Genomic DNA, 57,671 nt, shown 5'->3' with positions numbered 1-57,671 from the left:
CCTCGACCCTGAAAAGGTAGAGGCCAAGTGGCAGCACTTCCGTGTCGAGGAGGGTGACGTCCTGCTTAGCACGTCAGCTTCGCTTGGCGAGGTCGCCATTGTTAGTGCAGAGGGCGTCGGCGCCGTTCCATACACGGGGATCATTCGCTTCCGACCCAAGGGTGACAAAGTCGCCCAAGAGTTCATCCAATACGCCTTGAGATCGCCGGGCTTCAAGCAACAGATCATCGAGATGGGCGTTGGCAGCGTCATGAATCACTTCGGGCCAAGCCATCTCAAGCACATGAAGCTGACCCTGCCAACGATTGAGCAGCAGCGGGGGATCGCGGCGGTGTTGGGGGCGCTCGACGCCAAGATCGCAGCTAACACTAGGAAGGAGTCAACCGCTGCATCGCTTATCGAGGCCATGTACCAGCGAGCTGTTCGCGCACCGGGAACGGTCACCGAGCCTCTGATGGAGATCCTCACCGTCGCGTTTGGGGAGCCCTTTGGTGGCGCGCAGTTCGTCCCAGCAGGGAAGGGGCGTCCCCTTATTCGGATCCGAGACCTCAAGACGTTCAGCTCTCAAGTGTGGACGACGGAATCAAGGCCGAAGGAGGTGCTCGTTCAGCCAGGCGACGTGGTCGTGGGCATGGATGCCGAGTTCCGTCCCACGTGGTGGTTGGGCAAGCCTGGGCTGCTCAACCAGCGCGTTTGCCGCGTCACGGCGGACGAGGCAGGTCCGGCGTTTGTACGTGAAGCGCTTCGTGCGCCAATGGGACGAATCGAGGGCTACAAGACCGGGACTACGGTTATCCATTTGAACAAGTCGGACCTGCTCCGCGAGCACATTCTGTGGCCAATGGCAGACGTGAGAGCTGATTTCGATCGTCGGACCGAGCCCGTTCTTCGTGCCCTGGTTGCAGGGGCCCAGGAGCGCGACAGGTTGGCGGCGATGCGGGATGCGCTGCTGCCGGAGTTAATGTCGGGCAGGATTCGAGTCAAGGACGCGGAGCGCGTCGTCGAGGGGGCTGTCTGAAATGAGCAGTGCAGGGGGAGTGGGAAGGGGCGGGATGTCCGAGGCGCAATGGGAGGCCTTCGCGCTCGATGCCTTGGCCGAGCAGGAGTGGCGGCCCGTCGAGGGCAAGTTGATCGCGCCAGGCTCGGGTGAGCGTGAGTCGTGGGACGAGCTCGTCATCCCGTCGCGTCTCCTCGCGAAACTGAGAGAACTCAACCCGCGGGTGCCGCCCGAGTACCTCAAACAGGCCGCTGCCGACATCCTTCGCCCGACCTCGGGCGATGCGATGACCGAGAACCACCGGACCCATGGCTTCATGGTCGAGGGCTACCGCGGCATTTCGTGGATCGACAGCGACGGCACCGAACAGAACCCGACGATCCGGCTCATCAGCACAGACCCGAGCGACAACGACTGGCTCGCCGTCAGTCAAGTCACTGTCCGTTCACGGGACGTCGAACGTCGCTTCGACCTCGTCCTCTACTGCAATGGGCTTCCAGTCGCGATCCTCGAGCTCAAGAAGGCAGGGAAGCAGTCTGCCGACGTCGCCGCTGCCCACGCGCAGCTGCAGACTTACCTGAAGGAACTCCCCATGGCGTTCCGGTTCGCCGTCGTGGCTGTGGCGAGCGATGGGGTCATCGCGAAGTACGGCACCCCGTTCACACCGCTCAACCACTTCTCGCCGTGGAACGTCAACGACGACGGCAAGCCGGTCGCATTCGGCGAGGTCATCGACGACGTTCACCTCGGCACGGGGTTGGAGTTCCTCATCGAGGGCGTCTTCAACGTCGAGCGCTTCCTCCAGCTGATGCGGAACTTCGTCGCCTTCGACTCCGGCGCCGAGGGCCTCACCAAGAGGATCGCCAAGCCGCACCAGTACTTCGCTGTGACCAAAGCCGTCGGCACGACCGTCGATGCCGTCGAGTCTGACGGCAAGGCGGGCGTCGTCTGGCACACGCAGGGTTCCGGCAAGTCGATGGAGATGGAGCTCTACACCCACGCGGTGCAACGCCACCTCAAGCTCCTCAACCCGACGATCGTCGTGGTCACCGACCGCACCGAGCTCGACGGCCAGCTCTTCGACACGTTTGCCCAGAGCCAGCTCCTCGCGGAGCGGCCGAAGCAGATCGCCACCCGTGCCGACCTCCGAGGCGAGCTCACCGACCGCACGACAGGCGGTATCTACTTCACCACCTTGCAGAAGTTCGGGCTGTCCAAGGAGGAGAAGGACGCGGGGGAGAGTCACCCGCTCCTCTCCGATCGTCGCAACATCATCGTCATCGTCGACGAGGCGCACCGCAGTCACTACGACGACCTCGACGGCTACGCCCGCCACCTCAAGGACGCCCTCCCCAAGGCGACGCTCATCGCGTTCACCGGTACCCCGATCTCCTTCGACGACCGCAACACCCAGGCTGTCTTCGGTGACTACATCGACGTTTACGACCTCAGCCGTGCGGTCGCCGATGGAGCCACCGTCCCGGTGTACTTCGAGCCACGCCTCATCAAGATGCGCTTCGCGGACGGTGTCGACCAGGAGGACGTCGACCAGGCTGCCGACGAGCTGACCGCCGGACTTGACGATGTCGAGCGGGATCAGCTCGAGCGCAGCGTCGCTGTCGTGAACGCGGTGTACGGCACACCCCAACGACTCGCCGAGCTGGCCAGTGACCTCGTCACGCACTGGGAGGTTCGACGGGGCGCGATGGAGAAGTTCATCTCCAGCCCAGGCAAGGCCCTGATCGTCGGAGGCACTCGTGAGATCTGCGCCAACTTGTACGACGCCATCATCGCGCTCCGGCCGGACTGGCACTCCGACGAGCTCGACAAGGGTCGGATCAAGGTCGTCTACAGCGGTGATCCCACCGACACTCCGCCGGTGTCTGACCACGTCCGGCGCGACGGTCAGAACAAGGCGATAAAGGCCCGGCTCAAGGACCCTGACGACGAGCTCGAGATCGTCATCGTCAAGGACATGATGCTCACCGGCTTCGATGCCCCTCCGTTGCACACGCTCTACCTCGATCGACCCCTGAAGGGTGCCCTGCTCATGCAGACCCTTGCGCGCGTCAACCGCACGTTCCGGGGCAAGCAAGACGGTTTGCTCGTCGCCTACGCCCCACTCGCAGAAAACCTCCAGAAGGCGCTCGCCGAGTACACCTCGGAGGACCAGGCCGGGAAGCCGCTCGGCCGCAACGTCGGCGAGGCTGTCGTCCTGACCAAGGAACTCATCGCTCGCCTCGACGAGCTACTTGCCGGCTATGACTGGCGCAAGGACTACGCCGACCGGTCAGCGCGAGGCGACGGCGCGGCATACGCGTTCGTCGTGAAGCACGCCGTCAACTTCCTGCGCAACCCGGCCACTCCCGGGAACGAGCCAGCCAGGGAGGGTGACGACGAGACCGAAACGCTCGGAGCGGCATACCGGCGTCTGTCGAGCCAGTTGTCACGCGCCTGGGCGCTGTGCGGAACGTCCGCTGAGCTGCACGAGCTCCGCCCCGTGGCGAAGTTCTATGAAGAGGTCCGCGTCTGGATGGCCAAGCTCGATGCGGCGGACCGAGAGTCGCGTGGCGAACCGATCCCCGAGGACATCCAGCGGCTCCTCGGAGCGCTCATCGCAGACAGCACCGAGACCGGCGAGGTCCTCGACATATATGACGCGGCTGGGATGCCGCGGCCGAGCCTCATGGACCTCAGCCCGGAGTTCCTCCGGCAGACCCAAGAGGCCACGAACCCGCATCTCGCGATCGAGGCGCTGCGGGATCTCATCGCGAAGGAGTCGGTGAAGGCGACCGGCACCAACACCCTCCGACAGCAGGCGTTCTCGGACCGCATTGCCGACCTGATGCGCAAGTACACCAACCAGCAGCTGACTTCGGCCGAGGTCATCGCCGAGCTCATCGCGTTGGCCCACGAGGTCGTGGACGAGGCCGGGCGTGGGGCGAAGTTCGAGCCGCCGCTGGATCAGGACGAGCTCGCGTACTTCGACGCGGTGACGACGAACGACTCTGCCGTCGACGTGATGGGGAAAGGCGTGCTGGCTGACATCGCTCGGGAGCTCGTTGCGATCATGCGGCGCGACATCCGCACTGACTGGACGGTGCGTGAGGATGTGCGGGCGAAGTTGCGGACGTCGATCAAACGGCTGCTGATCAAGCATGGCTACCCGCCGGACGAGCAGCCAGCCGCGATCAAGCTCGTGATGGACCAGATGGAAGCCATGGCTCCGCGCTTCGCAGCACGCGACTTCGGCGAGCGAGCATGACGGCATACAGCTTCGGTAACCGGTGGGTCGGGATCATTGCTCTCGGTGAGCCGGACCCCCCGGAGCCGCTGCACAGGATGGCGATTCGCCTCTTGCAGGAATCACAGACTCGTCCGATCAGCGTCACGAGGGACCTATCGGTGCCTGCCGGAGAGCTTCTGCGTGTCCTGGGACGCGTTCGGCTGCGAGAGGAGGTCTCAGGGCGGAGCGCTCGTGCGGCAGAGTGTCTTGGGGTCGAGGATGCTCTGAGGGCGGCGCTCACCCCGACACTGCGTCCATGGCTGGGTGACGAAGTGGTCCGACTGGTATGGGGACGGCTGCCGCATATGCGTCCGCGAGCACGTGACGGCCAACGTCAAGGGACGCGACTTAAGTCGCCGCCGCACCTTCGAGGCGCCGCCGAATCATGGCCAGGACAGCCGGCTGGGGCCGCCGAACCATTTGGGTTGGGCGCCGTCCGCATCGTCCCCACAGGCTGGACAGCGGCCTACCCCGCGGCACCTTCTTCGCCTTGGCTCCCGCCAACTTGTGAGGCCTTGCTCAAAGAGTTGACCCGGCTGGATCTCGCCCCTGATGCGGCGGGGGTCGAATGGCTCCGCTGGGCGAGCATGCACTCAAGCTACCTCTACGAATCGATGCCGGACAGCCCCCTCAATGCCCGCGTGCTGGACGTCCTTGCGACGCTGGGACGCGGTTGGCTGCGCCTGGTTCTTCTTGACGAGATTCGTTCCACCGTAGGCGAGTTCACGTCGAGCGCGGAGGTCAGCGCAGCGCTGCAGCAAGAACAATTGGCGCGTGTCGCAGTCGAAGACTGGGTGGTTGGCCTCGGCGCGGCCTTCTTAGGGCGAGGGGAGCGTGCCATGCAGGCCGCGGGGCAGCGCAGTAACGCAGCGGAACTCGTGGGCTTGCAGATTGTGGGCGCGCTGTCGCTGCTGACCGCGTCCCGAACGCCCGCCGCATCGATACTACGGGCGGCTGGCTTCCGTCCCTCCGCGCCCGAACCGGACTGGCGTCAGCTCATTGTCTCAACACTGAAGCAAGAGCCGACAGTCCATCGAAGCGAATCAGGGCCGGACCACGACCGCCTATTCACTGTTTCGGTCGAAGCGAAAGGCCTCACCGCGTCGGCGACGGAGCGGTCAGTCCGGAGCGCGCGCTCCGCGGCCTACAGGACCTTCGTCCAGCGCAACTTGCCTCACGCCGTTCCGAGGCCTTCCCAGCCAGTACCAGTGCGCCGATCCCAGGCGTACGACGCACGGCTGCCACGTCACGACCGCGCCCGGGATTGGGTCCTGGAGGCATTCGAAATGAATGACTCCGGACTCGTCAGTCAGGCGCTCACCCACGCGTCTTGGGTGCACGAAAACCCCTCGCTCGTGACTCGTGCCCATCAACGCGATTTCGCGGTGCTCGCGACGGAAGGGGCTGAGGTCCTAACCACGCTGGTTCGACACCAGCACGCGCTGAACACATTGAACGCCACCTTCGATCCGCCGTCCGGGGCAGTCACGGCGCCACACGTGACGCGTGACGACTTGGCACGCCTCTTGGACGCCCTGCCGCTCGGTGCCGGGGTTCTGCGTTCAAAGGGGTTGGCGACGTTGACCGCCGACGTTAAGGAGAACGTCGTCCAGGCCGTTGCAGGCGCGGCGTGGCGGGCCAACGGAGACCTGATCTTCCATCGCCAGGAGCAGTCCGTCGCGCGTTGGGTCCGCGACTTCAGTCCGCCCGCCGATTCCGTGACCCAGCTGCAGAACTACTGCGCTCGGGCGAAGGCTCGCTTTCAGGTGACCTTCGAGGAACGCGGGCCGCAGCACGAGCGGTACTACAGGGCTCGGATCACCTTTCTGGTCCCGATGGAACCGAGTTGGCGCGGAGGCTGGATGCCGGGAAAGACCGCAGCGAAACAGGACGCCGCCCGTGGCCTAGTCGCCCTCTTGCTCGACGAACGCCCTGATCCGACCGCAGCGACGACCGAACCGGAGGCGGACCGTATCGTGGGCGCCCTCTTCGTTGCCGAGCTGGACGCGCTCGCGTCGGGACGGATTGGTAACCAGCGCGCTTTGGCAGGTGGCCACCTCGGGGTCGACTTGCTCGCCGTCGGGGACTATGAGCAGTTTACCGCGTGGACAGCCAGACGGTCCTCCATGGTCCGTGAGGACCAAGCAAGTCTCATGGGTCGCCTTGGTGGGTTCTATGAATCGGTGCTTATGACTCGCCGCCGAGAAGCCGTACGGACGTGGATATCGCGGAATATGCCGTCGCGCACGAATGGGTCGGTCGATGCGGTTCAGCGGATAAGCCAGTGGTCGGTGAGCGATCGCCTAGGCAGACTGGCCCTGCTCGCGGACGTGTTGGACGCGGTTGAAGGGGGCCTGGGTGCAGACGCCATTCTGGACTGCGTGGAACGGCAGGCGACTGCGATTGCCGCTTCTGCCTCCGGAGAGCTGGAGAGTAGCCGCACCAACGAGGCTTCCGGCCGCACGATCACCATTCGAGTCCGGGGCGCGGAGATCTCGGACGCTTTCGTGCCGGTGATCGAGGCCGTCGACGCGGTGGTTGGCCTCGTCCGGTGGTCACGACGACCCCAAGGGCTCATCGTGACCGTCCCCGAGATGCCAGAACCTCGGGATCCGGTGGTACGCACCGGCCTGATGGCGGTGGCGTCTGCGTTGGGCGACCCGTGGCTCGATGAATGTCGGGCTGCTCTCAACGGCTTCCTGGCACGGACGGAGGGGGTTCTCGGCGGTGAAGGGAGGCTCGACGACCAAGCGGCGGCGGAGTTCTCAGCCGCTGAGGCGAAACTCGTGGAAGCCCTTCGAATCGGGGCAGAGCGACCCGAATCAGACGCAGACCCGATTTCCGCTTCCCCGACAGCGAGGCTGAGCCACACGAAGTCTGGGGGATCGCATGACCCTTCCTGACCGAAGCATCATCGAGTCCACGCATGGCTATCACCCCATTGCTGGGGACGCGGCCGATCTCGCCAGAACGAAGCTTTTCTCAGAAATGCTCGTGTTGGGCACCGTTGTGCCTGACGTGCATGCCCTGGTGGCCAACATCCGCCACCTGATCGCCGCACCGGCTCCGCTGCCCGAGGGGCTGTATTGGTTCTCGGGGATCTCACCCTCGGCCGTCCTGGTGGTCACGGGAGGTGCCCCGCCGGGAGCACCCCTTCGAGAGCAGAGCGGTGCTGTCCCGGAGGGTTCCGCGCTGGACCAGGCCTTGAGCTGGTTCGACCACTTGTGGGACGGAGCGCCGGCGGTAGAGCGCCCCAGCTTCGAGGTTCTCGAGGAAGTCGTCACTCGAGGCTCGGGCATGGATGGCCTGATCAAGGCACGCCAGTACCTTCAGGGCCGATGGATCTACTCGGTCTTCACTGGCGGGCGAACGCAGAAGATGGCCGAGGACGCGTTAATGCGTCGGCCCATGTTGGACTCACCAGATGCCTGGGTGAGGACACCCCCAGTGCCAGCGGACCGGTTCGCGGCGACATTGACTCGCGCGAAGCTGGAGGGTCGCTTTACGGACACGGTGTTCTCGTTCAGAGCGACCCGCACGATCTTCCGGCCCTACCAGTTCAAGCCGGTGATGAAGCTCCTTGGGTCGGGATCCCTACGGATGCTGATCGCGGACGAGGTCGGCCTAGGCAAGACCATCGAGGCTGGCCTGCTGTGGACTGAACTGGAGGCACGGAGGCGCGCGGACCGAGTACTCGTTGTTTGTCCGTCTGGCTTGACTGCAAAGTGGCAGCGCGAGATGGAGGAGCGCTTCGGCTTCGAGTTGCACGAGCTGACGAGCTCGGCTCTGGCAGATATCAGGACCCGCGTGGAGGGCAACCGCCTGCCCAAGCGCGCCGGGTATGTGTGCAGTGTCGAGCGCCTGCGAAAGTGGGACGGCTTGGCGGATGTGACCACGCTCGGTTTGCAGTTCGACCTCGTGATCGTGGACGAAGCACACGTATTCCGGAATTCGAGTACGAAGAGCCACGCTCTGGGTGAGCACCTGTCTCAATGGGCCGATGCCCTGGTCTTCCTCTCGGCGACTCCGGTGAACCTCAGGAACCAAGACCTCTTCAATCTCCTTGAGCTGCTTGTCCCTGGGGAGTTCCAAGACCTCGAAGGATTGCATGAGCGAATCGAGCCCAACGCCGTCCTGCACAAGATCACGGCATCGCTCCTCGACCGGAGCGTCGGCAACGACAAGCGGCGGCAATGGCTTGAAGGACTGACCTCTAGCGCCTTCGGACGTGTTCTGACACTTCGACCGGACTTCGCCCTACTCAGGGAAACGTTGGCGCGACCAGATCTGACGCCCGCCGACGTCGTGCAGGTCAAGAGGGTGTGCAGTGAGTTGCACGGGCTGGCCTCCCAGATCACGCGCACGCGCAAGGTCGAGGTTCAAGAGGACAAGGCAGTGCGCGAGGCGCGCCCTGTGTCTGTGGAGTGGAGTCAAGAGGAGCACGACTTCTACCAAGCGTTCTACCGCTGGTGTGTCGAGCGAGCCAAGGCCAAGGCCATGCCTCTGAATTTCGCGATGCAGATGCCGCTACGCCTCGCGGGCAGTTGCCTCCCAGAAGCAGCGGACTATGTCCGCACCTGGACGGGTGCAGGCGTTCGGGATGAGGTGGACTCGGCTTTGGGCAGGCGCACCGTTCCGCGCGGTCCCGATGTAGCCCCGAGCGCTGAGCTGGTCGCCCTCGCTGCAGGCTTGGACGTCGATGCCAAGCTGGAGCAGTTCAACGCCGTGGTCGGTGGTCTGCTTGATCAGGGTAGGCAGGCTCTTGTCTTCACGTTCTCTCGCAGGACTCTTGCCTACTTGGAGGGCCACCTTCGGGGTAGGTGTCGAGTGGGGGTGCTCCACGGAGGAGTGCCAAAGGAGAGCCGCGATCGAATCATGGCCGACTTCAGGGCCGGTGGTTACGACATCGTGGTGGCGACCAAGGTTGCGAGCGAAGGCCTCGACTTCGAGTTCTGTTCCGTTCTGATCAATTACGACCTTCCTTGGAACCCGATGGAGATCGAGCAGCGAATTGGCCGCATCGACCGAATCGGGCAGCGCGAAGCCAAGATCATCATCATCAACTTCACGACCCCGGGAACGATCGAGTCGGAAATCTTGGAGCGGGTACTCGACCGCATTGGTGTCTTCGAGCACGCGATTGGCGCGTTGGAGCCGATCATCGAAAGCGCATGGGGCGAAGTCGAAGCTGCCCTCATGGACTTCGCGCTCTCGCCCGAACAGAGAGAGCAGCGCGCCCTAGAACTTCTCGCTGCGTTGGCTGAGCAAGAGCGCGCGCTGGGTGAGGTGGAGTCGGCGGCTCCATATCTGATCTCGAGCGACGGGGTGGACATCGAAGGGCTCGAGCCGGATCTAGTGGCTTCCGGTCGATACATCGGTCAAGCTGAACTGGCCCTACTGGTCGCCGACTGGGTCAAGACCTATGGGGGACGATCAGAGATTGCGGATGACCTCCTAACGGTCGTCGGCAACTCTGAGCTCGCTGGCCACGTCATGGCCCTGGTTCGTCTCGGCGTGAGGACATCTGCAGAAGTGGACGCGGTCCACTCCAGCCTGAGAAATGAGCAACCCCTTCACCTGTCGCTGAACCAAGAGGAGTCCAGGCTCGGGGGGATTCCTCTGCTAGCGGCGACCCACCCGCTTGTGAGAGCAGCGCTAGGCGTGCCAGGGCACCGGCAAAGTCGGTTCTCCTCCGTCGTCATGAGTCGAAGGGAGGCAGGAGTGCCCGTCGGCCGGTACTTGGTTCAGCTTTGCGTCGCGCACTGGGATGGCATTCGTCCGTTGCACGAGGTGTGGACCGCGACTGCTGACGCGGTAACAGGGGGGCTCGTGCCGGACCTCGGCGATCGACTCATGGGCGCGTTGGCGCTGGGGCGGCTCAGTTCAGGAGGTCTCCCGGGCGACCTTGACCTTCAAGCAGCCGTATCGGCAACCGCTGATGCCCTGCTGGGACGCCTCATCGCCCGCGAAGGAGAGATGCAGTCTGAGAACACTGCATTCATGGCGACACGACGGCTGAGCGCTGAGCAGGTCCATGCACGGCGGATCGACTCCATCAACGACCGCATCAACACGCTACGACTTCGGGGCAGGTACAGGATGATTCCACTCTTCGATGCACAGCTGCGCCGAGAGCGCGCTCGATTTGCTTCGTTCAACGACGACATGAACGTCAAGTCACATGCCGCCCTCACCACGGAAGACCTGGCCGTGTGTTTGGTGGAGGTGACCGAATGACTAGTGAGAACACCGACGACCTCGCGTACGAAGCCGCCACGAACCGCCGATACCTCACTGCCTTGGAGGCGCGTCTGAGCCGGGCCGTCCCGATCGCCTTGGCGGCGAACGAGAAGTGGGTTGGCCACACGCCACGCTCGGGTTTGAGCTACGACCAGCTTGGTCCCTTGGTAGCCCGCGTTGGGCTCGACGTGCAGGACGAGCATCTAGGGGCTTCCTTCTACGTCGGCGCAAGGTGGCTCTCTGATTTCGATCACGCCGTTGTGAGCTGGGACGCGCCCGTCGCCAAGGTCTTCTACGAGCCAGACGTGGATAGCCATGAGATCGCGCGCCACGTCGTCGTGCGCCGGACGCTGCTCGAGCGACGCAATGACATCGTCAAGGTCTACGACGAGTGGCTGGCCAACACCTCCCGAGATGCGGCCCCGTTCGCGCGTAGGCGCCTGGACGTACCTGCCGCGCCGGTCCCGAGCGGTCGGAGGGCCAAGCGCCGTGAGGCTGCCAAGGGCACCGACGCGAGCACGCCCGCGGACCCCGCTGGTTCCCACGAGTCATCGCCGAGGACATTTGAAACGTCGGTCATGATGCCCACCGGGCCAGCCCGCACTGAGGAGACCCTACGAAGAGGCATGAGGTCTGTCGAGGCAGTGGACTACGCCCTTCGCGCGCCTCGCGCTGCTGCGCTCACTTCCGTCCTCGCGACCCTTCAACCCGACCAGTATCGCCTTGTCACGCGCAGCGCAGCAGAACCGTTGGTCGTGCAGGGCCACCCGGGGACTGGGAAGACCATTGTCGCGATTCATCGCGCGGCGTATCTCGTGAGTCCCGAGAGGCCGACCGACGAGCGTGTCGACCGCTTGTTGCTGCTCGGACCAACCGACGAATGGGTTCGACACGTGGACGACATCGTCAAGACGCTGGACATCGAGCGACGGGTCTCGGTCAAGTCGATACCCGCGTGGTTTCGAGAGATCGCTCAGATCAACCACGCGCTTTCGGGAGAGCTTGATGGCTCTGTCACCGACGTTGGTCAGTTCATCAAGAATCTCTTCGACAGGGGCGCTCGGGCATGTCGGGAAGACCAGCCGTGGGCCACTGGCCCAGGAGCAAGGATGAAGAACCTGGAACGCCTGTATGACTATGTGCGCGGCGGCGGCACGATCGCATCGCCGCTTAAACTCGGGGAGATCTCGGGACCGTGGGTCAAGACGCTGCCCACGTTTGGTGCTGCAATCCGCAGACGTCGATACCTTCCGCTCTTCGCTCAGGCCTCGCTGTCGATCATGGGGCAGCCTGTGCGGCGATTTGGCCATATCGTCGTCGACGAGGCGCAGGATGTGGCCGGTCTGGAGTGGGAGATCATTCGAGCTCACAACGGCGCGAACGGTTGGACACTCGTGGGTGACATGAACCAGCGACGACACGACTTCGGAGCCACGTCCTGGAGCCAAGTGCTCGACCGGCTGTCCGCCGGATCCGACACCACACGCGTTACGACCCACGTGATCGAGCGTGGCTACCGGTCGACCCAGCCGATCCTCGACTTCGCCAAGGCACTGCTTCCACGAAGCGAGCGGAGCGCGCAATCGCTTCAACAGGCCGGACCTGCCCCCAAGGTGACGCGTGCATCGCGCTCCGCTGAACGAGACCCGCTGGCGATTCGCGAGGCCGAGCGGCTGCTCGCGGCGTACCCGGGCGGAACCGTTGCAGTCATTGCCGTGGAGCAACGTAGTCTCGAGCAGAGTCTGCTGTCGGCAGGCTGGCGTAGATCGGAACGCCAGGGTGACTGGCAGAAGGAAGGGCGACTTCTGGCTCTCAGAGACGCCGAGGCTGCGAGGGGTGTCGAGTTCGATGCTGTCGTCGTCGTGGAGCCTGGAGCATTTCCGCGAAACCTTGCTCGGGTTGGCCCGCTGTACACGAGCCTCACTAGGGCAAACCGTGAACTCGCCGTTGTGCACCACCAGGCCCTGCCTGACGAGTTGCGACGCCACAGCCGCCACCATTGATTCAGCCTTGCTGTGCTGCCTCGCTACTCAGCTCGCGGCGTGCATGACCTCCCAGAAGTGAGCGCGTAGGGCGTAGCGGGTTGACTCATCTATGTCGTAGACGCCAAGCCTCGCCGAGAGGTCTGTTAAGAGAGTGCGGTCAAGATCATTGGGGATGAACGGTTCCTCTCGCATCACTCCGTCGCGGTCGGTGTCACCCGCTTGACCCAGCCAGGCTGCGACGACCCCACGGCATACCTGGTCGATGATGGTCATCTGGTCCGCAGGCGGCGCGGGGCGACGCCCTGAACCATCGCTGCTGCTGGAGTAGACGATGGAGTTACGGGTCTGCGCCAGTGACGTGCGAGCCACGGGCCTCGTGCCAGCGAGGACTGAGGGTGAAGGAGCGGCCGCGACCCGCGAAGGCTCGCTTGCCTCGGGCGACCTGGGCGCCGGCCCAACAGGACTCACTGGCCGCTCACCGGTTTGGCTGTTGTCACAGGACGCAGACTCGGAGGCCTGCGTGCGCACGTGAACGGTGCTGTCGATGGTCGCAGGATCCAGAATCATGATGTCGTCGCACTCGCGCAGCAGGTGTCGCGATACAGCATGAGACCTGCCCAAGGCGTCGGGGACAGCGAGGATCACGACCTGGACGCCATGGCTCTGGGCCTCCTCCACCGCCTCAGTGAGGTCGTCGTCCCCAGACATCAGGTAGACGAGGTCGGACACCCGGTTGCGGCCGTGCGACGCAAGGTCTAGTCCTATGCGTAGGTCGACGCCCTTCTGCTCCCCGCGGGGAGAAAGCCGACCCAAGCGCAGTTTGACCCGGGGAAGCTCTCCGATCGCCTCTTGCGAGCTGTCAGGGGCGCCGCCCGACTTCGCTCCAGAGTCGTACCAGTGGACCCGCAAAACGGGCAGGCCACTCTGCCGCTCAGCTTGCTGGATGACAGCGGCGATGAGGTCCGGGTAGGAGATCACAACCCCGCTGCGCAGTGACGTTCCTGTTACCCGGGTCGCCGCCGCCGCAAGCAGGTAGCCGACGTCCACATACACCGAGCAACTGTTCCGCATGACGTCAGGCTGCCATACGGCGGGGACAGGCCGCGGTTGTTCGGGGCAGCGGCCCGCGGCCAACTCCAGCGGCGGGTCACCCGCCTTCCACGCTCTGCCGCCTTCCACGCTCTGGGCTGGGCTGCGAGACATCGTCATGGGACGCTCGGCCTGTTTGACGGGGTACATGCTGATGTGTCGGTCGCGGTATCTGGGAGAAGGAGTCAGGGCGTGGGGGATCGAGGCGGAGTGAGGTCGATACGAAGCCAATCCACGTCTTCGCCGACGTATCGGATCAGGTTCGGGGGGCACCATGATCAGCAACGCATCGGCAGCCAAGTCGCAGGCGAATTACCACCTGCGCGCCGAGGGGTCGAATCTGGTGGCAATCCGCGCCACCAGAAACGAGAAGCACGGGGTCTGGGGGGTTGCTTATCGCAAGCCGAACCACCCGGCCGAGTTGCTGATTGGCGGCGCCTTGGTCGTGACCGACAAGGTGAGGAATGGCCCAGCGATCTCCGTCGAGGTCGGATGCGAATTGCCCGAGGGATCAGTTAGAAAGACGGCCTCGCTGTCGCCCTTAGCTCTGGGTGGTGGCTGCCCCGTAGAAGGCACAGTTGTCGGATCGGGGTTGCTATTCGTGGTGCTGGTGGTATCCGGCTGCGGGAGTACCGCCCCTTTGCCCGCCCGCGTCCCAAGCGACGGTGGCATCCAGATACCCGCCCTGTACGTGTGGCCCTGGTTCACTGACAGGGCACTCCTCTTGATCCTCCCAAAGGACTCGCGGGCAATAGCCTCGATCCCGGGGTTCCCAAACTGCGTACCCCGCCAACTCCGTCGCTGTGTGATTCAACTCCTCGGTGAAGTAGCACCGACTGTCCTTCCGGAAGCGACACCAGTCGTAGGACCAATTGTGGCCGGGACCCGCCCAGGTCCGCGAAGGCTCGCTGTTACCTGCTACGAAGTCCCAGAGGCCCATCAGAAGTCCGCGCCTGTGCCCCCGCAGCGGGAGCACCGAGCGAAGCCAAAACTGCAGTTTGTGCATCCGTCTCGATTACATCCGACTGTCCCGCAGGTACTGCATTTCAGCAGGCGGCCAGAGCATGGAACCTCTGCGGCGTGTGCTGACGGGCGGTACACGGTCTGACACCATCGAGGCATTTGGGAGATCCTTCTCAAGGAAGTGGTTCGACACGGCAGGCGTGCACTTGCTGGCGCGCCGCAGTCGACAGTGAAGCATGCCGTGCGACCTCCCAGGTCTAGCCTCACGCATGATTGTCCGTTTGGCTCGTCATGCAAACTCCGGTATGAGTCGTCGACGATCGGCGCCGCCCTTGACGTGTCTTGTTGAGCTCCCGCTTGCGTCCCAGGATGAGCCGGCCGATCTGCTCGACGGTGTTGGGGCACGCGGCTGGCGGCGCTACGTCCCGCTCAGCTGCTGATGCCGGGGGACGGCAGCCAGGCACGCTGGCCTAGAGACGACGACCGGGCGGGACCCTCGCCCGTTTGGTCGGGATTATCTCGAAGAGCCGCGCTGATCCTGGCGACCCACAAGACTTGCCTCCTAGCCCGTCGCCTGAGGAGCACCATGTCCAACTTCGTCATTGTGAAGAACCGTCCGCCGTACTTAGTGTGGGCTTCGATTGGGGCCACGGTGTTGAGCGTGATCTTGTTCCTCCACGTCACATCGCAGCGCGACGCGGACGAGCTTGCCCACGCTGTCAAGTACTACGACTCGTCTGAGGTGTACAACTCCTCTATTGCGTCGGGGGAGAGGACGTTTGCTGTACTCCTGCTGATGGCCGGGGTGGGTGGCCTCGTAGCATGGGCCATCATGAAGGTCACAAGCCGGACGGCGACTGAGTTGACGTCACGCGTGACGACTTCCGTCGAGAGGTCGGCGTCACGCCCTGCGCAGGCAGCACCTGTGGCACCCCTGATGGGCGACCCCGCAGACCAGCTGGCCAAGCTCGCGGAGCTCAGGGACCGAGGTGTGATCTCCGACGAAGAGTTCCAGGTGAAGAAGACGGACATCCTCGGCCGCATGTGACTGCTCGCGCCCAATCGCTCGACAGTGAACTTCTCGTCGGTACGTCTCTCCACGGCGAAGGACTGGGGGCCGACGGCTGATAAGCAGCTGGACCCATCGTGTAGCGGCGACACGCGGGACGATTGTCCGGGATGGCCCGTGGGGACGGGCGCGGACGGATAGAACCTTCAGATCGCCATCGCGGTGTCGCAGGGGTCTGGCAACATGCCACTGACTGAATCGCAGTATCGGAAGGGGACGCTGTGGGGAAGGCGGCAGGACCACGTGGGCGTGGGCCAGAGGAGTCACGCTGGGCCGACTCCGGGCCATGGATTACCCACCTTCCGACGCTCTGGGCGCGGCTGCGACACGTCATCGACGGGGGTTCTGACCCATGGGACCCGCCGGCGCACCCTCACTTGGTCACCTCGGGCACGTGGCAGGGCGCAAACGGTCAGTTGACGGATCGGCTACGCCTAGACCTGGCTGCCTGGTGGGAGCCGGCCCTTCACCTGTTGCGGTACGGCGTTGGGTGTTCGGAACCCATTGCTGCTCTCACGCGCCACCTTGATCGTGGCTCGGGAATCGCGACCCACCCGGATGACGATGCCAAGGACCGGGTGGGCCACCCAGGCTGGCAACTCCTCGACGAGTGGTGGGGCGCGCAGCTTTCGGCTCTGGCGGCATGGGGGCTGCTCCGACAAGCCGACCTGACGCTGAGTCCCGACGCACCCGGTCGCTACGGCAGCCTGAGCCGTCAGTCGCATGTCGAGCTACAGAGGTTGGCCAGCGCGGAGTACCTCTGCTCTGAAGGCGGTGGCGACGAGCTGCACCTGCTCAGTCATCTGGGTGCGCCAGACATTGATGACGACCTTGATTCAGTCGAGGTCTCTTGGCCAGACGAGGCGGATGACGACCGGATCGAGGTGCGGGCGCAGTCGTACGCGGCGTGGTACCAGGCGCTGCGTGCCTTCCTTCATGGAACCCGCCATGCGCGCGTCGCGATAGCCGGGGTAGGAGAGTTGGGGACCTTTCGAGCCGAGAGAGGTTCGCCCTACATCGCGAGAATGGCCGCGTCCCGATCGCTTGTGACGCCGTCCACTCCCGGCGTCACGATCAATGGCATGGGTGACCTTGGCGGACTCGGGGCCGGCAGCGTTATGCAGACCGCGATGCTCAGCCCCGTGGTTGCTGGCCACCTTCGCACTTGGGTCAACAAAACGACGCAACTGTGGCAAGTCGACGATCCCCAGGGCCTGTCCGGCGTACTAGGCCGCGGGCTGACCTCGCGTTCGGAGGTAGAGCCCGATCGGTACCGGGAGGTGGCCCTGCTCGACCCTGCTTCAGGAACGCTGTTGGTTCCCAGTCGGTTCACCGTGGGCGGCGAGATGCAGTCGACCGCGTTCTCTTTACGACCGGCTGCCGACGAACCGGACCACGACCGCCAGTGGTTCGACTTCGTTGACTGGCTAGGCCAAGTAGCCCTGTCCTGCGCCGAACGCGGCGACTTCATGGTCGTCGAGTTTGGCGGCTGGGAGCACCAGCCCCACCCGTATGCGCTCTTCACGCACCGGACGGTTGATGGGCAGGCGCTGTCGCATCTCGAAGTTGCCCCCGCGCCCATTGCGGGTCACGAGCCGTGGCCGACGCCTCCTAAGAGTCCCGAAGGCGCTACCCTCACAGCGCCTGCCAGCCGGGGGAATGTCTTGGTCGTCGGCGCGATTCTCGGTCCTGCCATCAACGAATGGGCAAGTAGCCCTCTCGATCTCGCCGTCACTTTCGGCATCAGCCCTGATGGCCCTGCTGACCTGACGGAGGGGCCGGACAATCGGGCGTCCGAGAGCGGGTCGGAGAAGCCGGCGGCCCATAACGACGGGACCGAGAAAGGCGCGTCCGTTCCCGACACGACTGGCCAGGAGGACAGGCTCAACGCGGGCGACACTGATTCCGTTGCTAGTCCCGCCGGAGGGGGGAGCTTCACGTCCTTCGTTCAGGAACAGATGGGCTGGTATGTCTATCTCCTCCGCGATCCGCGCGACGGGCAGGTCTTCTACGTCGGCAAAGGCACTGGCAACCGTGTCTTCCAGCATGCGCAGGACGCAGCTGCGCTCACGGACTCCGAGAAGCCCAAGTTGAGCAGGATCCGGGCCATCCAGGCGGCGGGACTTCAGGTCGTCACCGAACTGGTGAGGCACCACATCCCCACGGAGAAGACGGCATACCTGATCGAAGCCTCGGTGATCGACGCTCTGCGGGCCGTCGGACACAACCTGACCAACGAGGTCATGGGGCACAACAGCGCAACATACGGCTGGGCCAGCACCGCGGTCGCCGCCTCGATCTACGACGCGCAGCCACTCCCGGACGTTGACGAATCTCTGGTGATGTTCAAGATCCCGAAGCTTTGGACGCCGGCCATGACGGATGCAGAGCTGTACGAGGCCACCAGGGGCTGGTGGGTCCTGGGTCCGAAGGCGAGGCGCGCCAAGTACGCCCTAGCGGTCCACAAGGGGGTCACGCGTGGGGTCTGGCGAATCGACTACTGGCGCGAACGAGTGCCAGGAGATCGGGACTACGACCCGGCCGAGCAGCCGCGCAGGGTTGGCTTCGCGGGCTCAAGCGCGATCGAGATGTCGCACCTTCTCAATCGATCCATCAAGCACCTGCCGCAGGGTTCGGGCGCAGTGACCCTCTACTTGAACTGCGCCGATGACATCGAGCCGTCCCAGTTGCTCACGGGCGAGGCGGCCGTTTCAGCCGCCACAGAGGAGGGCTCGTGGAACGCATGATCGGCCGGCGTCCGTCCCAAGCGCGCGTGCACACCCCTGTGCCAACGCCAGTCCGTCAGTAGCAGTCCGCGCCCCCGGGGTTCGGAGATGCGGCAGTCTAAACTCTCGATTCGTCCCCAAGCCCCTCGCATTGCGCCTAACGTCCACGGGACATGTCAGTGGGCTAGGGAAGGATGCGCGTTATGAAGGACCAGAGGGTGGCGTACGCCGAGACTGCGCATCGTGCGGCCGCGCATGTCTTGGAAGTCGAGCCGACGCCATTCGCGCCGGCACGGATGAGCAAGTACGCCCACTGGTTTGAGGATCCACAGCACGGCAGCCTCGTTGCCGTCATCACACCTGGCGAGAAGCCGACTGTGACTGACGAAGTGCTGGCCTACGGGCTGGCGTGGCAGCACAACCGGGACCTGCTGTTGGTCGTGCCTGACAACATGGTCGTCGAATCGATCTCGCGCATCGGTTGGCTCGAGACCGAGGTTCGCGTCTTTCAGTTCGACGGCGTCGGAGGAACCGTTCCTCAGCCGGTGCGTAGTCCTGGTCGCTTCGCCATCCTGGAACCTCTGGCTGAACTGCCCGAGCGCATCCCGAAGAAGGGAGTGTTGAAGGCTGGCCACGACTCGTGGCTCGACAGCATCCACACTCAGGAGATCGGGCTGGTCGGCCATGATCGCGGGGGATACCTCTCTTGGCACCACGAAGGTCTCCAGGTGCTGCAGGCCTCCGAGACCAAGGGCGGGCTGCGCATTCGGGCAGGGGTTCAGTACCAGACACCGCAGCCGGGCCGGGAGGTGTTCGACAAGACCTTTACTGATGCCCCGACCCTCGGTGAGATCGAGGTCATCAATGCGAAGGTCGCGCTTGCGATCGAGGACGGCGGGAGCTTGACCTCGCAGATGCGGGAGCACAAGCTCCAGGCCACCCTCAAAGGCCAGCCCGAGGTGCTCGGGCTGACCGACTTGTGGCGCGAGTTCCCCGCGTGGCGCGGTTTGATCACGTCCTCGGTGTCCCCGGCCGGAAGGCCGGGCTTCATTGATTTCCTCGGGGTCGACGCCGCGGGGGTTCTGCATGTGGTGGAGACCAAGATCGGACACGACCCCAAGGTGGTCCTGCAGGCGCTCGACTACGCGATCTGGGTGCGGGCGAACGATGCAGCGATCCGTTCCCAACTGAAGGCCGCGGGGCACATCATCCCGACGCCTCCGGGGCACCCGCCGGCTGGAGGAACGCCAGCACCGATCCACCTGGTTCTGGGTGCGGGGGAGTCGGGGACCGCGTTCAACGGCTACCTGGCTGGGCAGATCGAGGCGCTGGCCGGTGACTGTCGGGTCAGCGTCTACCTGACGGGGGAACCGACCGCGGACAAGCTGTCGTTGACCAAGGTTCCGGCGCGTGACCTATGGGAGCCGAACGTCATGGTCTCGAAGCCGGTCGTCGGACCGCGGTGGCCAGGGGAGCTCACGTCGAAGCTCGGGCAGGGAACCGCATGAGCCGACCGATCCTGTTCCACCCCGATGACGCCGCCGCAGTCCTCCCAGGCGCCCTTTCGGCACTGACCGACATCCGCAGCCGAGGTCTGGCTCACCGATACGTGCACCACGTGCGCAGCTCCCAGGCGTTCGCACTCAGCCTGTTCGCGCCGCTCGACGACGACGGTGTCCGAACCGTGTTTGCCCACCTGGGGCACGTTGTCGAAAAGGTCGAGGCTCCGTTCTTCGAGTACGAGGACACCCTCGACCGACTCGCTGAGGCATCCAAACGCAGCCCGCACCGCACCCAGGTCGACGTGCTCCTGCGGGGCACCACCGAGGACGGCCGCAGGGTCGCGGCCCTTATCGAGGTCAAGCTTGGCGAGCCGAACTTCGGAACCTGCAGCGCGTTCGCCAGCCCCGAGAACACGGACCGCGACGTCTGCGGACAGCCAGGGCTCTTCGGCAGCGACCCTGGCCGCTGCTTCCAGCTCAACAACCACGGATATGGACACCGCCGCTACGCCGAGTACCTCACGGGGGTCGAGCTCATCCCGCCCTCCCCACGCGCCGATGACGGCGGCTGCTGGGTGCGCGCCGGCCGCAGCCAGCCGATGCGCAACCTCGCCCTAGCGCACATGCTGGTCGCCGAGGGCGAAGCGGAGGAGGTCGTCTTCGCCCTGTGCGCCCCGGACCAGCACGACGCGATGTGGCGACGGTTCGCCGAGTTCCGAGCCGTTTTCAGCGACACGGAAGCCGCCACCAGTCGAGAACTGCGAGCCGAGACTGTCGCGCGACAACACCCCGACGGCGGAACCGCGTTCACGCGCCGATACCTCCCCGCCTTGAGCGACACCGCCCTTCTCCACCTATCGACCGACGGATCCACCCTCCTAGGGGTGTGGCTGCGCCGCGGCGGCCATCCGACCAGTTACTACGACGTCAACACGGACGACGACGCGCGATACGCCGAGATGGTCGTAGTTGGCAAGAACTGGGAATCGCTGCTGGAGCGGCTTCCGCAAGCATCGCCATACGTCGCCTGGTGGGAGAAGACTTCGTGCGGACCCGTCGAGTCCGCCGCAGATGTGTTCCACCGAGTCAATGGAGCACTATGGCCGTAGTCACTCCAGCCCAAGACGCAGGAGCGCCGCATCTTGAGCTGAGGAGGGCCGAGGCACCGTGCGAGGAGTCGGAGTCCTGGGCGTCGCGGGCCTAGTGGTGCGCGCCGGCCCCGCCGCTTGAGTCCCGTTCAGGCAGCAGCTCGTGACAATCAAAGGTTGTCGGCACAAGGTTCTACTGTCTCGGGATACGCATACTTCACACAGGAGCAGCAGTGGATCCACAAAGCAGGCGGCGATTGGTCACCGAAACCGACCAGGTCCTCGCACAGGTTGCTCATGCGACCGGCCAGACTGTAGAGCTGGTCGTGAGGCTGATTGGGGCATTTCGGGAGGCAATCGACGCGCTGCTGGCTCAAGGAGCCATTGTCGCAACCGGGGAGTTGTTCCTCTCATTTGGGGACAGTCCGACCCGCCGGGCGCTGCTTGAGCGCCTGGATGCCGACGTGTCGGTGCCTAGCGAGGTTCTATCGGGGGACGCCTACGCGACCGCAGCCTGGCTTGATCTGCCCCCGTCCGTGTACGACGAGCACCCCCTCGCGAATCGGCCGCACGTGATGCCACTTGCAATCGACATGTTGGGAGGCCAAGGGCCGGGACTTCCGGTCCTTTGGGCGGTGCTTGAGGCCTGGGATTCCACCTTCGCCGACGGGCGAAAGTACAGGGTCAGCACCGTCGGCCTTGAGGTGGCAGCGGAGGTTTGGCTCGTTGAGCACCTGCCACGGCTGCGGTTGCATGGGTTCCCAGTTGACTTGGCCGGGCGGCAGTACGTCCTTCCCAGCGGCAAACGAGCCGATCTATTGTGCAGGTACAACGACTCCACGCAGGACGCGAAAATTGGCGACTGGCTCGTCGTCGAACTAAAGGCCACACGGTTCTATCCCGCGGCCGCCGATCAGCTCGAAAGCTACCTTGCCGAGATGGCCGAAAGCGCGGGCTCGAAAGTCCGCGTGCATGGGCTGCTCATCACAGACGGGGCCAACCATGCGGAGGTCGAAGAGCTCAGAACACGCGGCCTAGCCCACCTGAGTCTCGCCCAGCTCGGATACCGGCTTCGCCTGGCACAGGAGAACCGCAAACTGTTCGACTCCACGACCGCTGACGCCACCGCCTTGACAACCGCTCAGCATTCAGAGCGGCTCACCACCTCGTCCCCTTCCGCGAGTACCGCTGACGGCGTCACCGCCTTTGCGGACGGTCCCGAGGTCTACTGGGCGCGTCTCTTCTGGGACCAGAAGGGCAACCGGCAGTCGGAACGCGCAGTCGCTAGGGACTTGTGGGAGCGACGGGAGTCCCGGCGAGTCAGATACGAAGCCAAATGGGGCCGTGAGCGTCAGTGGCCGGCAACCCACCCGACCACGATTCTTGAGTCGCCAGGCACCCCGTGGCCCGAGGTGGCGGTCTGCATTAGCTGCGACTGGCTGGTCCGACCCCCCGACCTCGAGCGCATGGACGTGGGTGCAGCCGCCAAGGAACATGCGCTCGCGCACTCGCACGACCTGCGACTCGAGGAGGGAATCAATCCCCCGAGGCGGGGGCTCGCTGAGGTGATTAGCGATGCGCGCAGAGGTAAGGGTCGAAGCAACTGGCGGAATGACGAAGAACCAGGGGACGAGGAAGCGCCAGCGCAACGCCTGCCCTCGTGATCCCAGCTTGGCACCCGGTACTAATGGCCCAGCAGGGCTGTCGCGGCGAAGTGACGCACCCGAGGGTCATCGATGTCCCGGACGCGGGTGGTCTGCCGGGATTACCACGGCTACCGCCACGCTATGCCGCCACCAAGCACAATCAGCGCGGCGACTGCGCCCTCGGCGACCTTTTCAACTGACTTGTTTAGAAGAGAGTCTCCCGCGCGCCTCACAAGGGATGTGCCAGTCGGGAGATCAACGCTATCGACCGTCCACGCATCATCGCTCGCCGGCAGCCGGGCCCAACCACCCACCAGAAGCGAGGCGGCAAACCGCTTCATGGCCCGAGTCGACTCGGGGCCAGGATCACGTAGCAGCCTCGTCTCACAGTCGCCAAGGTTTTGGGCGAGCATCCCGTGGTAGGCAGCGAACCGCTCGCGCGCCAACGAAGTTCCTGCAAGTCGCCGAGCAAGCAGCCCACGCGTCAGTATCTTCTCGAAGTCCGGCATCACCACTCGCAGGTAGGCGAGGTCCGCATCCGTCGCGGTCTCGACGACGCGGAGCCGATTGAGCACGGTCGACGCGTAGTAGTCCATGGCGTGAATCGGCCAGAGACGGATAGCAGTGTCACGCCATTGCAGAACGAGCACGAACATGGTGGTCACCAACAAAAGCAACAGGGTGAAGTACTGAGCGTCCGACAGCCCAGCTCCAATCTTCGCCAGCGCCACGCCGGTGGCTATGGAGACTGCCACGGGGAGGAAAGCCGACAAGAGGAACAGCACCGCCCTTCCCTTGATCTGGCGGCGGACGGCGCGTCCGTCAACCGGAACAATCGAAGCGTTCTCGAGCTCGGTGGGGTCGGGAAAGCGGAAGCCGAAGAGGCTTCGTTGCCCGCCGCCGGTTCCTGCCATTGGTCCATCATCCCGCCGAACCGGCGTCGCCGCCCTGAGATCGCGAGGAACATGTGCGGGCTGCCGTCCTCACGCGGCGGAATGATGCTCCCTTCGACGCCAACAAAGGCCCGCTCCGCGTTTAACAACCGCGCTGCCTGGTGAGTCATCCTTGAACCAGGCGATGAGCGCGTCCTGAACACGAGGAGATCCCATGATCCTGACTAACCGTTGCGTACCCCTCGAAACTATGGCCAGCATGCTCGAGCGGGAGCACCGTGACGTTGGGCACGCCACTTGGGAGCGAGGTTGCCGGCTATGTCACTCGGAACCCGAGCCCGACGAAGTCGACAGTCCTCGGAATTAGGCCGCCCGCTCAAGGGTGCTGTGAAAGGTGCGTCCTCGCCTGGACTGTCGGTCCCACGACGAGCGCCGTACATATTCGCTGCGGATCAGCGAGTCCGCCAACGAAGCCCAACTGCCTAAACAGCGCTCGACCCCCGCGCCGTCCAAGCGCGCCCCTGACGTCGGGGTGGCGGATCCATCTTTGAGGCCTGGCGCCCATACGGTGCTCAGGTGAAGAACCATCGTGAACGATTAGGGTCGGCCCCTTGCACGACTCGCACCTCGTCGACCGGCCGCCGCCACAAGGCTTCACGGCGATGAACCCAGATCGAGAGACCGCACTCCGAGCCGATGACTTGCGCGGCTCAGCCCTCGAATGGATGGCCCTGACTAAGGCGTCTGCGACGAATGGCAGTGCACTGCTCAAGGATGCCGAACTCCTCCTGCGCAATGACCGCCATCCGAGGGCCGTGTCCCTTGCAGTTCTCGCACTTGAAGAGTTCGGTAAAGCTGGGCGGGCCCTCGCCGTAATTGCTTCCGGAGGCTCCTCTGCGACCATCTCCGATTTCGATCGAGACTTCTCTCGGCATGGGCCGAAGGTTGCCGCCGGCCTAACGCTTCACGCGATGTTCGAACGAGAAGAGAGCGTGGTCTTGGATCTCTTGGACCGACTCCCAGACTTGGTCGACGACTCGACCAAGCTCAAGATGCGCGGCTTTTACGTCGACCGCGTCGGCCATGGTCTGAGTCAGCCCGATGACCTCGACCATGCCCAGGCGGCAGCGGCTGTCGCCCTTGCACAGGTCGTCAACGAGGAGATGGTCGCTCGTGTCGAGGTGGTAACCGAAGAGGAGGCCGAAGCCTTATGGTCACTCGGTCCTCAGATCATGGCCGTCATGCGTGAACAACTCCAAGGAAGCGATGCATCCGGCTCGCAGATCATGCGAGCGATGCGAGAGATCCTCGCGCAAATTGAGGCTGGTGTGTTTGGGACGACAATGGGGACCTTGCCGTCAACCAGCGAGTCGCCTCGCGAAGAATGAGGCGTTTTGCGCACCACAGGTGTCTGGTTTTTGCGCCCCAATTTGGTTACCGCCACGCGGCGGATTGACGCATGCTCAGCGCGATGTCGAGGTGGGGCGGCGCCCCGTACACGCTCCCGCGTGGTGAACTCGCACTTGTGGACACGATCGAAGTTGGACTGCTGGCCGCAAACGACCGACCGGCTCTGTGTCGCATGCTGGAGCGATCGGACGACTTCCCGCAACAATTGTTGGGCTATTACCGCCGAGACAGCGGTCGGCACGCGACCCTCATCGCCTGGGGCGCCGGGGAGATCCTCGGGGTGCTCACAGGCTGGTTCCGGTCAGACTTCTTCGAGAAGTGGCGCATTCGACTCATTTGATCTTCCGTCGGCGCCTCACGCGTTGTTGGACAGAGTCCACGTACACGATTCAGGGTCCCCAGTCCCCGAATTCTTCGTCGCCAGGGGTGTTGGTGATCTGGGTGAGCTCGGACCCGTCGGTGCGGACGGTTTAGATGTCTTCTTGCTTCGCGAGATTGAGCGAGAAGATGATGTGGGAGCCGTCCGGCGAGAACGCGCCGCGGCCTGCCCGTCCTCCGGTTGCGATCGGAACCTGCATGATCTTCTCGGACGGCGGATGGATCAGGATCAGCGAGCTTTCCCGTTCGGACAGGATGGTCTTGCCATCGGGTGACCAGTCGCAGGACAGTCCGACCTTTTCGGGGATGACTGTCCGCGGGTCGGTGCCGTCGATGTTGGCTGTCATCAAGGTGTTGTTTTCCTCCTGGCCGGCATTGCGCAGGAAGAGGATCCGCTTTCCATCGGGGGAGTACGAGCATGGAATGTCATGCTGCTTCGTGACTCGTACTGGGTGCTGTCCGTCACCCGAGCTGACGGTGTAGATGCCGGCGCGGTCTGGGTGAGCGTCGTCGAATCCCTCGCAGGCCAGCCGCTTCGCATCCGGTGACCAAGCACCGCAGGCCAGTGCGGCCGGAGCCCCCGGGTCCAACGCAAGACGCCGCCCCCCCGGCAGTCAACCTGTTTGCGCCGGCGCCCGGGAGCGGATCCGCGTAGCCACTTCCCAGGGACGCGTCCTCCATGGGAAGTGGCCCGGCCATCAACGTCTGCTTTCGGTCTGCGGCTCGGAGCGGTCTCGCTGAGTCTGCAATTCGGCGTTCGGACGCCCTCCACGGTGGGCTACGACCCTGGCTGGCTGGGTGCCTCAGGTTTGCGCGCGCAAGTGTGCGAGAACCGCCAGCACCCGGCGGTTGGTGCCCTGCTCCTCGACCAGACCCAGCTTCGACAGCAGCTGGGCGACGTGGACCTTGACGGTGCGCGGGCTGATGACGAGGCGGCGGGCGATGTCGGCGTTGCTGAGGCCCTCGGCCACGAGGACGAGCACCTCTCGTTCCCGTCCGGTGAGCGTGGCAAGCGGGTCGCGCCGCCTGCGACGCTGCATGAGCGCTTGGACGACGGCCGGGTCGATGACGCATTCCCCGGCAACCACGCGCAGGACAGCATCGACGAGGGCCTGGGGCTCGAGGCCGCGTTCCTTGAGCAGGTACCCGACGTGCGCGCCCTGCTCGATGAGCGGCACGATGAGCTCAGGGTCGAGGGCGTGGGAAAGCATGAGAACGGCGGTCCCTGGGTGGCGGGCCAGGATGACAAGCGCGGCGTCAATGCCCTTGGACGTGCCTGTCGGCGGCATGCGGACGTCAGCGACGACGGCGTCAGGCCGATGCTCTTCCACCGCGTCCAAGAGGGTGTTTGGTGGTCCGTGGGTCGCGCAGAGCCGAAGGGCCGTCCCCGGCTACACCCACGACGCTGTAGCCGACGCTCTCCAACAGGGCCCGGGCCGCCACCCGAAACCCTGCGTGGTCGTCGACGACATAGGCCGTTGAGGGCATGACGACATTGTGGAACCCGGGGCGACGGTTGTCTGTCCATGTGATCACGTAGCCGCTCTACGTGATCGCCCCGATGTGTGGTTCTCCTCGGAGTCCCAGAGTGGACAAGTCCGATCGCCGACTCCAAAGGGCAGCCATGAACCATCACACCCGATCACCACGCGCCGGCCTGACAACCATCGCCGTCGCCGCCACCTTGGCGTTCGCGGCACCAGCAGTCTTGTTGGTGTCCGCAGGATCGGCGCTGGCCGCTGACGTTCCAACACCGGTGCTCAACCCGGAACCGCCGGACTACTACACCTGCCTCACCAACGGCGCTGGCACCCACTGCTTCGGCCAACTGGTCGAGCCCTACGGTCCGGATCCCACAGGCCTGTTCTGCGGCGCGGGTCCCGAGGGCTTTGAGGTACTCGACCAAGCCGTTCGGATCCTTGACCAAGACCGCTGGTATGACCGCACGGGCAACATCGTGAGGCGCAAGAAGGTGATCAGCTTCCAGGACGCCAGGCTGAGCGGCCCCCACGGTGTGTCGGTGAGCTACGTCCAACGAGACATCGAACGCATCGCATTCCCGACCCCGGGCGACACCGACGTCGCCATCGACGACATCAACACCTCGTTGCGGATCGTCGTGCCGGGGCAGGGTGCAGTGCTCATGGAGAAGGGCCGGCAGGAGTACGGAACGGACGGCGAGTTGCTCAAGGACGCGGGGCGCCACGACGTAGAGGACTACTTCGCCGGCGACACCGGCGCGCTGGCGGGACTCTGCCGCGCGCTCGGTGCGCCCTAAGCACCGCACCAGACTGGTGTGGCGGCGCTCCAGTTACTAGGAAGGCACCGAGGCGACTACCTCAATATCCAACGTGCCCGGTCAGTACACCTAGGCGTCGTTGGCACGGCCGCAACGCCATAAGCCCCGAGTCGGGGTGTTAGGCACCACCTTCGGGACATCTGGCGGGTGGAGCCGGCATCCCGTCCGGCCAGCGGGTCCTCTCTGACTGGCACGGCCCTTGTCCGTTCTCGTCGACCAGGATGGCTCCGGTTAGGTCCACGTGCTCCAAGTCCACATCTTCAACATTGGTGCTGTGCAGGGTCGCCCCGCTCAGGTCGGCTCCTTCCAGCGCGGCACCGCCGAGGTTGGTGCGAATGAGGATGGCTCCGCTGAGGTTCGCCCCCTTCAGGTCCGCAGAGGAGAGATCGAGCCCGCTGAGGTCGGTCCCAGCGAGGTCGATGCCGGGCAGCAGGAGTTTGCTGCCTTCGATTCTGTTGGCGCTGAGCTCGCGGACGAAACGAAGGTTCTCGACTCGCTCTGCGTGCTGGGCTCGGCCGGCCTCCAAGGTTTCTTGCCGGTTTGCGCGGCGCTCATCAAGTTGGTTCTGGCCGAGTAGTAAGGCGGCGCCGATGACCAGGGCGAGTACGACGTCGCGGATCAACCAGGGAGGTTCGGAGTGCCAAGCCCGGCGTGGCGCGGCCCCCATGCGGCGCAGGAGCGGCCGAATCGCAGTACGCGGGGCAGTCATGAGATGTCCGTGGTCAAGGTCCGTGGATCTGTCCTGACCGAAGGAGTCGGGTGGCGCGCCATGGGCTGAGTCTGTGGCCCGCGGCCCGCTGGGGCACCCCGAATGTGCCGAAGACGTGTAGCCCCCTCCCGGCCGTGCCAGGTAACCGACGGGACACGCGAGACGCCAGGATGGCGACGGCATAAGCCGCTGGTGCCGCATGCGGTGATCTGCATCAGTGAGCGCCGACTGGATGGTGCACCCGCGCCGGCCGCCGTTCGCGCAGCTCATATGCGTCCAGCGGCGAACGCTGCGCTACGCACACGGCCAAAGCAGCACCCGCTCATCGGCTAGGCGAAGGCGTATACCTTGCGGCCCACACGCGGCGGAAAGACGCAGCCACATCGCGGTTCACCGAGTGCAGGTAGCCGGGTTCCGCGTCCGTCACACCCACCTGCTGGCGACCAGCAGTGGGATGCTGGCGAACTCGCCGAGGGTGCTCTCTGATCGAGGGGAGAGCGGAATCGAGGGATAGCGGAACCATGATGTGCGTGTCACGGGTGCGCCCGAAGCGGTCCGGGCTCACGTCATGACAGGTTCGCTCTCGATCGAATTCCGGCGCGTCACCGCGACCGTCACCCCCGCAGGTGGCGCCGTCACCCTCGAGAAATCCCCCGACGGGACGACGTGGACCCCGCTGCCTACGAGCGCCGGCACCACGGGGGCAGCGACCGCGAAACTGTCTGGGCTTGCCGGTGGCACTTGGCGTATCCGCGGCATCTCCGCACAGACCGAGACCGCGAGCGCCCCTTCAGCCATGGAGGTGACCCTGGTGGTGGAGGACTACAAGTCGGCCGGCGCCAAGTACTTGGCCATCGTCGCCAAGCCCAACAAGGCCATCGACAAGCTCAACAGCCTTCTCGACGCCAACGCATCCCTGACCTCCTTGAAGGAGCAGGTAGCCGTGCTCAGCGCTGACATGACGCAGGAGGCCAAGGACTTCCGCGCGTACACTGGCTGGCCGCGTGCGGTCGCGCCTGTCATCGAGGAGCTCGCCAAGGCCTCCGTCGTGGACGCGGACTACTTTCACCTAATGTCCCAGGTGAGGAGCATCGACGAGTGGAACCAACAGCAGGCCGAAGCGAACGCGAACTCGGACAGCGAAGGCGCCGCCGCTGCGCGCGCCCGAGACTTGCTCGGTCTGCCAAAACGAGACTTGCACCCATAGCCTGAGACGCTCGGGACTGCTCGTGGTGCAGGCGAGGCTTCAAGCTCCCGGTCGAGTTGAAGCCGGCTCGCGGCGGAAAGACGCTCGTCCTCGTCGCGGCATGAGCGGACATTGAATCCTCGACGATCGCACCGGATACCGGCCCGCGTGCGTGTCCCCACCCACCTCGACGTTCTGGTGCGCCGAGACGAGTGTGCGGACAAGCGCGAGTTGAGTAGATGCGCTCATGCCACCAACTCAGCCGCCCGCCGATACTGAATGCGTGATGCAGAGCCCTGCGCCGACGAGTCGCCCCGTCCCCCGACGCACGTGGCCCCCCGTACTCGCCTACGCCGCCCTCGTTCTGGGTGGGCTCTTGTTGCTGGCCGCGGGCGCCCTGTGCATGGCCGCCAGCACCGGCGACGGATGGGCTTGGGTCGGCTACTACTACGCCGGAGGCATCGCCATCTTCGAGGTACCCGCGATCGTCCTTGCCTTGGTCGCACTCAGGGGCTCCGAGACCACTCCGGGTCGGGAACGCGTCACCGCAGCGTTGGCAGCACTCCTCGTGCCCTGCCCACTGCTCCTGTGGGGGCTCTGGGGCCTGAGCTTCTGATCTGCAAACAGATGGGACGGACGCTCGGACATCGGCACGACCGCGCTCTCATCGGCACATCCGCGCGGATCGCGGCATGTGAGTGCGGTGCACTTCCAGAGCGTGCAGGATGTCTGTTCGTGCCCCAAGATTCCATGCCGACGCTCGAGTCCCGACTCCGGCAAATGGCCTCAGAGGACCAGCGTCTGACGGCAACCGAGCTCGCGTCCGTCGTACTTCCCCTCGCAGAAATGGGTTCGCTCAGACTGCCAGCGGGGGGACTTGGTCCTATCGCCGACGCGATTCGGGCGCGGACCAGCATCCCATCAGTAGACGCGGCACGCCACGCTCTGCTCTCCATGCCGGAAATGAGCCGGGACGAAGAGCCCGAGGATCTTGCCTCCTGGTACGCGTTCGGGGCAGTCGTCGCCTGGGTGTACGCGGCCGATGCGAACACGACCTCAGCCTCCGACGGGGTCGTCCACACCTTCAACCGCGTGTCCGAACTTCTGGACGGGATCGATGAAGATCTCGGGGATACCCAGCTGTTGAACCGGCTGCTGCTTGTGATGAACGGCCTGGGCGGGACGACCGAGTCGTGGGCCACCTTGTCCCAAGGCGTACGGGAAGCCGTCGATCGGCTTCGCTTTCTCTAACTCGAGGTTGCCCGCTCATCGGCTACTTGTTTCATTGACGGCAGGACGGTGCCTGCGCAGGCTCGGTCCAGGTGCCCGGGTTCGTCGCTCTCAAATCGGCTGCCCACGTTGATCGTGTGGCTCTCACATCGACTGCGCCGCCCGGGTGCCGCCGGGCAGGAGAGGCTCAAGAAGGGATTGCTCTGCTCGAAGTAGCGGTGCCCTCCACGCCCAACCATCACCGGTTCCAGGCAACGGAGGACGTCATGGAGGAGCAGGTCCCGCGGGTCGTCATCGGAATGGACCCCCACAAACGAAGCGTCACCATCGAGGTGATGCTCGCCGACGAAAGCGTGGTTGGCGGTGGTCGGTTCGACACTTCGATCGAGGGCTACCAAGCGATGCTGGCGTACGTCGCGAAGTGGTCGCGCCGAGTCTGGGCGATCGAGGGCTGCGAGGGCATCGGTAGGCACATCGCTCACCGGTTGCTCGCCGACCGCCAGGACATCGTGGACGTGCCGGCCAAGTTGTCTGCTCGCGCGAGGGTGTTCGCCACCGGGCAGGGCCGCAAGACCGACGCCACGGATGCGCACTCGGTCGCACTTGTCGGCACCCGGATGGCCGGACTGCGTCCGGTCGTCTCGGACGAGCAGCTTGAGGTGCTGCAGCTACTGGTGGACCGGCGCCGCGCGATCGGGGACGAGCACACCCGCAAGATCAGCCAGCTGCACCGAATCTTGTTGGAAATGCTGCCCGGCGGCGCCAAGAAGTACCTCTCAGCGGCTCAGGCCAAGGTGCTGCTGGCCGGGGTTCGCCCGCGTGACCCTGTGGGCAAGACACGCAAACGGGTCGCGGCCGAGCTGGTGGTCGACCTCGAGCGGATCTATTCGAGGAAGAAGGCTGCCGACAAGGAACTCAAAGCGCTCGTCGAAGCCACCGGGACCTCTTTGCTCGGACTACACGGCATCGGACCGTCTGGGGCCGCGCGGCTGCTTGTCGAGGTCGGTGACCTGTCCCGGTTCCCCGACCGCAACCACTTCGCGTCCTGGACCGGGACGGCGCCGATCGACGCCTCCTCCGGGGACCACGTCCGCCACCGGTTGTCCCGCGGTGGGAACCGGCAAATCAACCGGGTCCTGCACATCATGGCCACCGTGCAGCTGCGCACCGCCACCGAGGGCCGCGCCTACTTCGACCGGAAGAAGGCCACGGGCAAGACCTCGATGGAAGCGATGCGATGCCTCAAACGGCGCCTGTCCGACATCGTCTACCGCACCATGCTCAGCGACTACACCGCTAGCAAGGTGACGGGCCCGGGAGGGCAACGGGGCAACGACTCTGACTCCAGCGCGACCGGCTCACAACCCCATACCGGCACTTCGGACAAGCCACTTCCCGGACCCGCCAGCAACAAGCCTACGATCCCCCTGCCCAAGGCTTCTTGACACAGAAGGGAGCCATGAGAGTGCCTCTTCCGTCGCCCCGCTCGCGGCGGTATGACGCGGAGTCGGGATCGCGTCATCGTTGCCCCTCACGGCAGGAGGGAGACGAGCCGGTCCACTAGGTCACGCTGATGCGGACGATCCGCCCGGTGTCGCCCCGGCTGATCCACAGCGAGCCGAACGCGGTGAGGAGCCGGTTGAAGTCGGGGTGGCCTTCTAGGGTCAGGGAGGGAGTGACCTTCCCGGACTTGGTGTCCAGCCGGTAGATGGTGCCGGTGGTGTCGCTGGCCCAGGTGGAGCCACCGGTGCTGGCGACTTCGTACAGGTCCTTGTCGGGCCCGTACCGGATGGGGGAGACCTCGGACGTCCTGGTGTCGAGCGCCCGGGCCGCAGTGCCGCATGGCGGGTCACCGGTGCTGGTGAGCCAGAGGGTGCCGTCGACCAGGGAGTTGGTCGCGCAGGTGATGCTGCCTACGTGGATGGGTGGGCCGTCGAGGCTGGCGGTTGCGGGGTCGATTCGCGCGATGACGGTGTCGTCAGTGGTCGCCAGGGGGACCCAGATCCGACCCGAGGCGAACCGTGGTGAGTCGGCGGAGTGTCCGGGCAACGCCACGTTGCCTGTGACCTTGCCGGTGCGGGCGTTGATCCGCGTCAGGATGGCTTTGCGGTGCTGGATGACCCACAGGTCCGAACCGAGGGCAACCAGGCCGCCAGGGTGGTCGATCGGCGTTGCCGACGAACCTCGGATCGTGCGGATGACCCGGCCGGAGGCGGGGTCGACCTCCATGACGACGCTGTCGGCGAAGCTCGAGATCCACAAGGACCCGTTGGTGTAGGTGCCGAAGCCCGCTGGGTGAGGCAGCGTGACTGTCTTGAGCACCGTGGTCGTGCGGGGATCGATCTCGCTGAGTCGCCGGTTGGGTCCCCCGAGGGCCCAGAGGGCGGTCGGGGTGGGGACCAGGTAGGTGATCTGGTGCAGCTTCAGGGACGCCATGACCTTGAGGTGAGGCAGTGCCGGGGCCGGTGGGAGGACTGCTGTGTTGGTGCCGGCCCGGCTGGGTGCTGTGCCGGCACCGGCGTGCGAGGTGCAGTCGGCGGGAACGAGCAGCGCGGCCGCAGCGGTCAGCGCAAACCCGACCTGACGGGCCCTGCGCTCGGCCCGCCGGCCGCGTGCCATGTGGGCTGGCCCACCAATCGGAGCGGTGAGTGTCAAATGGTGCATGACTGGATCACGCGGGAGCAGTACGCGCCGTTCCATTCCGTTGGTGCTCACCGTCTCGCGGCCCGTGTGTTCGCCGAACGGTCATCTGGCTCCCTTTGCGCTATACCGCTGCGCGGGTGGTGGGCGCACACTGCAAACACGGGCTGCACGAGGGAACCGGACACCCTTGTGGCGCGTGCTTTCCTAAAGAAGGAGGGAGGTGAGCGTGGCCGACCAGGGGTCTTTTGACGGGTTCTACCTGGGCACCCGCGTGCAGCTGTTGCGTCACCTGACCCTGATGACCGGTGACGCCGAGCAGGCCGCGGACGTGCTTCAGGAGGCCTACGCGCGGGCGTGGGTGCGATGGGACCGGGTCTCGGTGTTGGAGAGCCCGGCGGCGTGGGTCCGCACGGTGGCGTGGCGGGTCGCGATCAGCCAGCACCGGCGTTCGATCGTCGCCTCGGACCGACTCCGTCGCTTCTTCGCGCCCGCGCTGGCCGTGGACGAGATGCCCGTCAGGGACGAGGCGCTCGACCTGTGGGCGGCACTTCGCCTGCTGACGCCGGAACACCGCCGAGCCCTGGTGCTCTACGAGATGTGTGGCCTGTCCATCGCCCAAGTGGCTGCCGAGACAGACGTCGCGGAGGGCACGGTGAAAAGCAGGCTGGCTCGGGCCCGCGCTGCCTTGGTCGCGGTCCTGGGTCCGGGCTACCTCACCGTTGGTGTGTCCGAGCGCGCCGCCGAGAGGAGGCTGGTGTGAACCTGGCCGAGCAGATGAACCAGCTCGCCGACGCTGCCGACCTCCGGCTGCTGCCGGACGCGGAGGACATCCGCCGCACCGGCGACGGCATCCGGCGCCGACGGCGGACCCGGCTGTCCGTAGGGGCCGCAGCGTTGGCTGTCCTGGCAGTCGTGGCGACTTTGGCGATCACGTCCATGCCGGCTTCCCGACCGGCACCGCAGCCCGCGGGCACGATCGACGGGTGGCGTCTGGTCCGCACGCTGACGGTCCCCGGCACGGGCGCGACGGTCACCGGGGCGGGCTCCGTCTGGGTGGTCGACATGCAGCGTGGTGAGCTGATGCAGGACGGTCGGACCCCGGCGGGAAGCCTGTACCAGGTCGATCCTGCGACCGGCGAGGTCCTCGACCGCGTGACAGGTGCGGTGGGCGGCTGGCCCACGATCGGCGGAGGCGCCATCTGGCTGTGCACGGCTGTCGGCGATCTCAACCTCCTGACCCGCGTCGACCTCCAAACCCACGACGTCACCCAGCTCCGAACCTCCAGCCCTGCGCAGCTGCCGCATGGAACCGCTCTTGCGCAGCGAAACCTGTGGGCGGCGAACTGGGCCTCGGGCGACCTGGTCCGCCTGGACCCGACGACCGGTCAGGCGCGGCAGACCATCCACCTCGGCGACGGTGGCAGCGGACAGGCGCCGAGCAACCCGATGAGCGACGGGCACAGCGTCTGGGTCGCGAGCCATGACGGCCTCGTCACCCGATTCGATGGCACCACTGGCACGAAGATGTCACAGCTCCAGCTGCCCGCCTTCGACGTCGCGCTCACCGGCATCGACCCCGCTCGCCACGTCCTGTACGCGCAGTCCCGCGCCACCATCTACGAGATCAGCACCACCCCTGGGCGCCGCGATAAACTCGCGCGAGAACTCGACGTCACGCCGCACCGCGTCGACGTCACGATCGCCGGGTCCGCGCTGGGTACAGGGGCGTTGTGGGTGGCAACCCTCAACCCGGACGAGCTCCTGCGCATCGACCCGAACACCCTCCACGTTACGGGCCGGATGCCGCTGACTGGCATCGACCACGGGTCGAACGTCCCGGTCGCACTCGCGGCGGCCGACCGGTCGGTGTGGGTCCGCCTGCCGGGCAAGGTCCTGCAACTGTCTCCCGGCCCCTGACCGCACGAGGGCATCGGCGTCGGGCCGCTCCGTCGATGGCGGGGGGCCGCAGCGGGTGCGGGGGGAGCTCGCGGCGGAAGGACGCCGGTGGACCGTCTCATCACCGGCTATGCGAGCTCGGTGATCGGATGTGACCCTTGCCCTGTAGAGCCAGCCGCGGTTCGCTTGTCTGGATGCCTGAGTGCGCTGTGCTGGCGTTGCGTGTAGAGGAGGTGACGTATGAACGCCGTGGCTGAGATCGTCCTCATCATCGATGCCGTGATTCTGATTTGCGTGGCGCCGGTCGAGATGTTCTTTCTGGACCGGCCGTGGGCCAAGAAATTCCTGGGAGTCGAGTTCACCAACCGGACTGACGTTGAACTCTGGGCGTTCTGTATTGGAGCTCGGAACTCGCTGGGCGCCGCTGGAGTCTGCGTGGGCGAGTGGATGCTGCACACCGGGCATGCCGGCTCCGGACTTGTGGTGATGATTGTGGCCGCCTGGTACCTCTTGCTATCGAGCCTGGCCATGGGACTCGCAGATCTGCTCGGCAAGTGGCACCCCCGTGGCGGGAGCATCCGAGGAACAATCGGATCGAGCGTGCCGCCCTTCATCGCGCTGGTCGCCCAAGGGATCTGGGGCTGACGGCTCGAAGAGACAAGCTGGGCATACGACGTTCGATCGGACAGGACGGGACCACAACGAAAGTCGTTGCGGTCAAGGACGAAAACCGAACGGGCTCATTCCCGTGGCGTGCCCCGGCATTCCTCGAGGTTTGACCGGGGAACGGGGTGCGACACCCCCGGTAAGCCGGCAGGAGCGACACGCAGGGGACCACCCGACTGGCGGCGAGAGGGGCACGTCGTCGGTCCCGTCCTGGTGAGAGACTTGAACACGGATAGACCACGCTGAGTGCAAGGAGCCGACATGAGTCGCGTCTTTGCCGTCGTCGTCGCCCACCCCGACGACGAAGCCTTTAGTTGGGCAGGAACCGTCGCCTTACATGCCGACGACTCTGATTTTCGGTTCATTCTCATCCATGCCACGCATGGCGAGGCAGGAGACATCCGCCCCGGCTTCGCTGCCACTCCGGCCACACTGGGCCGGATCCGGCAGGCAGAGAGTGAAGCGGCGTGGCAGGCCGTGGGGCGCACCCCCGACCGGCACGAGTGGCTCGGCTACCCCGACGGCAGCTTGGCCGAAGTTCCCGCCCCAGAGCTGACCGGGCGCATCCACGAAGTCTTAGATGCGGAGAAGCCGGACGTGGTCGCCACCTTCGGACCGGACGGGATCACCGGACACCCGGACCACATCACGGTCGGCGCATGTACCGATGCGGCCTTCGCCGAGCTCGCTCAAGCCGAAGGCCGCGGTTTCAAGCGGCTGCTGCACCACGTCCTGCCTCAGTCGATCTTCGATCGGTGGCAACAGCAACGACGGGACCTCGATCTGCCAGTGTTCGACCCGACGAAGATGTACCACGGGCGCGGCGTACCCGACGAACAGGTTCACCTAATCGTCGACTGTCGGAGCGTCGCCTCTCGGATCGTCGCAGGCATCCTCCAACACCAAAGTCAACTTCACGTCATGGCCGATCAGCCCGTGAACGAACACCGCCTCGCCCGGATCGTGAGCTGGGAGTGGGCCACCATCGCGTGGCCCCCTACCACTGAGATGGAACTGCCGCTGACGGACGTCTTCGAATTCCTTTGATGGACCAACCCCGCCAGGGACCTCGAACAGGAGATCTGGACGCAGGCAGCGGAAGACACATGCGCGGATCGCAGCTTGTCCCTGCGTTCGCGGCTCTAGAAGGCGAACGCTTGCTAAGCAGCTTTGAGAGGGCCTCAACATAGTGGGGACTCTTAGACCTCCCGTGCGATCGCTGCCAGACGTCAGACGATCCCGTCGCCCTTCCTGCCAGCGCGACCAGCGGCGCGATGGGATGGTGCCCAACCGCCACCTGTGGACGACTCCGTCTAGGCCGACGGCGGCTTCCGCACGCAAAAGGGCGGCCTCGGCAACGAACGCGAGCAGCTCAGAGTCGCCCGCACTCAGCAGTGGCTGCCGTCTTGAGCCGCGCGCGTCCCATTGGCCAACGAATTGGTGCACGTTGAAGTGGGACGCGACGCGTCCACGTCCCGACATGCCGATCATCGGACGCTTCCGAATGCGAATCCTAATGCAGCACGCGATGCTTGCGGCGTAGAGCTTGCTATTGGCCTTGGTCGCGGAGCGGAGGTTCAGGTGGCTGACGACAGTTCCTCAATCGAACTTGTACGGACGTACATTGCGGCCGTTCAGCGGGCCAGGGCGTCCGGGGACGTCGACGACTTCGAGGCCCTCCGCGAGTTCCTGGCCCCTGACGTGGTGATTAAGGTGGCGAGCCCGTGGACGGACCAGCCCTGGCACGTCATGCACCGGGGGGCCGATGCGCTTATCGCCAGGTTGCAGGCGCCGATGAACAAGGCCACGTCGCTGACCACCGAGAACGTCACCGTGCAGCAGGCTGGCGACGACGTGTACGTCGAGCAGGTGTCGACGATCGTCGACGATGACGGCAGCCATGTCAGCATGGTGTGCCACATCTTCTCGGTAGTCGATGGTCTCATCACCGGCGTGCGGGGCTACCGCAACGAACGCGGAATCCCCCCTGGCTGATGCCCCACAGGCCACGTGGAGAGGCCGCGATACGGGCCTCCTACCTCTTGCCGCCCGTTCCTAACGGCTGTTGGAAGCGGAACTCCACTATGGCGGTCGTCGGGTCTGCCGTAGTCCTAACCTTCCGTGGGCCGTTCGCGTGAACAACCGCGGTGGCCCGTCGAACAGCGGCGCAAGGTGCCGTAGAGCCTCAGCGAAGGTTCAGCAGGGCACGGCATCCTGAGCGGGACGCGGCTCTTCCCCGTTCCCCTCCAGTTGCGGGAAGAGGGGCCGCGCTCTTCGTCGGACGTTGCCCTCGGAGCTCTGATGGCTGGGCATTGAACGGCGGCCCACTGCGGTGAGGGGAAACTCGGTCATCTAGCGGCCATTTGTGGATAGATGACGACGACTTCGCGCGATTCTTGGTCGCCTTTAGCCAGTCCGCCATGAGCCCGTTAGCCCAACCCTCGCGGCCACGCTGTTGGAGAAATTGAGGGGGAGCCCCGGTGCGAACCTCACCCAATAGATGCCAGGTAGGGCAGGGGCTAGGGCCGGTGAGGTCGCGGACGCGCGGGCGCTTTCACGCTAGCCCGGGCCCGGCCGCAGATGCACTGTCGTAGTCACGAGCCTGAGACATCTGTCGCTGGTACCACTGTTCGATTATCGAGTTAACCCCCATCGAGCCAAGACCGACAGGCGGCGCAAAGACGCATCTTCACGACGGGGGGCGCACTTCTACCGCTGATGTGTTCGACGCGCGTGACAGTCGGGCGTCAGGCGAAGCCCTGGAAACGGTCTTCTCAACAAGGGCTTGGCGCAGATCCCCACGTACAGGGCTGTCGCAAGGTTGAATGTCGAGCATGCTGATCGCGTTTCCATGGCACGGCGGTCCCCACGATGGCAGCACGACGTGGGATGGCGTCGGTTCCTCCGTGCTAGGAGGTCTCATCGGTGGTGTTCTCAGCGGCCTCGTGGTGGTCTTTGGCGTCTGGTTGGCGCAACAGCTCCAGGACAGAAGCGAAGACGAAGCTGAACGTCGTCGTACAGCCAGGGGGCTTATCCCCATTGTTGGCAATCTGCGCGATGCCGTCTTATACAGTCAGCGAGGACAGAGGGGCGAGTTTGATCTCTATCCTCTGAGGAACGCGCTCCTAGAGGCAGCGGCGTCGATCGCTGACACTGACGCTTACGCCGAAGCGTCGGCTCTGCTGTCGCAGTGCACTGGTTACCGCGATTGGCTTCGAGCGGGCTACGGCGGCGTGGCAGCGGACTTGCAACTGCCACAGGACTACGATCCAAGCTTCGACGCCGATGAGTTCAGAACGGCCTTCGCAAGGCATGCAGAGCACGTGTTGAACCTGCTAGCGGCCGAACTGACTCGTACGGGCTCGAACTCCTCGGCTGCCTACCCACGCCTGCCCTGGTCAATCAATCCGGATGATGTGCCCTATGACCCGCGCTGACGGCCATTCGTCCGCCGCTCCAGTGAGGGAGCGTGGCCTAAGTCAAGCGTCATGCTTGCCATTGCGCCGGATCGAGGCGCTATGACGCACAGTCGAGCCGCCGGCGAGGGCTGCCTCAACGCCGGGGAGGTCAGGCGGCTCGCCTCGAAGGAAGCCCGTCATCGTCACCCATGTTCTGCTCAACGAGCCCAAGGTGAGCATCCTCGACAGAAGGCCGGTGGTAGACGGTGCAACGCCATACGCATACCGGTTCATGCATGTGGTCTGAGAGTGCATGTATGTGGTCTGAGAGCCTTCTGATCGTCGCCCGTCTTCCCCCCTCGACCCGGCAGCGGTGGTGGGACCTCCGTTTGAGCGCGAACCGCCGCTTGAACGACACGGCTGGAAGTGGTCAGCACCCACGCAGCTGCCGGACTCGACGGCACGTGCACCACCGCCCACTGTCTCCGAGCCGGGCACGCCACCCCGGCAGCACTCGGCAGCGTCCCGCTCAACCGAGGCGCCGCCCAGACCCGGCACAAGGATTTCTGAGTTCCGGTCAACCGCTACATACTGCCGCCCGAGGTCCTCGCCACCTCCAGCACGGACTTCGGTTTGCAAATACGTCGGGATAGGTTCGCGAAGTGCTTGCTCAACGCACTCCAGATAGTTACAGTTATTACAGTTGGTTACACCTGAGTCAGTTGGAGTGGACGCGATGCCAGAGATCCTGCCGGACGACGTCCAAGCTCTCCGCGACGCGCTGGAGGCCTCGCAGGACCAGGTAACGGTCACGCTCAGCCTGACCCGCAAGAGCGCGGAGAAGGTCCTCGACCTCCTGGAAGCCGAACACTCGACCGGTGCCGTAGTCGTACCGGTGAAGGACCTGTTCACCAGCACTGAGGCCGCGACGATGCTTGGCATGTCGCGACCCACACTCATGAAGCTCGTGGACGCCGGCGCCGTAGAGCACGTCCGGGTTGGGACGCACCGTCGCATCACGATGCGGGCGATCGTCGAGTACCAGCGCCAGCGCCAGTTGGAGCATGAGAAGAGCGTCGCGGCCGCGGAGGACTTCCGCAGCAACATCACGTTCGGGGGCAACCAGTGAGTCTCGACATCCAGTTGCTCGACCCTGTCGAGTTCCTCCAGCCCAACCGCAGGCTGTTCATTGACACCAATATCCTCATGGACCCTGACACGCGTCGCGCTGCTGGGCTGAAGCGCTTGTTCGAGCGCGGCCAGGACGCGATCCTGAAGAACGGCAACCCGATCGTCGTGCCGACCAAGGTCATTGGGGAACTCACGAAACAGAGTCGGCGTGACCCCTCCCAGGAAGCTGAAGAACGTACAAGGGTGGCCATCAAGAAGGCCAGCGCATCCCTCACGTTCCTCGAGGAAGCAGCCAAGCACGGGCTGGTCCGCAAGGACCTCGGGGATGAGAGCAACCCGTACGCGGATGACTTGTTCCTGCGGATCTTTGAGCGATTCGCGTCGACGTACGAGATGTGTCTCCTAACGCGTGACGTCACCATCAAGCTGCGCGTCCGCCTCCTTGCTAACCAGCTTGAAAGGCGGCTCCTGACCGGCGTCCTAACCAAGGATGGCGACGTCGAGATTGAGTCCGACCAGTCACTCTTTGACCGAGGACTGCGCAAGTACAGCCTTCATGCATCCAACGTCGCGGAGGGGAATGGCAACTCCAAGGACAGGTCTGAGGTCTTGGCACTCAAACCCCTGCTCCGGCAGTTCCGAAGGGCATTCGCTGTCGAGGAGTCAGACGTCAGGGCCGGCAACGAGACCACAAGAATGACTGGGCCGCAAGGATGTTCGGTTCGCTCGCCGAAGTCGAAGCCGTTCAGCTCGGCGGCGGCTATCAAGCCGCGCGACACACCTCTGGCCGTCTCATCGCTTCCTGTTGAGGGCGACCAGGTGAGGTGGGAGTCCGCTAGCAAGAGCGGCACTTTCGTTTTGGGCTCGTTGCTCGGTCGGGGAGGTGAAGGGTCCGTGTACGAAGGTGGCGACAACACGGTCGTGAAGATCTTCGACAAGGACCACATCACTCAGCACCGCAGGAGCAAGATTGAACTGCTCGTCGTCCGCGGGCTCCAAGCCGAAGGCCTGTGCATCCCGTCAGCGGCGGTTCACAATGCGGCGGGGGATTTCGTCGGCTACGTCATGCCCAAGGCGACTGGTCGCGAAGCGCGCACGATTTTCAACATCCGCAAGCTCGAGAAGGACTTCTCCACTTGGAAGAAGTCCGATCTCGTCGACATCTGCATCTCATTCCTGAAGCAGGTGGAGTACCTGCACTCCATGAACGTCATCCTCGGCGACATCAACCCCAAGAACCTGATGATCGACGACCGAAAGAACGTCTTCATCATCGACGCGGACTCATGGCAGCTTGAGGGTTACCCCTGCCCGGTTGGAACTCCGATGTATACATCTCCGGCAATGCTCGGGAAGACCTACGCGGAGGACCTGCGCACCATGGAGGACGAGCTCTTCGCGGTCGCCACGATGCTGTTCCAGATCGTGATGACAGGGCAGTTCCCGTACATGCGCACGGGTACCGACGGCGACATGGTGCAGCTGATCCGTGAGGGCAACTTCGCCTTCCAGATCTCGATCCGCGGCAAGGAGTACAACGATAGAGACCAGCCTGATGGCGACTGGAAGTACATCTGGAGTCACATCCACAAGCCGGTCAAGGACCTCTTCTGGGACACCTTCCACAAGGAGGGCAAGCGCTACGACAGACGCCCGACAGCCACCGACTGGCTCGAAACGTTCAAGGCGTACAGGGCCTACTTGGGCAACAATCGGCTCAACTTTGACCCGATGTCCAACGACGTTCGACCTATCCGCAACAAGGCATTCAAGCCGGACACCCCCATTGAGGACTGCTCGACCTGCGGGCGCAAGCACGCGATCGCAGGATTCATGCCCGAAGGAGAGACCGAGTATATCGTCCCGAGGCAGTGCAATAAGTGTCGTGGATCGTCGGCGACAGGCGCGGGCCAGCTCCGCTCTCGACGAGCCCTATCAGAGCCATCCCGGGGTCCAATCGCCACCAGTACCGGAAGAACCCGAGTCTCCGCCCTCGCGAAGCACTACGGCATTACCAGCAAGGAAGCGCTGGAAAAGCTATCGGCTCTCGGAGAGTTCGCCAAGACAGCGTCCTCCAGTGTCGGGGCCGACGTCGTGAACAGATTCGAGGCCGCCTATGGAGCAAGGCTCAGGGCCGCTCGTCGCCAGCGCGCAAACACGCTCGACCCGTCCAGGCTTTGCACCCGATGCCGCAACCCCTTCATCACCTACGGGAACCTCGAATGGCATCAGCGGGAAGGAAAGCCAGCGCCGACCACGCACAAGGCTGGCCCAGGCGGGGCGTATCCACCTGACTGTGTCCCACGCTTGAACGCACCGCGCCGATCGACTGGCCAGCGGTCGTCGACGGCTGGAAGCAATCCAACAACGAACTCCACGCAGAAGCAGCAGCAGAAGAAGAAGGGGTTCTGGTCATGGCTGTTCGGCTAAACCGCCTTCGACGAACTCACTCTCCAAGAACAGGAGCAACAAGTGGCAACGCTCAACATCGGTGCTGACGACCTCGTCGACAACCCCACCCCGCGTGTCCCGGTCTCGCTGTGTCTCGATACCAGCACGTCTATGGCCGGATCGCCGATCGAGGAACTCGTCCGAGGCGTGAATCTCTTCTACGACGCGATCGACGAAGACGACGACGCCCACGACTCGGCCGAGATCAACATCGTGGAGTTCAACTCCTCGGCGGGCCTCGTCCACGACTTCGCCAGCATAGAGCGTCTGCCCCGGATCTCCTCCCTGACCGCCAACGGTTTGACCGCCATGGGTGCGGGCGTGAACCTCGCGCTCGACACGCTGGAGAAACGCAAGGCCACCTACTCGGGCAGCGGTGTTCTGTACTACCAGCCTTGGCTTGTCCTGATGACGGACGGCGCCCCCACCGACAGCATCGACCTCGCGGTGAAGCTGGTCGTCGATCTGGTCGAGGCGAAGAAGCTCACCGTGTTCCCGATCGGGATCGGCAGTCGTGCCGACATGGACACGCTGGCTCGTTTCAGCCCCAACCGGCCGCCACTTCGGCTCGATGGCCTCAAGTTCAGAGAGTTCTTCGAATGGCTTTCGAAGTCGGTCGCGCGGGTCTCGCGGTCGACGCCTGGGGACACCGTGAAGCTGGACCTCGAAGGCCTCGCAGGCTGGGCGGAACTGTAAGTGTTTAAGGAGTTCCACTACCACGTCAGGGGTCACGGGCACCTGCGCGACGCCACTTCGGGCCAGGATCGGACCAAGTACCTCTCTCGCGGCGGTGTCCAAGTCCTCTGCCTCGCTGACGGCGCCGGATCGGCGTCTCATTCCGAGTTCGGCGCTCAAGCCGTGGTGGAGGAGGCGTGCGCAATGCTCGTCGACCGGTTCGTCGAGTTCGCGACGAGCGACGATGGTGCGCGCGTCAAGGCGCAACTGCTGGAACAGCTTCTTTCCAAGCTCAACAACGTCGCTAACCGGCACGGGGTCGAAGCTCGCGACCTGGCTTCGACCTTTCTCTGCGTTGCAGTCTCGGGGGAGCGGTTCCTTGCTGCTCATGTAGGCGACGGCGCCGTCGGATACCTGAAGAACGGGCAGCTGAGGGTCATCTCTGCGCCCGACAACAGCGAGTTCGCGAACCAGACGACCTTCGTGACCTCTGGTTGCGCACGTGAGTCGATGAGGCTGTCCCGGGGTCCCCTGGACGGGGTCGCCGGGTTCATCCTCATGAGCGATGGGACCGCTGAGAGCTTGTTTGATGCTCGGACGGGCGACCTGGCTGGAGCATGCGCAAAGCTCATCGTGGCCGTGGGCGCGGCACCCGCAGACCTCAGCAAGACCTCTAGGTACACGAAGCGTTTACGGCGGCTGATGGATCTCAGGATTCGCAATGCCACAAACGATGACTGCTCCATCGGCATCTTCGGACGGTCCTTGCCATCGTGACGGCATCCGATGCGAAGGCAGTCGCAGAGATCGCCCGTCGGGCCGGCGCTCTCCGGCGCGAGTTCGCGCGTACCAGGTCCGGCTACCAGTCCATGCTTATTCACCTCTTCCGAGTTGGCGGGAGCCGTGAAGGGCTCAGCCCGACGCAAGGACATAGAAGTCGTGGCCACAGGCCTCGCAACTGACTGCGCGTGAAGGTGCTCCTACTCGACGTGCTGACCAAGTCCGAAGACCGTCAGGTCTGGCTGAGGCACCTCGCGCTGGTCTCGGGGACAGCAATCAAGGAACTCCCGCGGCGACTCGGCGCGAACTCGCTGCGGCTGGTCGATGCTTTGAGCAAGGACTGAAGCGACCGGAGACGATACTGATACCGCGAGGCGTCCGAAGACCTCCCAATTCGCATCTGCCCCATAGTGGGCGAAAAGCCGCGAGGCGGCTGCCCACGCGCGGCCTAGTTCCAGCACCATGCGATGGGGGCTGATGCCAGCGCGCGGACATGTCCACGGCTACGCCGATCTGGGCCCACATTGAGCCATACTGTGTGTCGCTGGTCAGGCCCCTGGGCAGCACTCCTACTGGTTCAAGTCCCGCCTTCGGCACCCAGGTGACGTGCGGACACTCACCACACCAGTGGCCAGTGTCCACACACTGTCCACTCCGGTCCACGGCTCAGGCCGTAGGCGGGACCGCCCCGGTGGTCGGTTCCGTAGCCCGCGGTCGTTGAGGGCCGGTCGGATCCCGGTCGAGGGCCGGACGCTCGGGTCATTCGCGCGAGGTGAGCGTCGACGCATGGCATGCCCGTTGGTCTTCGGCGTTACCCGCTCGTCGAAGCACCAACGCACCGCGGCTGTCGCGGACGGATGGCGGGCGACAGCCGGATGCGTTCGCCGCCCAAGGCGTCCTACCCTGAGGACCGAGAGGAGGATGCGATGGCAGATCCTGTGGGCGACATCATCGGGGACTACCAGGCGTTTGCCGCCCAGCAGCGCGACCGCCTGCTTGCCCAGGGTATCGACATTCGACCGTACCCCCTCAGCCACCTCGCGTTCCGTGTGCCGGAATGGGATCAGTACGTCCAGGTGCGGAACCTGCTCGAACGGCACGCAGTTGCCAATCGGGAGAGCCTGTGGAACGGCCGCCCGATCTCGTTGATCGTTCCCACCGAGCCGCTCGAAGTCCTCGACGGCACACTGGTCTCGCTCCTCGAACTCATCCCACCCGTGCACCAGCGCGTCTACAAGATGGGTTTGGAGCATCTCGGCGTCGTGGTCGGCGACGCGTTCGACGACTTCGTCGCAGCCCACAAGCCCGTGCTGACGGGACAGCAGTTCCAGGGTCCGAACAGCACACCCGACCCCGTCTACATCTTGTTCGAGGACTTCACCCACGTGAAGTTCTATCGACTATCGCTGAGGGAATCCGTCGAGCTCGATGCTGGGCCGTTCGACGACGGGTTCCATCACGTCGACGACTGGGTGCCCCAGCGGCTCGTGACCGCGACTGGCCCGAACCCTCTGCCGCGCTGAGTTGCGCCATCACGGTGTGGCCGGCTCGCGGCGGTAAGGCGCACGCCTCCATTTGGCGTCACGACCCGGGCCCGAACTGGGTCCGGGCAATGCCGCCGTCAGGCCGTGGCCCGAACGGCGGCGTGCTCTAGTCGCCAGCGGGTGGTCGGTTGTCCCGCACACCGGGCTCTGTGCCGCCGCCATCAGGTGTCATTGGCAGGTCAGTCAGCTTGCTTCGGCCTCGGAATCGACGGCTAGAGCGGACTGCATGAGCGCGAGGTGGGCCATCCGGCGCTGCTGCGGATCGGCAGTCTGTCGACCGCGCATGAGCCGTCGACGCAGTTCGTTGACGAGCTCCTGGTTGGTCACGAAGCGAAGCACGAAGGTGGGCTCCCCCTCCTGGTTCTTCGGAAGCCCGCACGCCACTGCAGCGGCCACGACCAGCTCACGGTAAGTCAGACCGAGGGCTTTGGCGAGGGATGACAGGGTTCTCTCGTCGGGCATGCAGGGCAGCTGAGCCGGACCGATCAGGGTGGCGATCAGTTCTGCGCTGATGCCGCTCTCAACCGTGAAGCGCGAGACAGACCAGCCCTTCTCGCGCAGCTTGTCCTCGATGATGGTGCCGAGTTCGTTTCCCATGTCGTCCCCTGAGTGGATCGGCTCTGAAGGTTGCCTCTCTTGCGCTGATCAAAGCATGTTCTCTTGTCCTGCTTTCGGTAAACCGTAGAACAAGTTGTTAAAGGTTTGGTAAAGTCGTTTGCTTCCGTTCAAGGCGGGGTGGGGACGCTTGCCGAACGGGACCGCCGCGGGGATCCCCGGACCCGTGGCCGACTACCTGACTGAGGCGGCCACGAGTGACGGCGGACCGTGGCAGCGCGCCACTGGCTGTCGACTGCCCCCCGCCCCTAATCCGTGGCCCCTAGATAGCCCGCGCGAGCCATTGTCGGCGCCGCTGCTGCGGCAAGAGACTCTGTTATCGGTGTCAACCGGAGAAGGGCGGAGACATCATGAAGAAGACACCTCTTTCGATAGCGGCAGGCGCGATCTTGGCCTGCGGCAGCGTGATCCTCGCACCGACGGCTTGGGCGGCCGGCGGAGGACTGGCCGATACGTGGACCTCAGTGGACACGGACGGAAGCGCCCAGACGCTGAGCATCACCGGATCTGGCGGCAAGGCCTATGCGATGGTCTACGACGACGATTCAGCCACCGTCTGCAACGGCGCCCCTGCCCGGATCGTCGGCCCTGGCTTCGTGGACGGCAGCGACGTCGTGATGGAGGGCACGCTTGTCTGCCTTCCCGGCGGGAACCCGTTCAGGTCGCGGCTAGCAATCGGCTTCAGATACGACGCCGGCACCGACACCGTCACGGACTCCTTTGGAGTCGTGTGGCATCGAGCGGGGTAATCGGACCTCTCGCGCCGGTGACGCCTACAGTCATGGGAAGACCGGGTTGTTGAGGGGTTTCGCGATGCCCGAAGTTGCAGTGAATGGCGTACGACTCCACTACGACGTGGCTGGCAACGGGCCGCCGTTGGTGTTCGTCCACGGCATGTGCGGCTTCGGCGCGGTGTGGTCGGGGCAGGTGGACCGCCTGTCGGACGCCTTCATGTGTGTCACGTACGACCGGCGAGGCCATGGCTCGAGCTCTGATGGCGACGTGCCGCACACGGTTCCGCTGCACGGCGACGACCTGGCGGCGCTGCTCCGAGCCCTCGACCTGCCGCCGGTCGTGATCGTTGGCTCCAGTGGCGGGGCACGCATCGGACTGGACGTCGTATTGCGCCACTCCCGTCTGGTGGCCGGTGCAGTGCTGTCCGAGCCACCGGTGTTCTCGTTGGATCCTGAGCGCGGCCGCGAGTTCATGAACACGGTTGCTGCTGCGGTGCAGCCTCGACTGGACGCACGGGACCTGCGCGATGCGGTCGACGCCTTCTTCGAGGTGGTGTGTCCCGGGCTGTGGCATCAGCTCAACGACGAAGGCAAGGAGCCGTACCGCAACAACGGGCGGATGCTGGTTGCCGATCTGCATCAGCCTCCCTTCGTCGTAACGCGGGAGGACCTGGCGACCATCCAGCTGCCGCTTCTCGCCATTGCTGGCACAGACAGCGACGCTTTCCTCCGGTCGACGCCCAGGGTCATTGCGGCCGACGTGCCGTCGGCCCGGCTGCTCGAGCTGTCGCGGTGCGGCCACGTGACCTATGCCGAGCAGCCCGACGCCTTCGCCGACGCGGTGCGGACCTTCGCGGAGAGCGTCTTTGCCGGCGGGTCGACGGGCTGACACAAGCGAGGGGCGGGAAGCTCGGCTTTCAGCACTGGTACGAACCTCGGCGCATCGGCGGTTGCGCACCCCTCCGGATGCCTCTCCCGTGGCGTGTTCCTGGGTGAGACTCTGGATCGGAGAAGCCCATGGACACGTTGCGCGACCTGATGCTGGACCTGGCGGACGACGCACCGACAGGAGGTGCGCCCCCGGCCGAGCTCTGGGCGCGCGGAAAGCGGGCCCAGCGTAGGCAGCTCGTGGCCCTCGCGGCCGCAGCCCTGGTCGTGGGCACCGTCGGCACGGGAATCGGTCTACGCCTCGTCGATCGCGACCGGCCAGACCTCGCGCCGGCGACCAACGTTGCCTTCACGCTCCCGATCCAGTATCCGGCGAGGGCGGCATTGCCGGAGCTCGGCGACTCTCCAGGACCGCTGGCGGCAGTCTGGCTTGTTCCGCGCGAGGGTGGCGGCTCGCCCGAGGCGGTCGGCCTGGTCGCTCGTACGGGGAAGTTCGGCAAGCTCCCGATCCCGCTGTCGCAGGACGATCCCGAGGCACCTGAGAACGTGCGGGTCGCGCTGTCGCCCGACGGCCGCAGGATCGCCTACACGTTCCGACCTGGGGCACAGGATGTGGTTCTGCGGCCGGTCGTCCGCGACCTGGTCAGCGGCCAGACCTACACGTCCGCGTTCGGGTTCGGTACGCGCGTGGGCGCCCTCTGGGTCGACAACACCCACCTGTACGGCCTGGTCGCGGGAGGCAGTGACGGCGACGGATGGCTGTGGGAGCCGGGTGAAGCGCCCACCCGAGTCAACCCCTATCGGGTGCCCTACACCGGTTCCGACGTTGCGGTCGCCAGCTGGCCCGCGCTGGGCCCGCCGACGAACTACAGCGACGATCCGAAGGCATGTTCAACGCTCAATGTCTATGACGCCAAGACCCTGGACAGTCCGCCTGCTGACGTGCCAGGTCTCTGCAACCTCCTCGGGGTCATCGGTTCCGACACCCTGCTCGGGCACCGGAAGGACCCGACGAATGGCGAGGTGACAGTGGTGGCCGAGGAGTTCCACGCCGCCCCTCCGTTCTGCCGGCCGATGATGCGGTGCGAGCTGCCGGTCGATGCTGCGCACCGTCGCTTGGTGGTCGCGTCGGGGGCACCCGAGCGGGTCACCTTCGCCAGCGCCCTGATCGGCCAGGCGCTCCGCATGGGCGGCCGGTCATGACCGGCTACGCCAGCTTCGAGGAGTTCGTGGTCGCTCGGCGAGGAGCGTTGCTACGGACCGCTTACCTGCTGACCGGCAACCATCACGACGCAGAGGACCTCGTGCAGTCAGCCCTGATCAAGGTGGTGCCGAAGTGGCAACGGATCGAGGACCGGCCGGAGGGTTACGTCCGGCAGGTGCTCGCGCGTGAGTCCGTGAACCGCTGGCGCGGTCGCCGCTGGCGCGAGGTCCCCACCGAGGTGATGCCCGAAGCGTCGTCCCCCACCAGTGCCGAGAACCTTGACCGCGTCGCACTCCTCGAGGACCTCCGAAGGCTGTCGCCGCGCCAACGAGCGGTGCTGGTGCTGCGCTACTTCGACGACCTGACCGAGGCCCAAACGGCCGTGGCTCTCGACATCTCCGTCGGAACCGTCAAGTCACACACCCGCGAGGCGCTGGCGCGCCTGCGCAACCAGCCAACGGCCCAGCGGGAGGCTGCGGCCACGCCGTCAACGGCCACAGCCAGTCGTCCGCCGGCCTCGGCCACTCCGTGACTCCTACTCCATCCACCGGTCGCAACGCCTGACCGGCGGGGCACCGCACGCCAGGGTGCAGAGCCTCGTGGTCGCACCTTCCTCGACTCTGGCGTGTCGCCGGGCGGCGAGCCTAGATGGACGCGCTGTGCGGCCTTGGCGGCGGAGTGGGGCGCTGCCCGCCCGAGGACGGGCCCTGACCGGCATACCCATCGGTTTCCTCGCGCCCGGCCTCGGGGCCGCCCCGAGGGCGGGACGGCAGCCGAGTGTTTTCGCCGAGACACGACGGGTACGTTCAAGGTGACTCGCGGTCCCACGAGGACCTCCACCGGCAGAACGAGGCTCAGCATGACCAAGCACGACGAGGGCGACTACTCCGAGGCCGACCTGGTGGTCAAGGGTCAGGAGGACCACGCAGCCGGCCCGACCGCGGTCGCGGTGTCGATGAAGCGGGCCCTCGACCACATGGGGGTGAAGCGGACCGCACAGACCCTGCTGAAGCTCAACCAGGCCGAAGGGTTCGACTGCATGAGCTGCGCGTGGCCGGACCCCGACCCGGGTCACCGCCACACGGCAGAGTTCTGCGAGAACGGCGCCAAGGCCGTCGCCGAGGAGGCGACCCGCGACCGCGCCACCCCGGAGTTCTTCGCCCAGCACAGCATCGAGGAGCTCGACGCCCACACGGAGCACTGGCTCGGTCAGCAGGGTCGCATCACCCACCCCATGGTCAAGCGGCCGGGTGGCACGCACTACGAGCCGATCGAGTGGGACCAGGCCTTCGACCTCATCGGGGCGGAGCTGCGCTCACTCGCCAGCCCCGACGAGGCGACGTTCTACACCTCCGGGCGCGCCTCCAACGAGTCGGCGTTCGCCTACCAGCTGTTCGTCCGGGCGTTCGGCACCAACAACCTGCCCGACTGCTCGAACATGTGCCACGAGTCCACGAGCATCGCCCTGCAGGAGTCCATCGGCATCGGCAAGGCCAGCGTGACGCTCGACGACGTCCACACCGCGTCCGTCATCGTCATCGCCGGCCAGAACCCCGGGACCAACCACCCCCGCATGCTCTCGGCCCTCGAGATCGCCAAGCAGAACGGCGCGAAGATCATCTCGATCAACCCGCTGCGTGAGGCCGGGCTGGTCAGGTTCAAGAACCCGCAGAAGCCCAAGGGCGTCGTCGGGCACGGCACGGCCATGGCCGACCTGCACCTGCCGGTCAAGGTCAACGGCGACCTCGCGCTGTTCCAGGCGATCGGCTCGCTCCTCGTCGAGTGGGACGCGCTCGACCACGAGTTCATCGACACCCACTCCACGGGCTTCGACCAGTGGCGCGACCACGTCCGCGCCGTCGACTGGGCCCAGGTCGTCGAGGTGACCGGGCTGTCCCGCGAGCTCATCACGCAGGCCGCCGAGATGCTGCGCGGCTCCACGCGCACCGTCTACTGCTGGGCGATGGGCCTGACCCAGCACCGCAACGGCGTCGCGACCATCAAGGAGGTCGTCAACCTCGCCCTGGCGCAGGGCAACATCGGGCGCGAGGGTGCCGGCCTGCTGCCGGTGCGCGGCCACTCCAACGTCCAGGGCGACCGCACGATGGGGATCTGGGAGCGACCTCCGGCCAGCTTCCTCGACGCGCTCCAGAAGGAGTTCGGCTTCGACCCGCCGCGTGAGCACGGCCTGGACGTCGTTGACTCCCTGCGCGCCATGCGCGACGGGAAGGTCCACTTCTTCATGGGCCTCGGTGGCAACTTCGTGCAGGCCGTGTCCGACACCGACATCGCGATCCCGGCGATGCGCAAGGTCCGCATGACGGTGCAGGTGTCCACCAAGATCAACCGCTCGCACCTCGTGTGCGGCGAGACCGCGCTGATCCTGCCGACCAAGGGACGCACCGAGAAGGACATCCAGGCCAGCGGGGCCCAGTGGATCTCCGTCGAGGACTCCACGTGCTCCGTGCACGCGTCACGCGGTCCGCTCGAGCCGGCCAGCCCCCAGCTCCGGTCCGAGGTCGACATCGTCACCAGCATCGCCGAGGCGACGCTGGGTGACCGCTACGGCCTGCAGTGGAAGGCGATGCGTGACGACTACCGCGTGATCCGACGGCACATCGCCAAGGTCGTCCCCGGGTGCGAGGACTACGAGGTCAACGTCCGGAAGCCGGGCGGCATGATCATGCCGCACCCGCCGCGCGACACCCGCACCTTCGACACCAAGTCCGGCAAGGCCGAGTTCGTCGCGTCACCCATCGAGGTCGTCCACGTCCCCGAGGGCCACCTGCTGCTCCAGACGCTGCGAAGCCACGACCAGTACAACACCACGATCTACGGCCTCAGCGACAGGTACCGCGGCATCGAGGGGGGCCGGAAGGTGGTCTTCGTGCACCCCGACGACATCGCGGCGTTCGGGCTGGAGGACGGCGACCTCGTCGACATCACCACCCGGTGGACCGGCGACGACATCGTGCGCCGCGTCCGTGGGTTCCGCGTGGTCAGCTATGACACCCCGCGCGGATCGGCCGCCGCCTACTACCCCGAGACAAACCCGCTGGTCCCGCTGGACTCGACGGCCATCGGGAGCAACACCCCGACCTCCAAGTCGGTGGTGGTGTCCCTGACCCGGGCCGCCGGGCCCGGCGCGGTCAGCGGCAGCACGCAGGCGGAGTCCGGTAGCCCCTCCCAGGACGCCACCGGTTCGGACTGGGACCACAAGAGGACACCGGAGCCCGAGCACCTGTCCTGAGCCACCGCCCGCTGGGCGTCATCCGCCCCAGATGTGGGAGCGCAGGGAGAGCTGGTCGCTGATCGCCCTCAGGTGCGCGGTGTGCAGCTCGACGAGGGTCACGTCCTGGGCGCCCGGACCGCTGAAGTGGCCGTAGATGTAGGGGTAGGACGGCGGGCCCTGGGCTTCCAGCGACCTCAGCACGGCGTCCGGGGCCACGGCCGTGCGGACGCCGATGGAGCCGGCCGTGAGGCGTCGGCGCGCCGAGGCCAGGGCCGCGTTCATCTCCGCGACCTGGCGGAGCTCGACGGTGTGCGTGGTGGGCGCCAGCTCGTGTTCGTGCATGTCTCCTCCGTGCGACCAGGTGCCGGCCCCGCGGCGCGCGGACCAGCCATCGACGCCACCGTCGCGCATGGTCCGGAGCCGGCGATAGGGCCTTTGGTCGGCATTCGCCGGGACGGCGGGCACTGGTCGAAGGGGGCACAAGGTCCCATCTCGCAGAGTCAGGCCACACCTACATTGGGTGGATCGCGTCGGCTCCGCGCAGGAGGGAATCGTGGTGGGTGTCCGTGTCATCGACGTCGCAGGCCTGCAGTCGCTCATCGACGTCCTGCTGGCGCGCGGCTACACCGTGGTGGGGCCGACCGTGCGGGGCGGCGCCATCGTCAACGCGCCGGTGCGCGGCGTCGACGACCTTCCCCGCGGCTGGGGTGACGAGCAGGAGGCCGGGCACTACCGCCTGCGTCACCGTGACGACGACGCCTTCTTCGGGTTCGCGGCGGCAGCCCAGTCTGCGAAGCCCGTGTTCTTCCCGACTGATGAGCTGCTGTGGCGGGGGAGTCGGACGGCCGAGCACCAGGCGGTCAGCGTCCAGGCCGGACCGGACGGAAGTGGCGCAGCGGAGCAGGCGCTGCCCTACGCCCTGCTCGGAGTCCGATCCTGCGACCTCAGTGCGATCGGCATCCACGACACCGTGCTGCGGGACCGAGGGTTCGCCGACGCCCACTACACCGCGCGCCGGGCGGACGCGTTCGTGGTCGCGGTGGCCTGCTCGGACCCGGGTGGCACCTGCTTCTGCGTCTCGATGGGAACCGGACCCAAACCCGAGTCGGGGCGTGGCGCTCCGTTCGACCTCTCGATGACGGAGCTGGTCGAGGGCGGCCACCGCTTCGTCGTCGAGGTCGGCAGCCCGCGAGGAGCCGAGGTCCTCGACGAGGTGGCGGCGGCGCAGGCGCCCCTTGCGGATCTGGAGGCGGCGGCGCACGTCACCGAGCGGGCTTCCCAGAGCATGGGCCGACGGCTCGAGACCGAGGGGCTCAAGGAGCTCCTCTACTCCAGCGTCGACAGCCCACGGTGGGATGACGTGGCGTCGCGCTGCCTCTCCTGCACCAACTGCACGATGGTGTGCCCGACCTGCTTCTGCACCTCCGTCGAGGACGTGGCCGACCTCACCGGCGACCAGGCCGACCGGCACCGGGTCTGGGACTCCTGCTTCAGTGCCGACTTCTCCTACATCCACGGCGGCACGGTGCGCGAGTCGACGAAATCGCGCTACCGCCAGTGGATGACGCACAAGCTCGCCGCCTGGCAGGACCAGTTCGGCTCGTCCGGCTGCGTCGGTTGCGGACGCTGCGTGACCTGGTGCCCGGCTGCCATCGACATCACTGCGGAGGCGGCGGCGCTTCGCGGTGCGCCCGGCTCGAACCTGCCCGAGTGAAGGAGACGACCGTGCAGTCCATCGCGGAGTACCTGCCCCAGCACCCGTTCTTCGAGGGTCTCGACGAGTCGGTCGCGGTGCTGGTGGCGGGGTGCGCCGTCAACGTCCACTTCCGTCCCGGACAGCACCTTTTCCACGAGGGGGAGCCGGCCGACACCTTCTACGTCATCCGGCACGGGCGGGTCAGCCTCGAGGTGCGGACCCCCACCGGGCCGGCCGTCGTGGTCGACAGCGCCCACGACGACGACGTGGTGGGGTGGTCCTGGCTCGTGCCGCCTCACCGGTGGCTGTTCGACGCCCGGGCCACTGACGAGACCAGCGCGATCGCCTTCGACGGCGCCTGCCTGCGCGCGAAGTGCGACGCGGACCCTGCCATCGGTTACGCGCTGTTGCAGCGGGTGGTGGGGGTCATGTCTGACCGGCTCCAGTCCGCACGCGTCCGGCTGCTCGACCTGTACGGAGCAAGCGCATGACGACCCTGGCCGGCCGTGCCAGCCCTGCGCCGCGCCCCGCGGACCCGTTCCTCCCACGGCCCTTCGTGGTCCGGGACCACCGCCAGGACACCCGTGACACCTACACCCTGGTCCTCGAGCCGGTCGACGAGGCGCCCCTGGAGTTCGCCGCCGGCCAGTTCACGATGATGCACGCCTTCGGGGTCGGCGAGGCCCCCATCTCGATCAGCGGCGACCCCGCGCGAAGCGACCGGTTGGAGCACACCATCCGCAACGTCGGTGCGGTGACCCGTGCCCTCGTCCACGCGGCGCCGGGCACCGAGCTGGGCATCAGGGGGCCCTTCGGCACGGGGTGGGAGGTCTCGTCCGGCAGCGGGGGCGACGTCGTCTTCGTCGCCGGTGGCATCGGCCTGGCCCCCCTGCGGCCGGCCATCCTCGAGGTGTGTGCGGCCCGCGCGCGGTACGGCCGCGTCCTGCTCCTCTACGGCGCGCGGACGCCCGAGGACATCCTCTACGGAGACGACCTGCGCCGGTGGGCGCAGGACCACGACATCGACGTGCAGGTGACCGTCGACAACGGGCAGCACGCGTGGCGTGGCCGGGTCGGGCTGGTCACCCAGCTGATCACCCGAGGTGGCTTCGACGCGGCGAACACCCTCGCCCTCGTGTGCGGGCCCGAGGTGATGATGCGGTATGCCGCGATGGCGCTCGCCGATCGCGGCGTTCCGCCGTCGCGGCTTCGCCTGTCCATGGAACGCAACATGAAGTGCGGCGTCGGCCTGTGCGGCCACTGCCAGCTGCGCGAGCACTTCCTCTGCGTGGACGGCCCGGTGCTCACCTACGCCGTCCTGGAACCCCTCATGTCCCGAGCGGAGCTGTAGCGATGGTCCTCACCGACGGTCACGACCCCGAGCACACCACGGCGCACCATGGCCGGCCGCGGCTCGCCGTGTGGAAGTTCGCCTCCTGCGACGGGTGCCAGCTGACCCTGCTCAACTGTGAGGACGAGCTCATCCCGCTGGCCGGTGAGGTGGAGATCGCCTACTTCCCCGAGGCCACCCGTGCGGTGGTGGAGGGACCTTACGACGTGTCACTGGTGGAGGGCTCGATCACGACCCCGGAGGAGCTCGAGCGCATCCAGCACGTCCGCGAGGTGTCCCGACGCGTGATCACCATCGGGGCCTGCGCAACCTCCGGGGGGATCCAGGCGCTGCGGAACTTCGGCGACGTGGCCGAGTTCCGCTCGATCGTCTACGCCCACCCGGAGTACGTCGCCACGCTCTCGCGGGCCACGCCGATCTCGGCGCACGTGACCGTCGACTTCGAGCTGCGGGGCTGTCCGGTCAACAAGCGCCAGCTCCTCGAGGTGCTCGCTGCGTCCATCCAGGACCGCAGCCCGCGGGTCCCCTCGTACAGCGTCTGCGTGGAGTGCAAGCGCAAGGGCAACGTGTGCGTGACCGTCGCCCACGGCACTCCCTGTCTCGGGCCGGTGACGCAGGCCGGCTGTGGCGCCCTGTGCCCGAGCTTCGACCGCGGGTGCTACGGGTGCTTCGGCCCGCAGGACACGCCGAACACCGTGTCCATGTCGGCGCAGCTGCGGGAGCTCGGCATGAGCGAGCCGGAGGTGATGCGGGTCTACCGGACCTTCAACGCCGCCTCCGAACCGTTCCGGCGCGAGAGCGAGCGCCACGAGCCAGGGGTCCCGCAGGCCGTCGAGGGGAAGGCAGGCGAATGAGCCACAAGCTGACCGACGGCGGCCACGTCATGCACGTGGGCACCTTGGCGCGGGTGGAGGGCGAGGGCGCCATGCACATCGAGTACCGCGACGGCGTGGTGACCGACGTGCAGCTGCGGATCTACGAACCGCCGCGGTTCTTCGAGGCCTTCCTGCGCGGGCGCGCCCACACCGAGCCACCCGACATCACGGCACGGATCTGCGGGATCTGCCCGGTCGCCTACCAGATGAGCGCCTGCTGGGCCATCGAGGACGCCTGCGGCGTCGAGGTGACCGAGGAGATCCGGCTGATGCGCCGCCTGTTGTACTGCGGAGAGTGGATCGAGAGCCACGCGCTGCACATCTTCCTGCTGCATGCGCCCGACTTCCTCGGCTACGACGGCGCCATCGAGATGGCCGCCGACCACCCCGAGGTCGTGGCGCGGGGCCTGCGGATGAAGAAGGCCGGCAACGACCTGATGGACACCGTCGGTGGGCGCTCGATCCACCCGGTCAACGTGCGCGTCGGCGGCTTCTACCGAATGCCCACGCGGGAGGAGCTCCGTGCGGTGCGCCCGAAGCTGGAGCGCGCCCGCGACGAGGCGATCGAGACGGTGCGACTGGTCTCCGGGTTCGACTTCCCCGACCTGGAACAGCCCTACGAGTACCTCGCGCTCCGCTCCGAGGTGGGCTACCCCATCGAGTCGGGCAGCGTGGTCACGTCGTCGGGAGGAGCCTTCGCCGTCCAGGACTTCACCAAGCACATCGAGGAGGTCCACGTCGCGCACTCCAACGCCCTGCACGCCACCCTCGACGGTGCGGCCGACCCATACGTCGTCGGGCCGCTCGCCCGCTACTCGCTCAACTCCGACCGGCTCTCACCGGTCGCGAAGGACGCAGCCCTCGAGGCAGGGCTCGGGGCGACCTGCCGCAACCCGTTCCGGTCGATCGTGGTGCGGGCCGTCGAGCTGGTCGAGGCCTTCACCGAGGCGTTGCGGATCATCGACGGCTGGACTGGCAGCGCGTCGCCGAACGTGGCCGTCCCCGCGAGGGCGGGGGAGGGCTTCGGCGCCAGCGAGGCTCCTCGGGGTGTGCTGTTCCATCGCTACGTCCTCGACGAGGCAGGCATCATCCGCGACGCCCAGATCGTCCCTCCCACGTCGCAGAACCAGCGCAGCGTCGAAGCAGACCTGCGCACCATGGTGGAGGCGTGGTCCGAGCTGGACGACCACGCCCTG

At 65.7% G+C, this 57,671-nt stretch carries 47 protein-coding genes (2 of these 47 cut by a window edge); 39 read left to right on the top strand and 8 right to left on the bottom strand.

Annotated elements, in window-relative coordinates; all coding sequences use genetic code 11:
• The 5 genes from ABD262_RS08085 to ABD262_RS08065 all read left to right on the top strand — a co-directional run.
• Positions 1–1,018: the 3' portion of a restriction endonuclease subunit S gene (locus tag ABD262_RS08085; RefSeq protein ID WP_344133767.1), read on the top strand. Its footprint begins 89 nt before the window's first position; the window shows 1,018 of its 1,107 coding nt (coding positions 90–1,107); its start codon lies beyond the left edge, outside the window; its stop codon occupies positions 1,016–1,018.
• A 34-nt stretch (positions 1,019–1,052) separates the two neighbouring features.
• Positions 1,053–4,262: a type I restriction endonuclease subunit R gene (locus ABD262_RS08080; RefSeq protein ID WP_344133764.1), complete on the top strand. Its 3,210-nt coding sequence runs from the start codon at positions 1,053–1,055 to the stop codon at positions 4,260–4,262.
• Between the two features lie 536 nt (positions 4,263–4,798).
• Complete coding sequence (locus tag ABD262_RS08075; RefSeq protein WP_344133761.1) at positions 4,799–7,186, top strand: double-stranded RNA binding motif domain-containing protein; 2,388 nt, start codon at positions 4,799–4,801, stop codon at positions 7,184–7,186.
• A complete protein-coding gene (locus ABD262_RS08070) occupies positions 7,173–10,520 on the top strand; it encodes a DEAD/DEAH box helicase (protein ID WP_344133758.1) in 3,348 nt (1,115 codons plus the stop codon). The genes ABD262_RS08075 and ABD262_RS08070 overlap by 14 nt, the downstream gene beginning before the upstream one ends.
• Positions 10,517–12,526 carry an AAA family ATPase gene (locus tag ABD262_RS08065; RefSeq protein WP_344133756.1) on the top strand — a complete coding sequence of 670 codons (2,010 nt, stop codon included), beginning with the start codon at positions 10,517–10,519 and terminating at the stop codon, positions 12,524–12,526. Before ABD262_RS08070 ends, ABD262_RS08065 begins: the two co-directional genes overlap by 4 nt.
• Before the next feature lie 27 nt (positions 12,527–12,553).
• On the opposite strand, the gene ABD262_RS08060 is transcribed toward ABD262_RS08065, so the two are convergent.
• Positions 12,554–13,561 (bottom strand): NYN domain-containing protein, encoded by a 1,008-nt coding sequence (locus tag ABD262_RS08060; RefSeq protein WP_344133753.1) that lies wholly within the window; start codon positions 13,559–13,561, stop codon positions 12,554–12,556.
• A gap of 1,585 nt (positions 13,562–15,146) precedes the next feature.
• Between ABD262_RS08060 and ABD262_RS08055 the strand changes: the two genes are divergently transcribed.
• The 5 genes from ABD262_RS08055 to ABD262_RS08035 all read left to right on the top strand — a co-directional run bounded on the left by ABD262_RS08055 (position 15,147) and on the right by ABD262_RS08035 (position 22,609).
• Positions 15,147–15,608, top strand: a complete 462-nt coding sequence (locus ABD262_RS08055; RefSeq protein WP_344133750.1) for an SHOCT domain-containing protein — start codon at positions 15,147–15,149, stop codon at positions 15,606–15,608.
• A gap of 398 nt (positions 15,609–16,006) precedes the next feature.
• On the top strand, positions 16,007–18,376 hold the full coding sequence (locus ABD262_RS08050) for an LEM-3-like GIY-YIG domain-containing protein (RefSeq protein ID WP_344133747.1): 2,370 nt from the start codon (positions 16,007–16,009) through the stop codon (positions 18,374–18,376).
• A gap of 182 nt (positions 18,377–18,558) precedes the next feature.
• Positions 18,559–19,863 (top strand): hypothetical protein, encoded by a 1,305-nt coding sequence (locus ABD262_RS08045; protein ID WP_344133744.1) that lies wholly within the window; start codon positions 18,559–18,561, stop codon positions 19,861–19,863.
• Entirely contained in the window at positions 19,860–20,966 is a 1,107-nt protein-coding gene (locus ABD262_RS08040; RefSeq protein WP_344133741.1) for a PGN_0703 family putative restriction endonuclease, read from the top strand. The genes ABD262_RS08045 and ABD262_RS08040 overlap by 4 nt, the downstream gene beginning before the upstream one ends.
• A 236-nt stretch (positions 20,967–21,202) precedes the next feature.
• Positions 21,203–22,609: a PDDEXK family nuclease gene (locus tag ABD262_RS08035; protein ID WP_344133739.1), complete on the top strand. Its 1,407-nt coding sequence runs from the start codon at positions 21,203–21,205 to the stop codon at positions 22,607–22,609.
• Positions 22,610–22,719: 110 nt separating this feature from the next.
• Here the strand turns inward: ABD262_RS08035 and ABD262_RS08030 are convergent, their stop codons facing one another.
• A complete protein-coding gene (locus ABD262_RS08030; RefSeq protein WP_344133737.1) occupies positions 22,720–23,505 on the bottom strand; it encodes a hypothetical protein in 786 nt (261 codons plus the stop codon).
• A 590-nt stretch (positions 23,506–24,095) separates the two neighbouring features.
• Here ABD262_RS08030 and ABD262_RS08025 point away from each other — a divergent pair.
• Together ABD262_RS08025 and ABD262_RS08020 are read left to right on the top strand one after the other, a co-directional pair.
• Positions 24,096–24,872, top strand: a complete 777-nt coding sequence (locus ABD262_RS08025) for an AbiV family abortive infection protein (RefSeq protein WP_344133734.1) — start codon at positions 24,096–24,098, stop codon at positions 24,870–24,872.
• A gap of 71 nt (positions 24,873–24,943) precedes the next feature.
• Complete coding sequence (locus tag ABD262_RS08020) at positions 24,944–25,234, top strand: hypothetical protein (protein WP_344133732.1); 291 nt, start codon at positions 24,944–24,946, stop codon at positions 25,232–25,234.
• 130 nt (positions 25,235–25,364) lie between these two features.
• On the opposite strand, the gene ABD262_RS08015 is transcribed toward ABD262_RS08020, so the two are convergent.
• Positions 25,365–25,862 carry a TolB family protein gene (locus tag ABD262_RS08015; protein WP_344133728.1) on the bottom strand — a complete coding sequence of 166 codons (498 nt, stop codon included), beginning with the start codon at positions 25,860–25,862 and terminating at the stop codon, positions 25,365–25,367.
• A gap of 213 nt (positions 25,863–26,075) precedes the next feature.
• A complete protein-coding gene (locus tag ABD262_RS08010) occupies positions 26,076–26,603 on the bottom strand; it encodes a response regulator transcription factor (protein WP_344134606.1) in 528 nt (175 codons plus the stop codon).
• 293 nt (positions 26,604–26,896) lie between these two features.
• On the opposite strand from ABD262_RS08010, the gene ABD262_RS08005 reads away from it, so the two are divergent.
• Positions 26,897–27,550 carry a hypothetical protein gene (locus ABD262_RS08005; RefSeq protein WP_344133725.1) on the top strand — a complete coding sequence of 218 codons (654 nt, stop codon included), beginning with the start codon at positions 26,897–26,899 and terminating at the stop codon, positions 27,548–27,550.
• Positions 27,551–27,689: 139 nt separating this feature from the next.
• Here ABD262_RS08005 and ABD262_RS08000 read toward each other — a convergent pair whose 3' ends face one another.
• Positions 27,690–28,193 carry a pentapeptide repeat-containing protein gene (locus ABD262_RS08000; protein ID WP_344133723.1) on the bottom strand — a complete coding sequence of 168 codons (504 nt, stop codon included), beginning with the start codon at positions 28,191–28,193 and terminating at the stop codon, positions 27,690–27,692.
• Between the two features lie 655 nt (positions 28,194–28,848).
• Between ABD262_RS08000 and ABD262_RS07995 the strand changes: the two genes are divergently transcribed.
• From ABD262_RS07995 to ABD262_RS07980, 4 genes are all read left to right on the top strand, one after another.
• Positions 28,849–29,487: a hypothetical protein gene (locus tag ABD262_RS07995; protein ID WP_344133720.1), complete on the top strand. Its 639-nt coding sequence runs from the start codon at positions 28,849–28,851 to the stop codon at positions 29,485–29,487.
• A 262-nt stretch (positions 29,488–29,749) separates the two neighbouring features.
• Complete coding sequence (locus ABD262_RS07990; RefSeq protein ID WP_344133716.1) at positions 29,750–30,082, top strand: hypothetical protein; 333 nt, start codon at positions 29,750–29,752, stop codon at positions 30,080–30,082.
• A gap of 338 nt (positions 30,083–30,420) precedes the next feature.
• Positions 30,421–30,717: a hypothetical protein gene (locus tag ABD262_RS07985; protein WP_344133713.1), complete on the top strand. Its 297-nt coding sequence runs from the start codon at positions 30,421–30,423 to the stop codon at positions 30,715–30,717.
• 245 nt (positions 30,718–30,962) lie between these two features.
• The gene (locus ABD262_RS07980; RefSeq protein WP_344133710.1) at positions 30,963–32,141 is read left to right on the top strand and encodes an IS110 family RNA-guided transposase; all 1,179 of its coding nucleotides are present in this window, start codon (positions 30,963–30,965) and stop codon (positions 32,139–32,141) included.
• A gap of 115 nt (positions 32,142–32,256) precedes the next feature.
• Here the strand turns inward: ABD262_RS07980 and ABD262_RS07975 are convergent, their stop codons facing one another.
• Positions 32,257–33,132, bottom strand: coding sequence for an NHL repeat-containing protein (locus ABD262_RS07975; protein ID WP_344133707.1), 876 nt, complete (start codon positions 33,130–33,132; stop codon positions 32,257–32,259).
• 427 nt (positions 33,133–33,559) lie between these two features.
• On the opposite strand from ABD262_RS07975, the gene ABD262_RS07970 reads away from it, so the two are divergent.
• The 12 genes from ABD262_RS07970 (at position 33,560) to ABD262_RS07915 (ending at position 45,859) form a co-directional block, all read left to right on the top strand.
• Entirely contained in the window at positions 33,560–34,099 is a 540-nt protein-coding gene (locus tag ABD262_RS07970; RefSeq protein ID WP_344133704.1) for a sigma-70 family RNA polymerase sigma factor, read from the top strand.
• Entirely contained in the window at positions 34,096–35,256 is a 1,161-nt protein-coding gene (locus ABD262_RS07965; protein WP_344133701.1) for an NHL repeat-containing protein, read from the top strand. The genes ABD262_RS07970 and ABD262_RS07965 overlap by 4 nt, the downstream gene beginning before the upstream one ends.
• A 219-nt stretch (positions 35,257–35,475) precedes the next feature.
• On the top strand, positions 35,476–35,880 hold the full coding sequence (locus tag ABD262_RS07960; RefSeq protein WP_344133698.1) for a DUF1304 family protein: 405 nt from the start codon (positions 35,476–35,478) through the stop codon (positions 35,878–35,880).
• Between the two features lie 282 nt (positions 35,881–36,162).
• A complete protein-coding gene (locus tag ABD262_RS07955; RefSeq protein ID WP_344133695.1) occupies positions 36,163–36,948 on the top strand; it encodes a PIG-L deacetylase family protein in 786 nt (261 codons plus the stop codon).
• 534 nt (positions 36,949–37,482) lie between these two features.
• A complete protein-coding gene (locus ABD262_RS07950) occupies positions 37,483–37,896 on the top strand; it encodes a nuclear transport factor 2 family protein (protein ID WP_344133693.1) in 414 nt (137 codons plus the stop codon).
• Positions 37,897–38,735: 839 nt separating this feature from the next.
• On the top strand, positions 38,736–39,338 hold the full coding sequence (locus ABD262_RS07945) for a hypothetical protein (RefSeq protein ID WP_344133691.1): 603 nt from the start codon (positions 38,736–38,738) through the stop codon (positions 39,336–39,338).
• 697 nt (positions 39,339–40,035) lie between these two features.
• Positions 40,036–40,428, top strand: coding sequence for a helix-turn-helix domain-containing protein (locus tag ABD262_RS07940; RefSeq protein WP_344133689.1), 393 nt, complete (start codon positions 40,036–40,038; stop codon positions 40,426–40,428).
• The gene (locus tag ABD262_RS07935; RefSeq protein WP_344133687.1) at positions 40,425–42,860 is read left to right on the top strand and encodes a translation initiation factor IF-2 N-terminal domain-containing protein; all 2,436 of its coding nucleotides are present in this window, start codon (positions 40,425–40,427) and stop codon (positions 42,858–42,860) included. Before ABD262_RS07940 ends, ABD262_RS07935 begins: the two co-directional genes overlap by 4 nt.
• A 42-nt stretch (positions 42,861–42,902) precedes the next feature.
• A complete protein-coding gene (locus tag ABD262_RS07930) occupies positions 42,903–43,577 on the top strand; it encodes a vWA domain-containing protein (RefSeq protein ID WP_344133684.1) in 675 nt (224 codons plus the stop codon).
• Positions 43,578–44,333, top strand: coding sequence for a PP2C family serine/threonine-protein phosphatase (locus ABD262_RS07925; RefSeq protein ID WP_344133681.1), 756 nt, complete (start codon positions 43,578–43,580; stop codon positions 44,331–44,333). It abuts the gene before it with no gap.
• Between the two features lie 191 nt (positions 44,334–44,524).
• Positions 44,525–44,680 carry a hypothetical protein gene (locus ABD262_RS07920; RefSeq protein WP_344133678.1) on the top strand — a complete coding sequence of 52 codons (156 nt, stop codon included), beginning with the start codon at positions 44,525–44,527 and terminating at the stop codon, positions 44,678–44,680.
• Between the two features lie 582 nt (positions 44,681–45,262).
• Positions 45,263–45,859, top strand: a complete 597-nt coding sequence (locus ABD262_RS07915) for a VOC family protein (RefSeq protein WP_344133675.1) — start codon at positions 45,263–45,265, stop codon at positions 45,857–45,859.
• A gap of 204 nt (positions 45,860–46,063) precedes the next feature.
• Here ABD262_RS07915 and ABD262_RS07910 read toward each other — a convergent pair whose 3' ends face one another.
• Positions 46,064–46,477: a hypothetical protein gene (locus ABD262_RS07910; protein ID WP_344133672.1), complete on the bottom strand. Its 414-nt coding sequence runs from the start codon at positions 46,475–46,477 to the stop codon at positions 46,064–46,066.
• 368 nt (positions 46,478–46,845) lie between these two features.
• Here ABD262_RS07910 and ABD262_RS07905 point away from each other — a divergent pair, with 368 nt between their 5' ends.
• From ABD262_RS07905 to ABD262_RS07885, 5 genes are all read left to right on the top strand, one after another.
• Entirely contained in the window at positions 46,846–47,244 is a 399-nt protein-coding gene (locus ABD262_RS07905; RefSeq protein WP_344133669.1) for a hypothetical protein, read from the top strand.
• Positions 47,245–47,308: 64 nt separating this feature from the next.
• Positions 47,309–48,118: an alpha/beta fold hydrolase gene (locus tag ABD262_RS07900; RefSeq protein WP_344133666.1), complete on the top strand. Its 810-nt coding sequence runs from the start codon at positions 47,309–47,311 to the stop codon at positions 48,116–48,118.
• A gap of 239 nt (positions 48,119–48,357) precedes the next feature.
• Positions 48,358–49,320, top strand: a complete 963-nt coding sequence (locus tag ABD262_RS07895) for a hypothetical protein (protein WP_344133664.1) — start codon at positions 48,358–48,360, stop codon at positions 49,318–49,320.
• Complete coding sequence (locus tag ABD262_RS07890) at positions 49,317–49,853, top strand: SigE family RNA polymerase sigma factor (protein WP_344133661.1); 537 nt, start codon at positions 49,317–49,319, stop codon at positions 49,851–49,853. The genes ABD262_RS07895 and ABD262_RS07890 overlap by 4 nt, the downstream gene beginning before the upstream one ends.
• Before the next feature lie 327 nt (positions 49,854–50,180).
• Positions 50,181–52,571: an FdhF/YdeP family oxidoreductase gene (locus tag ABD262_RS07885; protein ID WP_344133658.1), complete on the top strand. Its 2,391-nt coding sequence runs from the start codon at positions 50,181–50,183 to the stop codon at positions 52,569–52,571.
• Between the two features lie 18 nt (positions 52,572–52,589).
• Here the strand turns inward: ABD262_RS07885 and ABD262_RS07880 are convergent, their stop codons facing one another.
• A complete protein-coding gene (locus tag ABD262_RS07880) occupies positions 52,590–52,895 on the bottom strand; it encodes a hypothetical protein (protein ID WP_344133655.1) in 306 nt (101 codons plus the stop codon).
• Positions 52,896–53,106: 211 nt separating this feature from the next.
• On the opposite strand from ABD262_RS07880, the gene ABD262_RS07875 reads away from it, so the two are divergent.
• The 5 genes in view from ABD262_RS07875 to ABD262_RS07855 are tightly spaced (at most 11 nt apart) and all read left to right on the top strand, a layout consistent with a single transcriptional unit that may run on beyond the window.
• A complete protein-coding gene (locus tag ABD262_RS07875; RefSeq protein WP_344133652.1) occupies positions 53,107–54,267 on the top strand; it encodes a 4Fe-4S dicluster domain-containing protein in 1,161 nt (386 codons plus the stop codon).
• A gap of 11 nt (positions 54,268–54,278) precedes the next feature.
• Positions 54,279–54,740 carry a cyclic nucleotide-binding domain-containing protein gene (locus tag ABD262_RS07870; protein ID WP_344133650.1) on the top strand — a complete coding sequence of 154 codons (462 nt, stop codon included), beginning with the start codon at positions 54,279–54,281 and terminating at the stop codon, positions 54,738–54,740.
• The gene (locus ABD262_RS07865) at positions 54,737–55,600 is read left to right on the top strand and encodes an FAD/NAD(P)-binding protein (RefSeq protein ID WP_344133647.1); all 864 of its coding nucleotides are present in this window, start codon (positions 54,737–54,739) and stop codon (positions 55,598–55,600) included. The genes ABD262_RS07870 and ABD262_RS07865 overlap by 4 nt, the downstream gene beginning before the upstream one ends.
• 2 nt (positions 55,601–55,602) lie before the next feature.
• On the top strand, positions 55,603–56,454 hold the full coding sequence (locus ABD262_RS07860; RefSeq protein WP_344133644.1) for an NADH-quinone oxidoreductase subunit B family protein: 852 nt from the start codon (positions 55,603–55,605) through the stop codon (positions 56,452–56,454).
• A protein-coding gene (locus ABD262_RS07855) for a Ni/Fe hydrogenase subunit alpha (RefSeq protein ID WP_344133641.1) crosses the window boundary here: on the top strand, positions 56,451–57,671 show its 5' portion. Its footprint extends 90 nt past the window's final position; 1,221 of the gene's 1,311 nt are visible here — the first part of the coding sequence; the start codon lies at positions 56,451–56,453; the stop codon falls past the right edge of the window. Before ABD262_RS07860 ends, ABD262_RS07855 begins: the two co-directional genes overlap by 4 nt.

Origin of the sequence: Pedococcus bigeumensis (genome assembly GCF_039531795.1) — a bacterium.
Lineage (GTDB): Bacteria > Actinomycetota > Actinomycetes > Actinomycetales > Dermatophilaceae > Pedococcus > Pedococcus bigeumensis.
The sequence above is the reverse complement of the archived record's forward strand: the minus strand, read 5'-3'. Positions and strand labels throughout refer to the sequence as shown.

What these genes read in the sequence shown, in the direction of transcription:
- ABD262_RS08080 (WP_344133764.1), top strand. Translation starts at nt 1,053, where the DNA reads ATGTCCGAGGCGCAATGGGAGGCCTTCGCGCTCGATGCCTTGGCCGAG.
- ABD262_RS08070 (WP_344133758.1), top strand. Translation starts at nt 7,173, where the DNA reads ATGACCCTTCCTGACCGAAGCATCATCGAGTCCACGCATGGCTATCAC.
- ABD262_RS08065 (WP_344133756.1), top strand. Translation starts at nt 10,517, where the DNA reads ATGACTAGTGAGAACACCGACGACCTCGCGTACGAAGCCGCCACGAAC.
- ABD262_RS08055 (WP_344133750.1), top strand. Translation starts at nt 15,147, where the DNA reads ATGTCCAACTTCGTCATTGTGAAGAACCGTCCGCCGTACTTAGTGTGG.
- ABD262_RS08045 (WP_344133744.1), top strand. Translation starts at nt 18,559, where the DNA reads ATGAAGGACCAGAGGGTGGCGTACGCCGAGACTGCGCATCGTGCGGCC.
- ABD262_RS08040 (WP_344133741.1), top strand. Translation starts at nt 19,860, where the DNA reads ATGAGCCGACCGATCCTGTTCCACCCCGATGACGCCGCCGCAGTCCTC.
- ABD262_RS08030 (WP_344133737.1), bottom strand. Translation starts at nt 23,505, where the DNA reads ATGGCAGGAACCGGCGGCGGGCAACGAAGCCTCTTCGGCTTCCGCTTT.
- ABD262_RS08020 (WP_344133732.1), top strand. Translation starts at nt 24,944, where the DNA reads ATGCTCAGCGCGATGTCGAGGTGGGGCGGCGCCCCGTACACGCTCCCG.
- ABD262_RS08005 (WP_344133725.1), top strand. Translation starts at nt 26,897, where the DNA reads ATGAACCATCACACCCGATCACCACGCGCCGGCCTGACAACCATCGCC.
- ABD262_RS07995 (WP_344133720.1), top strand. Translation starts at nt 28,849, where the DNA reads ATGACAGGTTCGCTCTCGATCGAATTCCGGCGCGTCACCGCGACCGTC.
- ABD262_RS07985 (WP_344133713.1), top strand. Translation starts at nt 30,421, where the DNA reads ATGCCGGAAATGAGCCGGGACGAAGAGCCCGAGGATCTTGCCTCCTGG.
- ABD262_RS07980 (WP_344133710.1), top strand. Translation starts at nt 30,963, where the DNA reads ATGGAGGAGCAGGTCCCGCGGGTCGTCATCGGAATGGACCCCCACAAA.
- ABD262_RS07975 (WP_344133707.1), bottom strand. Translation starts at nt 33,132, where the DNA reads ATGGCGTCCCTGAAGCTGCACCAGATCACCTACCTGGTCCCCACCCCG.
- ABD262_RS07960 (WP_344133698.1), top strand. Translation starts at nt 35,476, where the DNA reads ATGAACGCCGTGGCTGAGATCGTCCTCATCATCGATGCCGTGATTCTG.
- ABD262_RS07955 (WP_344133695.1), top strand. Translation starts at nt 36,163, where the DNA reads ATGAGTCGCGTCTTTGCCGTCGTCGTCGCCCACCCCGACGACGAAGCC.
- ABD262_RS07945 (WP_344133691.1), top strand. Translation starts at nt 38,736, where the DNA reads ATGCTGATCGCGTTTCCATGGCACGGCGGTCCCCACGATGGCAGCACG.
- ABD262_RS07940 (WP_344133689.1), top strand. Translation starts at nt 40,036, where the DNA reads ATGCCAGAGATCCTGCCGGACGACGTCCAAGCTCTCCGCGACGCGCTG.
- ABD262_RS07915 (WP_344133675.1), top strand. Translation starts at nt 45,263, where the DNA reads ATGGCAGATCCTGTGGGCGACATCATCGGGGACTACCAGGCGTTTGCC.
- ABD262_RS07910 (WP_344133672.1), bottom strand. Translation starts at nt 46,477, where the DNA reads ATGGGAAACGAACTCGGCACCATCATCGAGGACAAGCTGCGCGAGAAG.
- ABD262_RS07905 (WP_344133669.1), top strand. Translation starts at nt 46,846, where the DNA reads ATGAAGAAGACACCTCTTTCGATAGCGGCAGGCGCGATCTTGGCCTGC.
- ABD262_RS07900 (WP_344133666.1), top strand. Translation starts at nt 47,309, where the DNA reads ATGCCCGAAGTTGCAGTGAATGGCGTACGACTCCACTACGACGTGGCT.
- ABD262_RS07890 (WP_344133661.1), top strand. Translation starts at nt 49,317, where the DNA reads ATGACCGGCTACGCCAGCTTCGAGGAGTTCGTGGTCGCTCGGCGAGGA.
- ABD262_RS07885 (WP_344133658.1), top strand. Translation starts at nt 50,181, where the DNA reads ATGACCAAGCACGACGAGGGCGACTACTCCGAGGCCGACCTGGTGGTC.
- ABD262_RS07880 (WP_344133655.1), bottom strand. Translation starts at nt 52,895, where the DNA reads ATGCACGAACACGAGCTGGCGCCCACCACGCACACCGTCGAGCTCCGC.
- ABD262_RS07865 (WP_344133647.1), top strand. Translation starts at nt 54,737, where the DNA reads ATGACGACCCTGGCCGGCCGTGCCAGCCCTGCGCCGCGCCCCGCGGAC.
- ABD262_RS07860 (WP_344133644.1), top strand. Translation starts at nt 55,603, where the DNA reads ATGGTCCTCACCGACGGTCACGACCCCGAGCACACCACGGCGCACCAT.